Raw genomic sequence first — 57,671 nt, 5'->3', positions numbered from 1 at the left:
AAGTGGTTTTTCTTCTATTGTTGGTGGCTGATTCGTAACTAAAATGATCTTTTTTGCCAAATCATCTTCATTTAATTCAGACAGACCAACCGCTAAATTACCCGTGAGTATACTTGCGGGCCCCCCAGGGCAGTTAGTGCTAACGACCGGAGTGTTGCAGATGAGAGCCTCAACCAACACATTGCCAAAGCCTTCGCTGTCTGAACTCAATATCAGTGTTTTAGCATGTTTGATATAGGGGTACGGGTTAGAACAAAAACCCATAAATCTCACTCTATTCTCAATATTGAGCTCTTTTGTCAGATTCTTCAGTTTTTCAGTATATTCATTACTGCCTTTACCAATTAATACTAAAGGATAAGAAAGCTGGGTTTTAGCATAGGCTTTTAGCAGACGGTCATGACGTTTATTGGGATGTAAACGACCAACGTGAATCAAATAATCGGTTCCGGCCAGTTCACAAGGCTCTGAAGCAAGGGAACGGATCATATCAATATCAAATGGGTTGGCAATATGGGCCGTTTTTTTCGTAGTAATATCAAATTGTTGAATCAGATCGTTGAGCGCTGCCTGAGAAACTCCAACAATATTTTTATGTTGGTAAACCCGGCTGATTTTTTGTTTTTTCAGCCAATGGCTGAAACCCTGCTTGTTTCCCAAATAGGAAGTAGAAAAGACGCCATGAATACAAAACCAGACTTTTGACCAGTTGAGGCTTCGGCACTGGCTGACAATGCGGTCCGTTTTATGCAAGTTAGAAAATACCAGATCGAATTGACCATCACCGTTTTGACGATTGATAATTTCTTGATCCAGCTGTCTGGCACGGCGATTAATTTCGGTTAGTTTTCGCCAGAAAACACGAGAATCGTCAGATAGCACCGTATATTCAATTCCTGCCGGAATAGGGTAATCACAGACATCACGCAGAGAGATTAATGAAACCTGGTGCCCCAAATTTTTTATCCCTTCGGCCAGCGTCAGTACCACTTTTTCGGCGCCGCCGCCGGGAAGTCCATCAATAATAAATAGAATTCTCATTTAGTTACTCATCAGGCGTTGATACAGACTCACTAATTGCTGTGAAAGCAGGCTGGCATTCTGATGCAAGACTCTTTCTCTGGCTGCCAGCCCCATTGAAGAGCCTAATGCATGTTGCGGCAGTTGGTTAATTGACGTTGTTAAGGCATTAATATCCAAGGCATCGCAAACAAAGCCATTGATTCCGGACTCAATGAATTCTGCACCACCGCAGGTATTACTGGTGATAACAGGTAATCCACAAGCCATAGCTTCTAAAATAACGTTAGGAAATGGATCGTATAATGACGGTAACAGTAAGCCATCAGCAATCTGGTAATAGGGTAATACGTTATTTTGTACACCAACAAAATGCACGCGATTTTGGCAGCCTAAGCTGGCTGCCAGATGTTTATAGCGCTTTTCTTCTTTGTCTTTGCCGACAACCATCAGGTGACGTTGAGTAGGGGTAATTGCCCTGATAGCCGCTTCTAATCCCTTACGTTCAAAGCCGGAACCGACATAAATCAGACAGGAGACATTGGCGTCGATATTTAACTGGGTGCGGATTTGGTGTCTTTGTTGTTCATCTACAGGAATAAAGCGCTGGCTATCAATAGCGTTATAGATAACGTTAATTTTATCTTCAGGTACGCCAAAATCTTCCATGATCTCTTGTTTAATCATGTTTGCATTACAGATAACGGCTCGCAATTCTGGTGCAGAATACATCTCTTTCTCTGCATTCATAACATAGCGATGATAACGGTCATTAAACAGGAGTTTTTGACGCCAGGCTGGCAGTATTCTGGCTCGTTGCTGTAGCCAGCGTTGATGGACCCCATCTCCTGCCCGGTAAATATCACAGCCCGGAATACGTTCATGACTTTGAACTAAATCGAAATGTTCTTTCTGCCAAATTTGTCGCGCAGCCTGAGCAAACCCTTTTTCTCTGCTGATCCTTCCCCATTTGGTTGGATTACAGTGAAAAATATGCCAGTCAGGATTTTGTTCGCCTTGCCATTCCCGCGTAATAACATTCAGTGAAAGGTTATGATCTTTTAACGCTTCCAGTGCTCGGGAGATAAAGCGTTCAGCGCCGCCATCCGGACGGTATTTTTGCCGGACGATAGCAAGACGGATTGGGTTCATACCGGTATTCCTTGCGAAAAAGAGGACTTAGGGTCATCAATCGCGTCAGTATAACATCACTTTAGCGATCGATCGTGTTAGTCGATATGAGTAAAATTTAGTGATGGAGCAGACTTCATTTGCACCCGCTGGCCAGAGTGAGTAGCATTAGTTTATCCAGAGCATAGAAGAGAAGACGTTTGTTATATGGTACAGAAACCTGCTTTCCTGATTTCTATTGATACTGAAGGCGATAATCTTTGGGTTAATACCAGGAATATTTCTACTCACAACGCTAACTATTTGGAGCGCTTTCAGCAATTGTGTGAGAAATATGGTTTTAAACCGACTTACCTTACAAACTATGAAATGGCAGTTTCACCCAATTATATTGCTTTTGCCAAAGAGGTTATTGCGAGTAAACAAGGGGAAGTTGGTATGCATCTGCATGCCTGGAATAGTCCTCCTCTTTACGCTTTGACTGATGATGACGATCGTTATAAGCCTTACCTGATTGAGTATCCTGAAAAGGTTATGCGCGAGAAAGTGATCGCTATGACTAAATTATTAGAAGATACCTTCAGTACTAAGATGGTAAGCCATCGTGCGGGGCGTTGGGTTTTTAATGAACAATATGCTCAGTTATTACATGAGTTTGGCTATCAGGTTGATTGCTCTGTTACTCCTTATGTTGACTGGAGTTCGGTAAAGGGGAATCCACACGCTGAGGGCGGAACAAACTACAGTCAATTCCCTGATAGCGCTTACTTTATGGATCTGAGCGATATTTCTAAACCTGGTACCTCGAGTTTGCTGCAGGTTCCGATGAGTACACGTTTAAAATATGGTTCATTGCAAAACTCCTTTAAGCAATTTTATGATGGTTTGCGCGGTAAAAAACGTCCACCGTCAACCCGCTGGCTTCGCCCAAAAGGCAATAATGTCCAAGAAATGAAGCACGTAGCTCAGCAATGTCTGAACGAAGGCAAAAATTATGTGGAATTTATGCTCCATTCTTCAGAGTTTATGCCGGGAGGAAGCCCAACGTTTAAAGATGAAGCTTCAATAGAACAATTATATCGCGATCTTGAAGAGTTATTTGTATGGTTGAGTGAACGTACTCAGGGAATGACAATGGCGGAGTTTTATCAGTCTGAAGTTCAAGCTAAAAACTAGCATTATGATCAGGGCATAAGATATTTAGCCTGATTATTTTGAGGGTTTACATCGTTTGTATCTTAAGCGCGAGAGTATTCTGTCTACCTGAGGAAATCTCATACGCAGATAGGTTCGAAGACTAATATGCTTTCTGTCACAATATGACAGAAACTCTTTGATCTCCTCAATGGTTGTGTCGTTATAGTTGTAATAACCGTATATTTTTTTATACATCTTACGAACTTCCTGAATAAAATTAACGATCATATAGGTGGTTAATTCTTTCAACTGTTCGTCATTTTCCTGATGAGTCTCTTTGATATAGCGGACCATTTTCTTTACGGAAAGAGAGATATCTTGTATATCTTCTGCCCTGATATTGCGGGTAATACTATTAGGATTATCTCTGTATAAATAAAGCGAGTGATCTAAATGCAGTATCTTTTGGGCCTTTAGATACAGATAAGGGGTATACAGCATATCTTCATAACGCTTTCCTACTTCAAAATACTCTGCCGTTGCCAGCTCTCTTTTAATCACTCTGGTCCAGACGTGCCAGGCCGACGTTTTGAAAGTTTGCGCCAGATTATATTCAGAGGTGCTTTGGTATGAGTTAGGATGAGATAAAATCTTAATCTCATCGTTATTATTCTGATAAAAACGATCGTATTTAAAATCAATCAAGTCGTATTGCTCAGAAAGAATCAGTGGCTCAATCACGGACCAATAGTTATTTCTTAGCAGGTCGTCAGAGTCGATAAAAGTAATGTAATTACCTTCAGCAAGATCCAGTCCGGCGTTTCTGGCTGCGGATACCCCGGCATTGCTTCGGTATTGATATATAATGTTCTGATTATTATATGAAGAAAGAAAATCTTTAATAACACCATCGGACTGGTCTTTGGAACCATCATTAATAATAATGATTTGAACTTTATCCGCAGGAGTTTGCTCAGTAATAGATAAAAGACACTGAGTAATGAATTCCTCGCTGTTATAGCAAGGAATTATGACGCTAAGTATAAAGTTATTCTTTTTCATGATTAACGATATTATCTTTAGAGTTATTGATCAATATGCTAATGACAAGGCATAAGATAAATGTTGCAGTAAATTCCTTACTGAAGAATAGAACGTCGCTGATTCCATAAACGATTGTGTTAAATATTATGCCTAATGCCAGGATATTTAATTCTGGGCGTATAGATTTATATATTATAGATATATAAATAAATAGTAAAAGAGCTACTCCCAATATCCCTTTTAGAGAGAAGTTATCAATGACTTCATTATGTAGATGAATATTTACATACTGATTTGCACCAAAAAGCGTTTGATCTAATGTAACTATTTTCATGACTCTTTCAGCTCTGTCTTCTGCAGATTGCCCTAATGGTGAATCAATTCCTGACTTCAGGCCAACAATTGCCATTGCAAATCTTGCTCCAATAGAGGTATCACTGTTACTTTTTTGATATTGAGACCAATCGTTAGTTATATCATGATAACGGCTAGTTAACTTATCTTTAAAGATAAATCCAAATGCTATAATGATAACAATAAAAACCCCAATGGCTTTCATGATCGCTGCTTTAGATATATTTTTATTAATTGCTATGCTAAATAATGAAATTAATGGAAAAAATAGAATAGCGGCTCTGGTTTGAGTCAATATAATAGCAGAAAATCCCATCATAAACAGGAGGAAAGACAAGTAAAACTTTAGTTTGTGTTTTATTTCCAGAGCAGCAGACAAACCTAATGAACTAATTAGACTGATAATATAGGCAGCAATAGTTGCTTTTTCTGTACCCAGATCTGCTCTTATATAGCCCAGTTTAAAATGTTGGTAGTAGACACAGGCATCCATTACAAGAGAAATTATTATCACTGCGCTAATAATAATATTGTTTTTTTGTTTGCTATCTGAAATAAATAAATACAAAAATGAAGATAAGATTAATAGTTTACCGATATTCATAAATACAGAATATATTGGGCTATAATTTTCCGCTGGCTTAAAAATCACTACCCACAATATATTTACCAGCCCAAACAATAAAAGGCTCGATGCTACCAGCAGGTCCTGTTTCTTAAATGAATGCTTAATATAGATCCATTTGACCAGTACGCCAATGATGGATAAATAGCCGCACGCATAGAAAATTTTGCGGCCGACAGGAATATCCAATGGGATCATCAATAACGACAATAAACAGCCAATAGCAATAATGAATGTAGCAATGTTGTTCAATTTACTGATTTTTATGTCAATTTTTTTCATTTTTCGCTATAGACAACAGGGAATTATCTAATTCCTCTCTAAATTTATCGTGTTGAAATTTATCATGAACATACTGAAATGCATTATTTCGGTATTCCTGATAATGGTTTTTTACTATGTCTTCAACGGCATCAGCGCATTCAATGTGTGATAAAACAAGCGCATCAGATAAACAATCATTTATTGGGTCATAGATTTGATGAGGAAAATCGACATTAATTTGCGTTTGATCATAATGTGTTTGCGGTGTAATGCAAGGAATTAACCCGGTACCACAGTAACCATGTTTAATCACTTCAGGTTGTCCATCGATCATCGGGAACACAACCGGAACGCCATAATACAGTGCCTCCATACAGGATAAGCCGAATGGTTCAGTCACTGGCGTACTCATATAGATATGAATATGGTTAAAAAAATCTGAAAGATCCTGCTTAAAACCCAAAAACTCAATGTGGTTATCCAATCCCAGTCGGGATACTAAATTTTTCAGATTTTGTTCTTCAGGACCTTTTCCTGCAATATGAAATTTTACGTTCATACCGCGCTTAACAAGCTCTGCTATCATCAGAATCGATACGCTCACTCCCTTAAGACCAACTAATCGTGAGGCGGTACCAATATGGATACATTCACCCATTGTTTTTGAGTTATGGTCGATATTTTTTGGGGGTAAAATTCGGTCTACGACAACATCTATTGGGCAAGGTAAATTGAATCTTAGTTGTAAAACACGTTTAGAGGCATGAGAGGCAGATATGCAGCCGCTTAACATAGAAAAGAAGCGCAATGTTTTTTCATTATGTTTGTATCGCCATGAACAACCGTGATCATAGTAAACCATCTTACCTTTTGATGGCTTACCAGGCAGGCTGGGAACCAGATCCCAGACAATAACCAGATCGGCATTTGCTTGTTCAATTTTTCTTTTCAGAATGTATTTTCTGATAAATGAAGGGTACTTCAGCTTTGAACCGGAAAAACCCGAAGAGATCCGATTAGCAAAATTGATATTTCTATTTTTTAACTGAGTAAATATCTCTTCGCCAATGTGGTCACCGATGCAGAGAATTTCGTCATCTTTCGCATTGTCGCTGTTGATATACTCAATAAAAAGTCGCTCGACACCACCCATTTTACCTAAGTTGATAACATGTAGTGTTTTCATCCCATAAACCTTTTTAGTTTTTCTTGTACTGAAGATGCCGTCAGCGATAATAAATTTTTATCAGAGGCGCATAGTTCACTCTGATTTTTTCCATATCCCCCAATCAACCCTGGATCTGTTGGTCCATACAGGGTTATGTTGGGGCGGTCCAGTGCAGCAGTAAGATGACTCAGTCCGGTATCTACAGAAACAACGGCTTTCGCTCCAGCCAACACATTTGCGATTTCTTCCAAGGGTAGTTTAGGTAAAACTTCAACATGTTGAAAGCCTTTCGCTAAACGTTTTGCTCTTTCCTGCTCATGAGGAGCCCCCCAGGGGAGCTTAATTTTAAACCCAGAGTCTGCGGTAAGGGCAATCAACTCGCGCCAATGCTGCTCGGGCCAGTGTTTATCGTCGCGGGTTGTGGCATGAAGAAAAACCAGATAACGATTAGCATCTGCAGGAGGAGTTGCCAGAAAACGCCGGGCAATACCATAATCACCTTTGTTGTCTGGTATTGAGTAACCAAGGCTGAGGGCAAACAACTGTCGGGTTCGTTCAACGGCATGCTGATTTTTAGCTATCGGGTGTTTTACATCGTAGAACCAACTGGCCAGAGGTTCTCTGGCACTATGGCGGTCTTGCCCGTGTTTGATACCTTTAGCTTTGCGAGTAATCAGAAAGGCGCTTTTGATTAGCCCTTGTGCATCAATGACTGCGTCGTAATGGCGTCGTTGCAATTGAGCAATGAATTCAGCTCTTTCCTTACGAGTATCTGCACTAAACCAGGATTTTCTCCAGCGGCGTATGGCTACGGGAATAACCTGGTCAACTGCGCTATGCCAGCCTGGAATCTGTGCGAATCCCTCTTCAACCACCCAGTCAAACTGAATATTTGGGATCGCATTTTGTGCATCAGTGAGAGCTGGCAGAGTATGTAAAACATCCCCCATGGAAGAAGTTTTAACTATCAGAACCCTCATTACCGGCTCTCCTTACTGGTTAACAGTAATTGGAGTTCAGCTAAAACCTGTTCTGGTTGAATATCAATTAAACTCTGGTGGTAGCCCTGTTGAGCATCACCTTTGCGTACTTTATGGTAACCGGTAATCAGGCGGATCACTTTGGCATCATGGGTGAGTGGTGGTGTAAAATCCGGGCTGCTTGGGCCATAAAGAGCAACTAGAGGTCTGTTAAGCGCCGCCGCAATGTGCATTAAACCGGAATCGTTACTGACAATAGCATGACAGGCAGCGATCAGAATGACGGCTTGATCCAGCTTTGTGCTGCCGGCAAGGTTATGACAGTGGGGCTGCAGTTCCGCAGGAAGTGCATGAACAATCTCCTCTCCTGCTTCTCTGTCTTTCTCTGAGCCAAACAGCACAATTTGGAATCCTTGCTGAATCAGACTATTAGCCAACGTTGCATAGTGATAGTGAGGCCAACGCTTTGCCGGGCCAAATTCAGCTCCGGGACAAAATCCGATAACAGGTCGGTTATTATTAAGGCTGAATTCGGCAGTGGTGGTATCAATTTCGGTCTGGCTAACGTGAAGCTGAGGCCAGAGAATAGGCTGAGGAATATCCTCGGCACATGAAATACGCTGTTTGCTATAGGCTAAAGCCACGTAACGTTGAACCATCAGGGGAAATGCTGCTTTATTCAAGACGCGAAGGTCGTTTAGCAGGCCGTATCGCATCTCTCCACGCCATCCGGTGCGAATGGGTATCCGGGCAAAAAAAGGAACCAGGGCTGATTTAAATGAGTTTGGCAGAACAATCGCTTGCTGATATTGCTCCTGACGTAATTGCTTACCTAATTGGCGACGTTCTCCAATAGCCAGTGCACCATGACCTAAAGGCATTGGTAACGCTTTACTGACTTCAGGCATTCGGGCTAGTAGCGGACGGCACCAGGCTGGTGCCATTACGTCTATTTCCACTGCCGGGTTTTCTGCCTTTAAAGTGCGATAAAGGCTTTGTGACATCATCATATCACCGACCCAGGATGGCCCGATAATCAGCGTTTTCATGCTCAATTCTGCTCCAGTTGTAAAACGACACGGCTACTACATAGTTAAAATAAAAGCCCGGGGTTATTAACACAGGGCTTTCGTATTGAGTGACTGTGTTATTTCAACTTTATAATTTATCCTGATTCAGCCAGGCCATATATTCTGCCACGCCTTCTGCAACAGTTTTGAAGGGTAGATCATAACCTGTTGCTTTCAATTTAGTAAGGTCCGCTTGAGTATAGGACTGATAGCGTCCTTTTAAATGTTCAGGGAAGGGAATGTATTCAACATGCCCTTTTTTATGGAAAGCCAATACCGCATCAGCAACTTCCTGAAAGGATTCAGAGCGACCCGTTCCACAGTTAAAGATACCCGAGGCGCCATTTTTCCAGAACCAGAGGTTCATATTGGCTACGTCACCGACATAGATAAAGTCGCGTTTAAACTGTTCGCTACCTGAAAATAGCTTTGGATTTTCACCTTTATTAATCTGATTATTCAGATGAAAAGCAACGCTGGCCATGCTGCCCTTATGATTTTCCCGTGGGCCATACACGTTGAAATAACGGAATCCGCAAATCTGCGATTCGGCCTGAGGCAAGATTTGACGAACATATTGATCAAACAGGAATTTAGAATAGCCGTATACATTAAGAGGCTGTTCAAATTGACGGTCTTCAACGAAGTTATCGCTACGCCCACCATAGGTGGCAGCAGATGACGCATAAAGGAATGGAATGTGGCGATCCAGACAGAAGTGAAGCAAATCTTTGGAGTATTGATAGTTATTGTCCATCATATACTTGCCATCCCACTCGGTGGTGGATGAGCAGGCTCCCTGATGGAAAATCGCATCAATATCGCCTAAATCGTCACCGGCGAGAATATGGGCCAGAAAATCTTCTTTATCAATATAATCAGCAATTTCTAAATCAACCAGATTGGCGAATTTAGTACCATCCTTCAGGTTATCGACCACCAGGATGTCTTGATATCCGGTTTTGTTTAATGCTTTGATAATATTGCTGCCGATAAATCCAGCACCGCCGGTTACGATAATCATGGTTTCACCACTTGTTCCAAGATAAATTTATTGGGATGCTGTCTGTGTTAAACAGCACCCCGGGTTATTTTATGCCGACTGCATCAATATGGCTATCTGGCAGGTAGACACTGGATTTTATTCTCAGTTCCATTGTAGATAATTAATGCTTTTTATCATCGTGTTGATACCAGGCTTTCAGATATTTCATAAAGCTGTAGGCAACAGCATAAGTGCCGGTAACAACACCCACTTTGCCATCTTTCCAGCCATTTTTGAAAATATACCATTTCCAGAAAGAACCAAAGGCACTAAATAGCCCTCTGGCTAAAGAAGGCTTAACTCGCTTATATTTTACCAGTCGGGTGGTATATCCATTCAGTTTATTAAACACTTCATGAATAGAGAAAAAGGTATCGTGCTTAACAAAACCGGCAATCACTGCGGTATTTTTGTAACCTTCTGCTGCATCATCAACCGGACGGCTGTTAAAACCAACACATTCACGATTAAATAATCTGACCGGATAGTCGGGTGAGGTGACGGGGTAAATATTGTGGACTTCTTTGCCTAAAACAAACCAGTGACGAGAAATACGAAACGCCATATCGGGCGCTGGCATACTACCGCTCTTAATCTTCTTTATCTCTTCAACGGTTTTCTGGTCGATGATCTCATCGCTGTCCATACAGAGTACCCACTGGTTGCTGACCAATGAGATTGCATAATTCATCTGTTCACCATGTGTGGTATAGGCCCGATAGACAGGGGTTACACCAAACTGCTGACAGATATCCAGAGTTTCATCGCTGCTTCCTGAATCTACAATAATTAACTCATCGGCGATTTCTTTCAGGGGCAAAAGTACATCTTTTAGTAATCGTGCGGAATTAAATGTTAGTACGCACACTGATAAAGGAAACATAACCTGACCGCCATTGGACTCAAAAAATAAATAGTAACGTAGCCGCTATTTTTGTTCAATTAAGGATAATTCATATGCTTAGATACCGTTTTCTCATGGGCGATTTGGGGCCGATGGTAATGAGGAAGCGGAAATTTGTGGAGCAACGCTACAATAGGTCAGATAAGAGTAGATTGACCATATTGCCGGCGAGGTTCCGAAAATATTTTTGATAGTGCTATAAGTGGCTTGCGGATTGATTTTCTCAATCGATTCAGGTGCCGGGCAACGATGAGTCAGATCGACAGGGATCGCCACAGGTTTTTCTGGTGTCTCTACTTCAACCGGCTTAGGTTCGCGAGAGGGATAGGTTCGATGTGGTGCCGATGGTAATAAGTGACTGACAGGCACCAATACTACATCTGGTGGTAATTGTGGGAGCATCTGTTGCAACACGCTAATCGTCGAAGGGTGAGGATGGCCGATAGCAATCGCTGAACCATTTTTTTGCGCCATCTTCACCGCCAGATTAAATTGTTTTCTTACTGCCGCTTCGCTTTGGTCATCATCCAGAAAGACTTTTCTTTTGACCACCTGAACGGAAGTGCCTTCTGCTGCCTGTATTGATTTAGTGCTGCCAATGGTCACACTATCGAGAAAATAAAGTTGGTAGTGGCTGAGGGTTTTCATTACCAGTTGCATGGCGCCTAAATCAGACGTCATGGCACTTCCCATATGGTTATTCATTCCTTTTGCATGAGGAACGTTGCGTATGGCCTGGGCAATAATACGCCGAATCTCTTCCACACTCATGCCCGGACGTAGCGTATCCCGTTCCAGAGGCTGCTTACTTATTGGTGCCATTGGCATATGGATAAGAATTTCATGTCCTGACTGGTAGGCTTTTTGCGCCATCTCCTGAGATAACGGAGCATTGGGCAATACGGCAACAGAAATGGCCGCAGGCATTTTCAGAATTTGCTCTTCGTTATGTTTACGATAGCCAAAATCATCGATAACAATTGCCAGCCGGGCGGGGGCGGCAGAAAGTGCAAAACTCAGACAGAGTAAGCCGAGTACAGGATGGATAAGATGTTTTAATAAAGTCACTACTATTTTCCAAGCCATGGTTGTGGGTTAACTGCTTGTCCCTGACGGCGAATCTCAAAGTACAGCGAAGGTTCTCCCTGACCGCCACTGGTGCCAACCAGTGCTATTGGTTGCCCCGCTTTAACCTGACTACCAACGCTAACCAGCGCACTCTGGTTATAGCCATACAGGCTCATATCGCTTTTGCCATGTTCGACAACAACAACCAAGCCATAGCCCTGTAACCAGTCAGCCAACAATACCCTGCCATCAGCAATGGCCCGGACTTCACTGCCTTCCGGCGCATTGATAACCATACCTTTCCAGCGAAGTTCACCTTGTAGCGCTTCACCAAATCGATGGCTTATTTGTCCTCTGACTGGCCATAGAGCCTGAGCCGCCGGGCGGCCGAGTCCACCGGTGCGAGCCATCAGAGAACGCTCTTCTTCTGTTGCTTTATACACTGAACCCGATTTTTGAGCCTGTTGTTGACGGGCTCTTAGTTTTTCGGCTTCCCGCTGTTCACGAGCCGCTCGGGCCTTGGCTTCACGTTCGGCTTTGGCTATTTGATCTCTTAACCGGGATTCGTTTTTCTTCAGTTCAGCCAGTTTCTGCTGATCGGCCTGAATAGAAACATCCAGCTCACTTAAGGTTTTCTTTCGGGCCTGGCGCGCAGATTCCAGTTTTGTCTGTTCGTCTTTTTGCTGGCCAAGTAGGGTTTTCTGCTCAACCTGTTTTGTTTGTAACTTGGTTTTTTCCTGCTTCAGGTCGGTTTGTGTCTCTTTAAGTTCATCAATGGTTTTTTGGCGAGCCTGATTCAGATAGCCATAATACGCGAGGATCCTCTCGCTACGTTGACTCTCTTCGCTTTCCAGAATGAGCTGAAGCTCAGAGCTTTTTCCCAGCCGAAAAGCAGCATCCAACTGTTTAGCCAGATAGTCCTGCTGAGTATTTTGTTGTTTTTGCAGTCGTTTTATATTGCTGTTAAGGGTGCCGATTTCACTACCTAAAGTCGTTAGCGCTCCCTGAGTTTTTCGCAATATCAGACTGGACTGAGCAATGGATTTCTCCTGCTCTTTAAGCTGTACATTAAGGTCTTCACGCTGTTTTTGCTGTAGCTTGACGTTTTTTTCTTTTTCAGCAATGTCTTGCAAAACGGAATTGAGTTGTTGCTTATTATTTTCGTCAGCATAGCCAGAATAAGGATAGAGAAGTGCGCCAGCACAGAGCAGGCTGGCGCAAATAACACTCAAACTGAAACGGTGGGTCGATACACCTGATGCAGAGTCCTGTTTTGGTATCCGCACAATCGACCCCCTGATAGCTTGTGAATGGTGAAAAATAGTCGCTTCCTTCATGGAAGGCGATTATTTCACGATGAACAGTGGCTTACCAGTCATCTCTTTTGGAATTTCCATTCCCATCAGGCTAAGCATGGTTGGTGCCAGATCGGACAGTTTGCCACCCTCGACCACTTGTGCTGACTTTCCTACATAAATCAATGGCACCGGTAGGCTGGTATGTGCGGTATGAGCCTGACCTGTTGCCGGATCGCGCATTTGTTCAGCATTACCGTGATCGGCAGTAACCAGTAACTGTCCGCCTACTTTTTCAACGGCGGCAACCACTTGGCCAACGCAAGCATCCAGCGTTTCTACCGCTTTGATGGCTGCTTCATATACGCCGGTGTGACCAACCATATCACCGTTAGGGTAGTTACAGATGATGGCGTCATATTTACCACTTTCGATCGCTGCAACTAGCTTTTCGGTCAGCTCTTCTGAACTCATTTCTGGTTGTAAATCATAGGTGGCAACCTTCGGCGAATTCACCAGAATACGGTCTTCACCGGTAAATGGATCTTCTACACCACCATTATAGAAAAAGGTTACGTGAGCATATTTCTCAGTTTCAGAGATGCGTAGCTGAGTTTTATCATGCTTCATCAACCACTCACCAAAGGTATTGGTCAGTGAATCAGGTGGATAAGCACATGCCGCTTTAATATCCGCAGCGTATTCCGTCAGCATCACAAACTCGCTGAACTTAACTACTTTGTTACGCTTAAATCCGTCAAAATCAGGATTGATAAAAGTACGAGTAATTTGACGAGCACGGTCAGCGCGGAAATTCATAAAAATTAACGCATCACCATCCTGCATGGCAGCAGTGGGTTCACCCGCTTTTTGAATAACCGTAGGTTTAACAAACTCGTCATTTTCATCGCGGCTGTATGCGGCCTGTAATCCTGAAACCGCATCTTCTGCAGTGAATTCGCCTTTAGCATCAGTCATCAGGTCATAAGCGAGCTGTACTCGATCCCAGCGGTTATCGCGGTCCATTGCATAGTAACGGCCAACGATGGAAGCGATACGACCACAGCCCAGTTTCTCAAACTCTTGGGTGAATCGTTTCAGTGTTGATTGCGCACTACGGGGTGGGGTGTCGCGACCATCCAGGAATGCGTGAAGATAGACAGCTTTTGCGCCACGCTTTGCCGCTAACTCAATCATTGCCAGAATATGGTCTTCATGGCTGTGAACGCCACCTGGGGACATCAATCCCATAATGTGAACGGCTTTATTGGCTGCAACGGCTTTATCAACAGCAGACGTTAATACCGGGTTGGTAAAGAAATCGCCTTCTTTGATCTCTTTGTCCAGACGGGTGAGATCCTGATACACGATGCGTCCGGCACCCAGATTCACGTGACCAACTTCAGAGTTACCCATTTGACCATCGGGTAAACCTACATCCAGACCAGAAGCTGCAATCAGCGTATGCGGATAGTTCTTCCACAACTTATCCATCACTGGTTTTTTAGCGTTAATGATAGCGTTATCCTGTTGCTCTTCCCGATAGCCATAACCATCAAGAATCACCAGAACCATGGGTTTTTTTGTGCTCGACATTCAAATAACCTCGTAAATAACATTGAAATTTTGCGGTATTCATTTCATATCCAATGTGCTTTTTATACCACATTGAGAACTTAGAGGTAACGATAGGTACAACCCGCATCGTCATTTGGGAAAGAATTTTACTACAGTCGAAGGCAAATAAGCGGAAAAATCAAACTTTGATACCTGTTTTTACTCTTTTTCAATATGTTTCGCCGTGGACTCTTGATAAAATTTTTAGAGATATGCCGTATTTTCTGCATTGCTAACCGTATTTTGGCTGTATTTGATGCAGTGCAAAGGTATACTCCATAACCTTGATTATTTAATCCCAAACAGCGGGAGTTGTTATCCTCCATGGAACAAGTTATGCAATTTGTTAGTAACCATCCGGTATTAAGTATTGCCTGGGTTGGGTTACTGGTCGCTGTCATTTTTATGACGCTAAAAACAGCAACATCTAAAGTTAAAGATATCAGCAATTCGGATTTGACCCGACTGATCAACTCAGAAGGTGCGGTTGTTGTTGATACCCGTACTATCGATGATTTCCGTAAAGGGCATATTGTTGGTGCTATCAACTTAACGCCAACAGACATTAAAAATGGCACCCTTGCCGTTTTGGACAAACATAAAGAGCGCCCGGTGGTGGTACTTTGTGCTAATGGCACCAGTTCAAAAGAACCGGCAGAAACCTTAGTTAAAGAGGGTTTCACACAGGTATTCACTCTGAAAAATGGATTGTCTGGCTGGAGCGGTGAAAACCTGCCATTGGTTCGCGGTAAGTAATAGTCGGTAAAACGGGATGAGCCCCACTTTACTGTTTATCTCAAAACTCCCGATTATTGCTTTATTTCAGCATGAGAAGGACATTTAACTTAAAGGTAATTTTTTATGTCAGAGCAAAGCAACCCAGAAATGGCGTTTCAAATTCAACGCATTTATACCAAAGACGTCTCTTTTGAAGCACCTGCAGCACCACTGATTTTTCAACAGGAGTGGGATCCTCAGGTTAAACTGGATTTAGATACGGCTTCCAGCCAACTGGGTGATGGTGTATTTGAAGTTGTTTTACGCGTTACTGCTACAGCTATGCTGGGTGAAGATACGGCATTCTTATGTGAAGTTCAGCAAGCAGGTATCTTTAGCATCACTGGTCTGGATGATTCTCAGATGGCTCACTGTCTGGGTGCATACTGCCCGAACATTCTGTTCCCTTATGCTCGCGAATGTGTTTCTGCACTGGTTTCTCGCGGTAGTTTCCCTCAATTGAATTTGGCGCCAGTAAACTTTGATGCGCTGTTCATGAACTATCTGCAGCAGCAAGCCGAAGCTGAGCAAGGCGCTGCGCCGCATCAGGACGCGTAATGAATCAGGTCGATATGACTGTTATCGGTGCCGGCTCGTACGGCACCGCTTTAGCCATTACGCTGGCGCGTAATGGCCACTCGGTAGTGTTGTGGGGCCACGACCCTCAACATATTGCACAACTGCAGCAGGACAGAAAAAATCAGGCGTTTCTCCCTGATGTCCCATTCCCTGATACATTACAGTTGCAGGCGGATCTTCAGCAGGCGATTAGTGCTAGCCGGGATATTCTGGTCGTTGTACCCAGTCATGTTTTTGGTGATGTTCTTCGCCAGATAAAGCCGTTTTTACAGCCAAATGCTCGTATTGTTTGGGCAACCAAAGGACTGGAAGCCGAAACCGGGCGTTTACTGGCTGAAGTGGCCAGAGAAGCGTTAGGGGATGATATTCCACTGGCGGTTATCTCCGGGCCGACATTTGCCAAAGAGCTCGCTGCTGGCTTACCTACTGCAATCGCAGTGGCTTCATCGGATCCTCAATTCACTGATGATTTGCAAAAGTTATTACACTGTGGGAAGAGCTTCAGAGTTTACAGTAATCCGGATTTTATTGGCGTTCAGTTAGGCGGTGCGGTTAAAAACGTTATTGCTATCGGAGCCGGTATGTCTGACGGCATTGGCTTTGGCGCCAATGCCAGAACGGCATTAATAACCCGGGGCCTGGCAGAAATGAGCCGTTTAGGTGCCGCTTTGGGCGCAGATCCTGCCACCTTTATGGGTATGGCTGGATTAGGGGATCTGGTATTGACCTGTACGGATAACCAATCCCGTAACCGTCGTTTTGGCATTATGCTGGGCGAAGGAAAAAATGTTGAAGAAGCCCAAAACCTGATTGGTCAGGTGGTTGAAGGCTATCGTAATACCAAAGAAGTGTGGGTACTGGCTCAGCGCCATGGCGTAGAGATGCCAATTACTGAACAGATTTATCAGGTACTTTATGCCGGTAAAGATGCCCGGGAAGCGGCTATTACTCTACTCAGCCGAACCAGCAAAGATGAGAAAATAAAAGTCTAATTACCATCAGTATCCATTGTTTTTATTGGAACCAGAGGTGTAAGCAGGAGCTGGAAAATGTCATCAGAGTCAATGCAGGTCTGGAATGAGATAAAAGTTGAAGCGCGAAAACTGGTTGATTGTGAACCTATCCTTGCCAGTTTCTTTCATTCGACACTGTTGAACCATGAGTTTCTGGGGAATGCCCTGAGCTATATTCTGGCTAATAAATTGGCCAGTGCCACCATGCCGGCTATTTCCGTGCGGGAAATTATTGAAGCGGCAATTCAGTCTGACAATTCTATTGTTGAATCTGCTGCTCGTGATATTTTGGCGGTGCGTCAGCGTGACCCTGCCGTTGATAAATACTCAACTCCGCTACTTTATCTTAAAGGTTTCCATGCGTTGCAGGCCTATCGCGTGGGTCATTGGTTATGGCAGCAAAATCGTAAAGCGCTGGCGATTTATCTGCAAAATCAGGTCTCTGTGGTGTTTGGCGTTGATATTCATCCGGCGGCCCGTATTGGCCACGGTATTATGTTGGACCACGCAACCGGCATTGTGATTGGCGAAACCGCCGTTGTGGATAATGATGTGTCTATTCTTCAATCCGTTACGCTGGGTGGTACCGGGAAAGAAGGGGGCGATCGTCATCCTAAGATCCGTGAGGGGGTGATGATTGGTGCAGGCGCTAAAATTCTTGGCAATATTGAAGTGGGAAGAGGTGCCAAAATTGGTGCGGGCTCTGTAGTGCTACAAGCAGTACCGCCTTATACCACTGTAGCGGGTGTACCGGCCCGAATTGTTGGGCGCTCAGGCTGCGATAAGCCTTCAATGGAAATGGATCAAAGCTTTAATGGCTTGAAGGGGGATATCGATCTCCCGGTTGATGATTAGCCATTTCCATCAGAACTGTTCAAACGTTTATTTTAGCTGACCGGACTTTTCCGGTCAGTTTCTACTCCCGATGCAGCGCTCCCTGATAACCTAATTGTCTCCAGGCTTCATACACCACCACCGATACGGCATTTGACAGGTTCATACTGCGGCTGTCTGGTTGCATAGGAATGCGAATTTTTTGCTCTTTTGGCAGACTATCCAGTATTTCTGTGGGTAAGCCGCGGGTTTCCGGACCAAAGAGTAAGTAGTCACCAGGCTGATAGGAAACCGCGCTGTGGGCCGGCGTTCCTTTAGTGGTCAAAGCAAATAATCGGGCAGGATTTTCGTTAGCTACAAATGCCTGATAATTTTTATGGCGTTTGATAGCGGTAAACTCATGATAATCCAGACCAGCGCGGCGCAGACGTTTATCATCCCAGGTAAAACCCAGGGGTTCTATCAGATGTAACTGGAATCCGGTATTTGCACACAGGCGGATAATATTGCCAGTGTTTGGTGGTATTTCTGGTTCAAATAAAACGATATTTAGCATGCGCCCCCCAATTCAGAGAGGCGCAGAATAGCAGATATTGAATCTCGCTAGAACTAGCGAACGTAAAGAGGTAGCCAAATTATCAGGCGTAGCCCGCCTAATGGACTCTTTTCTGCTTTAGCCCAGCCGCCATGTTGGCTAATTGCCGATTCTACAATGGCTAAACCGAGGCCAGAGCCGCCGGAATTACGATCTCGTGCTTCATCAGTACGATAAAACGGTCGGAAAATTTGTTCACGATCCTCTTCTGCTACACCCGGACCGTCGTCATCGACATGAATTTCAACGCCCTGCTCGTTACAGTTGAAAGTCACAACGATATGGTTGTTGGAGTATCGAAAAGCGTTACGAATCACGTTCTCTAATGCACTGTCCAGTGCTGCCCGATTACCAAAAATTGGCCATGGGCCAGGGGGAACGGCAATTTCCAGCTTTTTATCGGTATGTTCAGCTTCAAATTTAGCGTTATCGAGAACATCAGCCCAAAGTTCATTTGCCAACAGGCGCTCTCTGGCGATTTCGCTTTTATATTGATTACGTGACAGATCCAGCAGATGGTTGATCATATGGTCCAGCCGCTGTGCTTCGGTTTCTATTCGAACCAACTCTTTAGACTCACCATGGCGGCGTCTCATTAATGCCGTCGCCAGCTGCAGACGTGTTAGCGGTGTTCTTAATTCATGAGAAATATCGGAGATTAATCTCTGCTGGGCTTTTACCATACGGTCCAGCCCATTCACCATTTGGTTAAAGCTGGCACCCGCTGCGCGGAACTCCAGTGGACCAAACTCAAGTTCGGGCGATTCCTTCAGGTTGCCTCTGGCCACTTCATCAGCGGCCCGTTTTAGCTTGCGAGCGGGCTTAGCCAGACTCCAGGCCAGCCAGAGCAACAGCGGTATACTGATAACCATGGTAACGGCGAGCAACAACAGCGGACGGTCAAATAGCAGGTTGATAAAGTCTGACTGTGGGCTGGTTGCCGGGCGCATTAAATACAACTGATAGTGCTCTTCTCTATCGCGAACAGAAAAAGGGCCAACCATCTCCAGCAGGCCGTATTTCTTCTTCATCGGATAGTCAGCATTGTCAGCCTGACCAATAAAGTTTCGCACCATCTGCATTTCATTGCGTTTCAGGATGCCGACAATTCGGCCTTCGCTGGTGACCAGCAACATACGCTGACCAGGGGGGGACCACTTTTCAATAGCCTGCAATAGCCTGCGCCACCACATCAAATCGCTGTTAGGCGTACTGGCCAGTTCAGCTTCAACGTGTTGCTCCAGCATGGTTCCCTGACGCCGCTCACTGTCCAGCAGAGCGGCTAGCTGACGGGAGTCAAGTTTAGGAACCATCAGGACCACCATGACCACTAAGGTCAGAGTGAGCCAGAATATGGCGAAAATGCGGGTTGTCAGGCTATTGAAAGTAATCATGTCGCAGTGACCATCAGATAACCGCGACCACGCAGAGTTTTAAACCAGGGTAAGCCGTCGTGACGTTCTGGCAATTTACGTCTGAGGTTGGAGATATGCATATCGATAGCGCGATCGAATGGCGTTAAGCGTTTACCCAGTACTTCCTGACTTAAATATTCGCGGGAAACCACTTGGCCCAAACGTTGAGCTAATAAGTAAAGCAGAGTGAACTCAGTACCGGTCAGATCGAGGGTTTGCCCATCGAAGCTGGCTTCCTGACGTCCAGGATTTAAACGCAGTTTATCCACCTGTAGCGTATTGGAACTGACTTCAGGTTCTTGCTGTTGTTCGCTCCAGTTGGAACGTCGTAAAATAGCGCGGATACGCGCTATCAGCTCGCGATCGTTAAATGGCTTAGGCAGATAGTCATCTGCACCCAGCTCCAGCCCTAATACTCTATCCAGCTCGCTACCGCGGGCAGTGAGCATTATCACCGGTGTTTGATAATTCTGGCGTAGCTCTTTTAGCGTATCGATACCATTTTTCTTTGGCATCATGATATCCAGCAGAAGCAGGTCAATCGTGTCATCCATCATGTTTATTGCTTGTTCGCCATCATAAGCAACAACAACGTCAAACCCTTCCAGCTCCAGTAACTCTTCCAGCAATGACGTGATTTCACGATCGTCATCAACAAGCAATATTTTACTCATAGTGTTTCCTCCGGAAGCAAAATTACTCGAATAGGTGGCGCTAATCCATGACTTTACACACATTTACAAGCACTGACGCTAGTTTTCATCCGCTCGGGTAGACTTCTCTACATCGGTTCAATACGGTGAAGTTTGCGGAGAAGGTGATGCATAAAGCTAATGTATTAATTATGGCATCAATGTTAGCACTGAGTACATCAACAGTGTTGGCCGCAGACACAAAAAACGCTGAAGCTCCAACTGAACCAGTAAATTGTACAGAGACGGAAGCTTGTTTTAGTTCGGTTTCTCCCGCGAATAGCGGCGAAGTGATGAAGACTGAGGTTATGCGCCAGCACGGTTTGTTTGAAGGGTTGAAGTTAACCGCTAAACAACGCCAGCAGATGCGAGACCTGATAAGACAAAATTACCATGATGTTATGCCACAGATGTACCGGGATAACATGGAAGCAATGCATAAGTTAATCATTGCCGACAAATTTGATGAAGATGTAGCGCGTGCACAGGCTGAGGTTATTGCTAAAGCACAGGTTGAAAGACAGGTTGCTTTAGCCCGGGTTAACCACCAGTTTTATAGTTTGTTAACGCCAGAGCAGCAAAAGATATTCAATCATAACCATTCTGAAAGGATGGAGATGATGCAGCATCACTTAGACCAGATGCGCAAATATGATGAATCGGATCCCCAGTAGTAAGAGTATGTAGTTGTAAGTAGTCGTATGTAGTAAATCCTATGATGTATGTTTTTCCTTGCCTTAGACACCATCCATGTCTTCCCCGCCATAGACGGCGGGGTTTTTTTTGCCCAAAAATCGCTATACTAACTGCTTTGACTGATAGTATTCAGGAGCAACAGAACGTGAGCGATCAGTATGGACGACTAGTTAAAACAGCAGCAATCTGCGCGGCAAGTGTGGCATCAGTGTTACTGTTAGTAAAAATTGCAGCCTGGTGGCTTACCGGATCTGTCAGTTTGCTGGCGGCGTTGGTTGATTCCATGGTAGATATTGCCGCTTCTGTCACTAACCTGCTGGTCGTGCGTTATGCTTTACAGCCTGCTGACCATCAGCACACATTTGGCCATGGTAAAGCGGAGTCTTTAGCTGCATTAGCCCAAAGTATGTTTATTAGCGGCTCGGCTATTTTCCTGTTTTTGACCGGTTTCCAACATCTGCTCAATCCTCAACCGATAAAATCTGCCGGTATTGGTATTGTGGTTACCGTTATTTCATTAATGAGTACCATTGGTTTAGTGACTTTTCAGCGTTGGGTGGTAAGAAAAACGCAAAGTCAGGCGATTCGTGCTGATATGCTACATTATCAGTCAGATATCTTTATGAATGGGGCTATTCTGGCGGCATTAGGTTTGAGCCTTTATGGCTTCTTGCATGCGGATGCGATCTTTGCTTTAGGTATCGGCTGCTACATTTTATATAGTGCATTAACGATGGCCTATGATGCGGTGCAAACACTGTTGGACAGAGCATTACCGGACGAAGAACGGCAGGAGATTATGGATATTGCACTGTCGAAGCCGGGTATCATGGGGGCTCACGATCTCCGTACCCGCCAATCAGGCCCCACTCGTTTTATTCAACTGCATGTGGAAATGGCAGACGAGCTACCACTGATTGATGCGCATAAAATTGCCGATGATGTAGAGCAGGATATATTAAAACGTTTTCCCAACTCAGAGGTTATTATCCATCAGGACCCTTGTTCCGTGATGGTATCCTGAAGGTGATCTCCGCTTGAGAATGAGTCAGATTACCCATTAGCAGAAACTTATTTCGGGACGATAAAAAAATAATTCTTTTATCTATATTAATTATTACCGTTTTTAACTTAAACTGAATCAATTCAGCAAATCATGTTTGCTATACTGATACATCAAAGTCAGCAGACATTAGTCTGAAATGTAGTCAACAGGATTAAAGCCCGGGGATTACCCTACATAATTCGCCCGGTGCATTTAATTGATAACCACGAGCCTGACGGCTCACTATGTTTCACCGTCATGCAAGGCATGGCATTTCGTGGAACGATATCTAAAATAACATCTGTCAGTTTAGAGGTGGTCATGATCAAAAGAATCGGCGTTTTAACGAGTGGTGGTGATGCACCGGGAATGAATGCGGCAATCCGTGGTGTTGTACGTGCTGCTCTTTCTCAGGGATTGGAAGTTGTTGGTATTTACGATGGCTATCAGGGGCTGTGTGAAGATCGCATGGAACAGTTAGATCGCTATAGTGTATCTGACGTTATTAACCGTGGTGGTACCTTCCTGGGTTCTGTTCGTTATCCGGAATTTAGAGATCCTGCCATTCGTGAAGTTGCGATAGAGAACCTGAGACGCAGAAATATCGACGCGCTGGTGGTTATTGGTGGTGATGGTTCCTATATGGGAGCGAAATTGCTGACAGAGCGTGGTTTCCCATGTATTGGTTTACCAGGAACTATCGATAACGACGTAGCCGGTACCGACTACACCATCGGTTTCTTTACTGCGCTGGGTACTGTGGTTGAAGCTATTGACCGCCTGCGTGATACCTCTTCATCTCACCAACGTATCTCGATTGTTGAAGTCATGGGCCGTCACTGCGGTGATTTGACTCTGGCTGCGGCCATTGCTGGTGGTTGTGAATTTATCGTTTTACCTGAAATTGAATTCGATCGCGATGAGCTGGTAAAAGAGATCATGGCCGGTATTGGCAAAGGTAAGAAACATGCAATCGTGGCTATCACCGAACACATTTGTGATATCGATGAACTGGCCAGATATATTCAGGAAAAAACCCATCGTGATACGCGTGCCACCGTGCTGGGCCACATTCAACGTGGTGGGTCGCCGGTGCCTTACGATCGTATTTTAGCTTCCCGTATGGGCGCTTATGCCATTGACTTACTGCTGGAAGGTCATGGTGGTCGCTGCGTGGGCATTCAGAATGAGAAGATGGTTCATCACGATATTATTGATGCTATTGAAAATATGAAGCGTCCGTTTAAGAGCGACTGGTTGAAGACGGCAAAAGAGCTGTTCTAATTCCGTCTGAGCATATTTATCGTGACAAAAAAACCCGGAATATCCGGGTTTTTTTATGAATAAAAAAGAGGTTATGCTTTTTTAGCTGCCGCCGCCGCTTTAACGATTACCGCAAAAGCATCGGCTTTTAATGATGCACCGCCAACCAGAGCTCCATCAATGTCCGGCTGAGAGAATAATTCCGCAGCGTTGCTGGCATTAACAGAACCGCCGTACTGGATAATCACTTGAGCAGCCACTTTGGCATCATGCTTGGCAATATGATCACGGATGAATTTGTGAACGGCTTGTGCCTGAGCAGGTGTTGCTGATTTACCGGTGCCAATTGCCCAAACAGGTTCATAAGCAATCACGCTGTTTCCAAACGCTGGCGCACCCATAGTTTTCAATACGGCATCCAGTTGTTTCGCACAAACGGCTTCGGTTTGACCGGCTTCGTTTTCTGCTTCAGTTTCACCGATGCACAGCACAGGAATTAAGCCAGCTTCTTTTACAACGGCAAATTTCTCAGCTATCACTTCGTCGCTTTCTTTGTGATAAGTACGACGCTCTGAGTGACCGATAATGACGTATTTCATGCCAATGTCTTTTAGCATATTGGCTGACGTTTCGCCGGTGAATGCACCTGAAAGGTTGATATCAACGTTTTGAGCACCCAGCATAATATGACTACCAGAAGCCTGGTGTTTTGCCTGATCCAGATAAATAAATGGTGGAGCAATCGCAATATCACAACCATCTACACTGCTGACTTCTTTACGCAGGCCATCGATCAGTTCGTTGACCATATGTCTGCTGCCGTTGAGTTTCCAGTTTCCCATAACTAATGGATGACGCATGTTTTTTCTCCAATCAGATTATACGGTAATAACTTTCATTACAGTGAGTTAGTGACTTAAAGCATTTGATAGTGCGTTAGTGCCAATATCAATTTGTTCCATAGTATAGAACGACTTAATGCTTAGGGTTTAGCTTTTATTCGTTGTTAGCGGCGTATCTTATTTTCTATGAATTACTTGTCAGATAGCGACAGCTTAATCGGTTCAATAGCGAATGTTATACCTTTTTCACGATGATCGGCTATAACAAAACGCAATGTCCCTTCAGTTTGTTGATAGAAGGACGCTCCTTTGCCCTTTTCCAGCAGTTCAATGGATTTCTTTTGGCACTTTTCTGCTGATAATGTGGGTTCAAACAAATTGATAAATGCGCTCATATAGCTGATTAGCACTGCTTTGTTTGCCTTTTCTGCTTTAGCAATCTCTTCTGGCTTCTCTGTTTTTTCTTCTGATGGAATGGGGGGCAGATAAGTCAGTTGTAAACTTTTAATGGTGCGTTGGCTTTTATCAATAGCCACGGAAGAGTACAGCGTGCTGTTAATCCGACTGGCAGCGCGAAGCAGGGGAGATTTGACCTCCAGCGTTTTGATGGTCTTATATTCCCCTAATGGCAGAGTAGGATTGGCGGTTGAGAATTTTTCTCTGAACTGAGCAATCGTCAGACTAAATGAAGGGGCATCTTCTCTAAGATAGGGAGCTACAGCGGGTTCAGTGGCGGTTGATTCCGTTGATGGAGGAGGCAGATTCTCCTGAGCTGCAAATGACACAGAACTTAACATCAGCACTAAAAAGAGTGTGCCGGAAATTCCAGATTTCATTAATGTTGAGTATTCTGATCGCATGTCATTCATATATATCACTAATCTATAAGAGATAATGTCTGATTAAAACCTGTTGTGCCTGGCTTGTCAAAAGCATGTCTCTAAATTTATTGCGTTGCCTGTGATTTATCAGACAACGCGATCTAACCAACATTCGCTCTTTTACTGAATTTACCAATATTGTTCACTGGTAATATGGCCTGGTTTTCTGCGTAAGTGTTTGGCCATATTGCGTTGTTGTTTGAGCAATTGTTGGGTGTCTTTTGTCATTTCCGGGTTACCGCAAAGCATGACGTGGCTTTGCTCCGGGCTAATGGTTAACCCGACAGCGGATTCCAACTCGCCACTTTCAATTAATGCCGGAATACGACCAAACAGAGAGCCGGCACTTTTTTCCCGACTAACCACCGTTTGAATACGCAGTTTTCCCTGATAGCGTTTTTCCAGTTCACGCATCAAAGGCAGATAGCTGAGGTCCTGACTGTAGCGAGCTGCGTGAACCAAAACGATGTGATTAAAACGTTCCAGATCTTCACCTGCCTGAAGAATCGAGAGAAATGGCCCAATCGCGGTACCGGTGGATAGCATCCAAAGGGTATCAACGGCAGGAACTTCTTCCAGTACAAAGAATCCTGCGGCGTCCAGCGTAACCATAACGGAATCGCCAGCCTTTAATTGGTGAAGATGAGGGCTGAGCTTACCTTCCGGTACGGTGACCAGATAAAATTCAAGTTCAGGATTTCCGGGGGCATTAACATAAGAGTAGGCTCTCTGAACTCGCTCTCCTCCAATGTCCAGGGCGAGTTTGGCAAACTGACCTGCAGTAAACGGTCGTACAGGGGCATGTATACGCAGGCTGAATAAGTTGTCTGTCCAATTATCTACCCGTGTTACCGTGCCTGAAACCCAATCAGCCATGAGTTTTCCCCTCAGTATGTTGTTGCATGTTGTATAACCAGAAAAGTGTCTGGAACCAAAAGTCTGGAGAGTTAATTAGAATATCACTTCCTGTTAACAATTATGAGTAAATTAACCGAAGAAAAACACGCTTATCTGTTTGATGTGGGTGAATTATCTGCGGTTTGCTGCATTTATCTCCGGTCGGCTGCAGGATGATGGAAAGCAGTTGACCTTACATTGTGGCAGCAGTAACATGCGCGTCAATTCGACGGCGAGTAGCGCAGCTTGGTAGCGCAACTGGTTTGGGACCAGTGGGTCGGAGGTTCGAATCCTCTCTCGCCGACCAGATTAAAAACCCCTGATGGTGAAAGCTATCAGGGGTTTTGCTTTTTATCTCGGTTGAACGGGTTACTTATTGTGGATAAGGCACCCAGTCGGCATTATTCAACCTGATATAGGTCTTATCCTGATATTTCATCACTACCGTACCTGAGGTTTCTGATATTGCCGGCGTTTGCGGTAGATTGTCCGTTAGTTTTTGCCAGTCAATGCTGTCTTGAGTGAACAACTTACCGTCCAGCGAGCGGCTAGCCAGTTCAGAAATAGCCAGATAGCTACTCGGGGAAGTAATGTGCAGCGGCTCAGATTGCGCAGGCGCTTTTGCACCAACAATTCGAATACCAACAGGAATATGGGTAATGCTTGGGCTGGGAATATCACGCAGGCCAGAAACCTGCATTTTGTCACCCACCAGTGCGGCGCCGTGCTCTGGTACTACCATCACCATCACTTTGCGACCAGACTTGTCCAGTTCATCCAAAAAATTGTCCAGATCGTCAAACAAATCCTGCAGGCGTTTTTTGTATTCCACCGGTTTGTTAGTGGCAAGACTTCGGTTACCGTCGTGCAGCTCAATAGTATTATAGAATGTGACAGTACGAGGTGAATCGTCTTTTTGTCGGGATTCCAGCCACTCGGTCAACATACTCAAGTCGCGGTAGAGTGGTTCACCATCAAAGGAGGTTAATTCTGCTTTGGCATTCCCAAAAGGCAATGGCGTGGCTTGAATACCCGCATACTCACGCAGTTGTTTCAAATAATCGCCAAAAGCACCGGAATGGTCCATTACCAACTCATTTTTAAATCCTAACTGCGCCAGTTCGTTGAACAGATAACAGCGCTGATCCGCTGCTTTATACAGAGCGGTATGAGAGGACTGACCACAGCTGGCCCGGGAGATGCGAATGGCAGCGGGCCCACTGTATGAAGTGGCCGAGTTAAAATTATCAAACACGATATTCATCTTTTTCCAGACTGGATGGTCTGCCAGACCAACTGCCTGCATATCTGACCAGGAGAGAGAACAGATATTGATGATTAACAAATCAAAAGGCTGGGCATCAGCAGGTAATGATGTCGGAAATTCGGTATGCAAACCCTGTTGAGTCTGAATAAATTTATCGTAATAAGCGGTAAGGTTCTGGGAGGTTGGCGGTCCCAGCGCTTCCGATTGCGAACTGTCTGTGGTACCCGGCTGAGTCGGTGTATTAGTCGATGGCGTATTGGTGGTTGCTGTCGCCGGCATCAAGTTGAATGATGGCCCACCAATAGTGATAACGTTTAGCCATACTAAAGCGGCAACCACAAAAGGTGTAATACGCACCCATTGAGAAATAAACAGATAGCCAACTAACAGCGCAAAACCCGCACCCACCCAGCTCCAGTTAATAAAGCGCTGTACGAATTCCACCATATAATCAAAGCTGAGGGCCGTTGCCTGACTGCGTAAACTAATAATGCTTTGAATACCCGGAAGCCAGGTATCATAGTAAAACAGCGCGATACCTACCGGAATAGCGATCCAGTTGCGGATTTTTCTGAGCCAGCCAGCCGGTAGTGGAAACAGTAAAAAGGCGACGAAAACCAGATTTTCCAGAGGATGGAAATTAAGATACCCACCCCATAGCAGTGCAAACTTTATCAGAAAGTAGTAATTCCAGCCGCTTAACCCCTGCCAGTTTTTCCACAGGCTGTTATCCGGAGAGAGGGACTGAGAGGATATTTTCTCGTTATTCATAATATCTGTTTAAGTTATCCACAATAATCATGTTGGCAGAGTTTTTTCACCTGTTTTCACAGACAGAGATTAATCCAATAATATCCGCAAGCTGATATAAATTAAGGTTTCAGGCGAATGGATTAGCAGCGTGAAATAACATCCTGTCTCTTTATCACTATGAATAAAACAGAAATTCCATTTTTTTGTACTCACGACTCTGTTATTATTTCAACCGAATTCTGTGGGAAAACCTGTTTATTTATTTTTTAATTTAACACAGAAAAATTCATGTTGCGTATTCATAGAAAAACTATCAGGTAATACCACGTTTTTTTAGCTTCTTGCGCCAGCAAAATGATTTTTATCAGCTAAAATTAACTACATAGCCTGCATTACTGAGTTATCAAAATGAACAATGATGTCACAGGAATCCAATGGAACCTGAGGCAAGGACGCAAAACAGAAATAGAAAACCGGCTACCCGGACAAGCGGTGGCAAAAGAGTATCAGAATGATATTGCCGCGGTAATGACGGCTTATCATCTTACTTCGCTGGAATATCAGGATCTTTCTCATCAGGGCGCGCTGCGGGAAGCGTTTCTACGTTGGCCATTACTGTCAGAAATATTATCTGAGTCAACCTCAGATAAGGTTGGTTCGTGACGATTCTGGCAATGCAGGGTATTCGCGGTGGTTGCGGTACTACAGCGGTGTGTGCTTCGCTGGCCTGGGCTCTTGCTCAAACAGGGCAGTCAGTGTTGGTGGTTGATTTCAGTATCAGCAACTTACTGCGTCTTCATTTTAACCATGCATGGGATAGTAAAGAAGGCTGGGCGTCAACGCTAAAATTACAGCCATCTTCTCCACCGATTATTTCCTACGCGTCGGGAATTGATTATCTGCCTTTTGGTTTTGCTGAAAAAGAAACATATTCCCTAATCAATGAAGGGTTATTTAACCAAAAACAACATCAACCCAATAAATTACCTGACTTCTTATCTTTTCTTTCATCGAATGATTATCAATGGATAATTATTGATTGTTCTTCCACGCTTTCGTCTTTAAATGAATTATCCAATTCGTTGGCTGATATTAATCTGGTTCTGTTAAATCCGGATGTAGAGAGCCACGTTTTACTGAAACAAAAGACATTTCCACTGAATAGTTATTTTCTGATTAATGGCTTTTTACCAACAAGTTTAATACAGCAAGATGTCAGCCATATTTGGCAGCAAAGCTTATCAAATCTGGTTCCTGCTATTTTGCACCGTGATGAGGCGATGGCGGAGTCGCTGGCGGTTAAGAAAACTTCAGGTGAGTACCAGCCTGGTAGCCTGATAGCTCAGGACGTTCATCAACTGGCATTGTGGTGCCAGAACCTTGATAAACAAGGGTCCTGACTATGCATCCATTCAAGTCTCTGTTCAGTTTATTCATTCCTACGGCACCGCTGAGTCGGTTGGTTGCCCGTTATAATGGATATCGTCAACAGAAGACTTCCGCCATCACGGCATTTCTGTATTGTGTTGGTTATGCTGTTTTATGGACGGTATTCTGTCTGGAATCACCGGCCTGGCAGCGAGTCAGAGAACAACATAATCGATTATTTCCCCAGATTTCTGATGTTCGCCCTCGTTTGGCTGATATTTTGCGTTATTCCGTACAAAGTCTGTGGCTGATTGTCATTCGTCAAGAGAGCGCCCCTTCGTTTTTATTTTTACGTCGGGGATGGCAAAAATTCAGACAGTGGTTGAGCGCAAGACATCAACAGATAAACAGCTGGCTGCATAGCTTACCTGAGTATGTCAGAGCGAATCAGTTAGAACATCGTTCAGAGCAGCGTTTAAAAAATCTTAGCCCGACATTAAGACGCACGGTATTTATCATTTGTAGCCTGCTAGCGGGCATACTGGCGATTATTTGTATCTCCCAGCCGTTCGATCTGTTTGCCCAGTTTATCTTTGTTCTGCTGCTCTGGGGCATTGCCATGGTGATGCGCCGTATTCCGGGCCGCTTTGCCTCTTTGATGATGATTGTACTGTCACTGACAATTTCATCTCGCTATATCTGGTGGCGATATACCTCGACCCTTAACTGGGATGACCCGGTGAGTCTGGTTTGTGGGTTGCTATTACTGGCGGCAGAAACCTATGCCTGGATCGTGCTGGTATTGGGCTTTTTTCAGGCGGTATGGCCACTTCATCGCAAACCGGTCCCCTTGCCGGAAGATGTCACTTCCTGGCCCAGCGTCGATATTATGGTACCTACCTATAACGAAGGGCTGAACGTGGTTAAACCCACAATTTATGCCGCATTGGGAATTGACTGGCCGGAAGATAAGCGAACTATCTACATTCTGGATGATGGTAATCGACCTGAGTTTCGGGCATTTGCTGAAGAGGTTGGGGTAAAATATATTGCCCGCCCAACCCATGAACACGCTAAAGCCGGTAATATCAACCATGCCCTGAAGCAGGCTACCAGCGAATTTGTGGCTATTTTTGACTGTGACCATGTGCCAACGCGCTCTTTTTTGCAACTGACCATGGGTTGGTTTTTTAAAGACAAAAAGTTGGGAATGATACAAACCCCCCATCATTTTTTCTCGCCGGACCCTTTTGAACGTAATCTGGGTTCTTTCCGTAAAATGCCAAACGAAGGTAACCTGTTTTACGGCTTGCTTCAGGATGGCAATGACACCTGGGATGCGACATTCTTCTGTGGTTCCTGTGCGATTATGCGCAGAACTGCATTAGATGAAGTGGGCGGTATTGCGGTTGAAACCGTGACGGAAGATGCGCACACCTCGTTGCGCTTGCACCGTGCCGGCCTATATTCGTATTCCACTGGCGGCAGGATTAGCAACCGAAACGCTGTCAGCCCATATTAGCCAGCGTATTCGCTGGGCACGGGGCATGGTACAAATTTTCAGATTGGATAATCCACTGCTGGGCAAAGGGCTAAAACTGGCTCAGCGCCTGTGTTATGCCAATGCGATGTTGCATTTCCTGTCAGGCGTTCCGCGACTGATATTTTTAACCGCACCGTTGGCATTCCTCTATTTCCACGCCTATATCATTTATGCGCCGGCATTGGCGATAGCGCTGTATGTATTGCCCCATATGATTCACGCCAGCCTGACTAACTCCCGTATTCAGGGACGGTTTCGTCACTCGTTCTGGAGTGAAATTTATGAGACGGTACTGGCCTGGTATATCGCCCGCCCGACTACCGTTGCGTTACTGAATCCCCATAAGGGCAAATTTAACGTCACCGCTAAAGGTGGGCTGGTGGAAGAGAGCCATCTCGACTGGATTATCTCTCGCCCCTATTTCTTGCTGGTCTTACTCAACGCAGCGGGTCTGTTGGCTGCCGGATGGCGTATGTATTACGGACCAGGCAATGAGATCCCTACGGTTCTGGTCAGTGCAATATGGGTTATCTATAACCTGATTATTTTAGGTGGCGCTATAGCGGTTTCTATTGAAGCCAAACAAATCAGGAACTCACCCCGCATTCAAATTGCTATGCCGGCCGCGATTGCCCGTGAAGATGGGTATCTATTCCCTTGTACGTTGAGAGATTACTCCGATGCAGGGGTTGGTATAGAGATGAATGCGCCAGAGCTGGTAGCTAAGGGCGATAAACTGACTTTGATGTTAACCCGGGGAGATCGCGAATATGCCTTCCCCCGTCAGGTGATGCGCTCATTCAACGAGACCGTTGGCGTTCAGCTTCATCTGACCACCACACAGCAACATATTGATTTTATGCAATGTACTTTTGCCCGGGCAGACACCTGGGCGTTATGGCAAGAAAGCGTACCGGAAGATAAACCGATGAGCAGCATGCGTGATGTGCTGATGTTGGGCTTACACGGTTATCAACGGATGCTGGAATACTCACCTCCATTTTTATATTCCATTTTGGGGCGTATGGCGTCGGTTATTGTTTGGTTAATTTCGTTTTTACCTCGGCGGGTTAATCAGCCCAAAACAGAAGTGGCAACAGTATGAATAAAATGAAATCTGAAGTGATATTTACTGGTGTAGCGAAACGTCGCTGGCTGGGGATTGTTCTGCTCAGTCTGGCAGGTGCTACCTATGCGCAGACTACGGATACTCCGCAGGTTGTTGATGCTGATGTGCAAAATAGCGCAGCACCCGTAGCGCCACAGGTGGAGCCGATGCCAATCGTTCCGGGAGCACCGGTGCGTAATGACTCACTCTCTTTTAAAACACTGGCACCGGAAGGCAGTCTGGTTTTAAGAGGGGTACAGAGCGTTGCGCAGATGACGTTCACTGTGCGTAGTGATGAAGTAGTATCTCAGGCGGCACTGAATCTGGACTATACCGTTTCGCCTGCACTATTACCGTTACTCTCCCATATTAAAGTCTATCTGAATGATGAACTGATGGGGGTTGTGCCGGTAAATCAGGACTCTCCGGGGAAGAAAGGGGCGATTAATTTGCCGCTGGATGCCCGCTATATCAGCGATTTTAACCGCATTCGTCTGGAGCTGGTGGGACATTATAAGGATGTCTGTGAAGACCCAACCCATAGCAGTATCTGGATTGATGTAAGTAAAAGCAGTTCGGTAGCGTTGACCTATCAGGGACTGGAAGTGAATAACGATCTTTCCCGTTTTCCTGAGCCGTTCTATGACAGTCGGGATTTCCGTCCGTTAAATTTACCGATGATTTTCAATTCAGCGCCGGATAGTGACCAGCAAAAAGCGGCGGCAATTTTAGCGTCCTGGTTTGGTGTGAATGCACAATGGCGGGGCCAGAACTTCCCGGTATTGTATAACCAACTGCCAGAGAGCAACGGCGTGGTTTTTGCCACTAACGACTGGCGCCCGGATTTCCTGAAGGACTACCCGAAAGTTGATGCACCAACGGTTGAGATAATATCCCACCCGACAAATCCGTATATCAAGCTATTACTGGTGTTGGGGCGTGACAACAAAGATTTACTGACTGCAGTACAGGGCATCGCTCAGGGAGAACCGTTATTCCGTGGCCAGAGCGTGACTATTGATAGCGTAAAACAGCTATTACCTCGCCAGCCTTACGATGCACCTAACTGGGTAAGAACCGATCGTCCGGTACGATTAGCTGAACTGACGACTTACCCGGAACAACTCAGCGTTTCTGGTGGGCGTTTGCCGCCGATCGATCTGGACATGAAATTACCGCCCGATCTGTTTTTATTGCGCAGTCAGGGTATCGCGCTAAATCTTAAATATCGCTATACACCCCCTCCTTATGTGGATGATTCTCGCTTAAATGTCAGTCTGAATAATCGTTTTTTACAGGCGTTTCCATTGAAGCCTTATGAGTCGAATAAGCTGCAGGTACTGCATATTCCGTTGATTCAGGGATTGAGCAGTACTGATGAAGAAGTGATGATTCCAGCTTTCCAACTGGATGGAAATAACAAACTGCGTTTCGATTTTGATTTCGTTTCAAATATTGGTGCCAGCACCACTGACGTATGTCGTACCATGACGCCGGTAAAACATGAAGCAGTGGTTGATGGTGACTCAACTATCGATTTTTCTGGTTATCGCCACTATCTGGCGATGCCTGCATTGAAAACCTTTGCTCAGTCAGGTTTCCCATTCAGTCGCATGGCGGACTTATCGGAAACGTTAGTGGTGATGCCTGAAAACCCAACGGCAGAACAATTAACGCTGCTGTTTAACGTGATGGGGCAGATGGGGGCCAATATTGGCTATCCGGCGTTGGGGATTGAACTGACGGCTAAACCGGATGCGAAACAGCACGCAGATAAAGATCTGTTGGTGTTAAGCGGTATTCCGAAAGATTTGGATGCCAGAAATCAACCACAAATACTGATTGAGCAGGCAAAGAGCCAGCTTAACCGTCCGGAAAAAAATAATCTGGAACTGCATACAGTTGATTTCGATAAGCCGAGTACCGAACCAACACCGCAGGCTAATGCGGCGGTTTCATCAGATGGACCCATTGGTGCCATAACCGGCTTTCAGTCTCCTTATAACGAGCAGCGCAGTGTGGTTGCTCTGATGGCCAGCGGTGACAGCGGTTATCAACTACTGGATGAAGCCTGGCGCGATAGCGGCAAACGCGCGGCGATTGCCGGGTCGGTTTCCATTGTGCGTAACTCCGGCGTAAATAGTATTCGGGTTGGCGATACCTATTATGTTGGCTATCTGCCATGGTGGGACAAACTCTGGTTTAAGCTATCTGAACACCCGGTGTGGCTGGCCGTATTTGCCGTTTTCAGCGTGATTCTGGTGGCATTAATGCTCTGGCGTGGCCTGCGAGCAATAAGCCGTCGTCGCTTAAACCCGGATGAAGATAAATAATATGAAACGCTTGGTGATGATGTTCTGTTGCTGTCTTATCGCCGGTCAGGCGTGGGCAGATAGCTGCTACTGGCCACAGTGGCAGCGTTTTTCTCAGCAATATATCAGCCGTGAAGGGCGGGTTATCGACCCCACTGACGGTAACAACATCACCACCTCAGAAGGACAGAGCTACGGACTGTTTTTTGCACTCGTGGCGAATGATCGTAATCGATTCGATCAGATTTTGAACTGGACAGAGAATAATCTGGCCGCTGGCGATCTGACGGCTCGCTTACCCGGTTGGCTATGGGGTAAAAAACTGGATAACAGTTGGGGGATTCTGGATACTAATTCCGCATCTGATTCTGATCTGTGGATAGCCTACACGCTGCTGGAAGCCGGACGGCTTTGGCGCTCCCGTGGTTATCAGGTAATGGGTACTTTGCTATTACAACGTATTGTCAGGGAAGAGGTCGCGAAGATACCGGGATTGGGTTTCATGCTGATGCCTGGAAAAGCTGGTTTTATCGAATCTGATCGCTGGCGGTTGAACCCCAGTTATCAACCGCCACAACTGTTATCTCGTCTCGCTCAAACCGACAAGATTTGGGGTGAAGTTGCAGAGAGCAACCGTAAGCTATTACTTGAAGCGGCACCTGCGGGAGTTGCTGCTGATTGGGTGGTCTGGCAGAAAGAGAAAGGTTGGCAAACAGACGGTAAAACCGGAGCAACCGGCGACTACAATGCGATTCGGGTCTATTTATGGCTTGGCATGCTGGCAGAAGATGCGCCGGGAAAAGCAGAACTGATAGCCCACTATCAACCAATGGCTAAACTGACGCAGGATACGGGCTTACCACCAGAAACGGTAGATACTCAAACCGGTAAAGCTACCGGTACCGGGCCAGTTGGTTTTTCTGCTGCACTATTACCATTTTTAGCGGGTTCCCCGGCTCAGGCAGTTCAACGCGAACGGGTCGTGAATAATCTTCCGGGTGCAGATGCTTATTACAGTAGCGTGTTAACTCTTTTCGGTCTCGGTTGGGATCAACAATATTATCGCTTTAATCAACAGGGAGAGTTGCAGGTTTCTTGGGAGAAAGATACATGCAAAATTACCCACTGATTTCAAACTACACTATGAAACTTTATCATCGGCTTTTTCCCGTGGTGGGTACAGTGCATCGCATTGCACCGATACTCTCCTTTACGCTACTTCCTTTTACTCTCTCACCCCTTGGCGTATTAGCCGCAGACAGCGTATCGCCTGAAGCCTGGTTGCAGGAACAAATTCGTATTGGTGAATCAGCTCATCGGGATGATTTGGTGAAAGAATCCCTTTATCGATTGGAGAAGATCAGCCCGAATGCGCCTGAAACGTTAGCCGCTCAAATTAGATACGCGTTGCGTCAGGGAGATATGACCACCGCGACTCGCCAACTGGAACAGTTAAGAAAGCTACAGCCTGATTCGGATACTTATTTGAGTGCTAAACTCGAAATTGAGCTGGCGCAGCCAGAAGGAAAAAACAAACTACAACAGGCTCGGCTACTGGCAACGGGTGGACAACTGGCTCAGGCTAAAGCGGCTTATGATGAACTGTTTTCAGGCAAGGCACCTACACTGGAGCTGGCGATTGAATACTGGAATGTTGTGAAAAAAATTCCCGGTCAGCGAGATTATGCATTACAGCAGATGCAAGTGCTGCAAAAACGCTTTCCAGCTTCAAATGCGTTAAGTATGTCCATTGCGCAGCTCTTATTTGATGAAGGAAAAGAGCAACAGGCTTATCAGGTACTGGAAAAGTTGGCGGCCAGTCCCGGTGGTGTCAGTAGTGCAGCCGAACTGTGGTATAGCAAACTAAAAGATATACCGGCTTCGGATCGGAGTGTTGCTCAGTTGCAACACTTCATCACCCTCTTTGAAGGTCAGCCGGAGGTAGCTGATGCCAGAGAAGAGCTGGTGCGCCAGCAGACATTGCTACAAGACCCACGTTATCGCGCCAGAGTCCGGGGACTGGAACAGGTGGACAGTGGCGGCGGTCGTAATGCGATTCCTTCACTAAAACAGGCGCTGAGTGCTTCACCGAATGATGCTGAATTGCTGATTGCGTTAGGGCAGGCCTATGCCCGAGCTGGAAACAGTCAGCAGGCTTTAGCGCAGTTTGATAAAGCCAAAGCGAGCAATACGGCAGGTGTTTATGCTTCCAAGCTGGATAGTTTGATTAAAACCAATCGTTACTGGTTAATCATCGATCGGGCGGACAGTGCCCTGAAAAATAAACAGTTGGATCAGGCTGAAACCTTATACCGTCAGGCCAGTGCTATTGATGGTACGGATGCGCAAGGACTGATTGGTTTAGGTGATGTAGAGATGGCCCGCAATAATGTGGCGGCGGCAGAATCTTACTATAAACAGGCACTGCGTCGTGAGCCGGATAGCCGTAGTGCCGTTAGCTCGCTGGTTTCGCTATATGAAAAGCAGTCACCAGAAAAAGCGTTGAGCTATATTCAGAGCCTGCCGGGCTATATGAAAAACCGCATGCGTAGCTCACTTAATGAATTAACCGCAAGTAGCCTGAAACAGCAAGCGGAAGATCTTGCTGCTGCCGGTAAACCGGCTGAAGCAGAAACGAAATACCTTCAGGCTCAGAAAATGACCCCTGATGATGTTTGGCTAACTTATCGTCTGGCCGGTGTGATGCGCGCACAGGGCAAAAATGCTCAGGCCGATTCGCTATTTAGTCGGGCGATGCTGCCTCATCAACAAGATGCTGACTGGATATATGCGCATTCACTCTATTTGTCCGGCAGTGGTCGTGAAGCTCAGGCACTGGCCCAGCTACAAACGTTGGGTCAGGCAAAGTGGAATGACAACATTCGTGAACTGGATACTCGTCTGAAAACGTCGCAAATCCTGCAACAGGCCCAGCAAATTCGCGAAACAGAAGGGGAACCGGCAGCCATTGCCTGGTTAACACAGCAACCAGCCAGTACCCGTATCGATCTTACCCTGGCTGACTGGGCGATAGAGCGGGAAGATGGTCAACAGGCGCAGGAGCAGTATCAGAAGATTCTGGCCCGGGAGCCGGATAATCAGGATGCTCAACTGAGTGTGATTGAAGCGCAGATTACTGAAGGGGATTTAAATGCCGCCAAAGCTTCCCTGGGTGCACTCTCTATTCAACCTCAAGCCAGCGATATCGGTACCGGGCGTCGTTTAGCCAATGCCTGGTCATTAGTGGGAGATGATGAGCGTGCAGGAGCAATACTGGCCCAATTAAAACCAACCGCACTGCAACCCTCTGCTGAACCATCTATGGATAACGCCCGCCTGTTACGTGATGCCGCGGCGTTTGAGGAAAAAACCGGACATCCTGACGAAGCATTAAATGATTACCGCCATGCGATGACTGCCTATGGGATCACACCTTCAGCGGAGATGGATGATGAGACGTTTACCAAATCTATGCGTAACAACCAGCAGGATGATTGGCTAAAACGAGGAATCAAATCAGACGCGGAATCACTGTATAAACAGCAGTCCACGACAGTGACGCTGGATCATGACTATTGGGGCTCCAGCGGTACGAAAGGGATCTCTGATTTAACCGCTCATACCACCATGCTGCACATTGCTTTTCCTCTACAGCGGGGAACGGCTTTTCTGCGCGGTGATTCGGTCATGATGAATGCGGGGAGTTTTAGTACCGACAGCAGTGGCGTCTATAAAGAGACGTTTGGTACCTGCCGGGAAGTTGGCTGTAGCGACGATCGTAGCCAAAAGAGTAATGGTGTCAGCGTAGCAACCGGCTGGCAGGATGATAACTGGCAGGTGGATATCGGTACCACGCCGATGGGATTTGAGGTTGTTGACTGGGTAGGTGGTGTTGGCTACAGCAATGACTGGCACAATCTGGGATGGACGGTGACTGCTTCCCGCCGGCCAATTTCCAGTTCGTTGTTATCCTTTGGTGGTGCGGTTGATCCTTATACCGGAACCAAATGGGGTGGCGTGCGTAAAAATGGTGTTCAACTGGATTTAAGTTATGACCGCGGCGGGCCGCACGGTGTATGGGGTAATGTTGCTTACCACCAACTGACTGGCAAGAATGTCGCGGATAATCAGCGTATGCAGGCGATGGCCGGTTACTACTATAAAGTGATTAACGAAAACGACCGTCAGGTAAGAGTAGGTTTAAACACCATGTGGTGGCACTACCAGAAAGATTTAAGTGACTACACCTTGGGACAGGGGGGTATTACAGCCCTCAACAGTATCTATCGTTTTCTTTACCGCTGTTATATCGCGAGCGCACAGAAAACTGGTCATGGGAATTGGGTGGTTCAGTATCCATGTCTCATTCATCAACGGATGGCAGTAAGCGTTATCCGTTGCAGGGGCTGATCCCCGATAGTTTACCGGATAAATATGCCACGACTGACAGTAGCAGCAGCAGTGGAACCGGGTATACGGTGCGGGCATTGGTGGAGCGCCGGATTACCTCTCACTGGAGTGTAGGAGCCGGAGTCGATATTCAACAGGCAAAAGACTATACCCCTAGCCATGCGTTGATTTATGTACGCTATGCGCTGGAGCCTTGGTTGGGTGATATGGATTTACCGCCTCAACCACTCACACCTTATGCTGATTTTAAATGAGAGTGAGCCAGATTTCTGAGCGTGGCAGAATACTTTTGCCATAATGTGAGGAGTGAACGTTATAATATTTTACCCATCGCCGGGCATGTAAATATATTATTCAGTCATCAGGCCATTTGGAGATAAACCTTTGCAGGTAAAGCGTTCGCTAACAATCAAACAGATGTCGCTAGTAACGGTAGTTGCTCTGGCGACGATTTGTATTTTTATCATTATACAAATGTTTGATTTTATTCAGCAGCGCAAAGAGGTTTACCACATTCAGCTGGATAATATTGGCTATTCCGTTTCTCAGCCGCTGGAGCGGGCGCTGTGGGATAGAAATATGAAAGAGATCCAACGTGCATTAGATAATCTGATGGAACTGGATTTTTTAACCCAAGCCAATTTAATTGTAAATACTGAGCTGGTCTCCGTTCATAGCCAGCGTGGACCGAATGGCAAAGTTCCTCATCTGGCGGAACGGTTGTTGGAGCTTCCTATTGTTTCACTGATTCCACTTTATTCACCGGAATACAATGCTATCGATCCCCAACCTATGGGCTATCTGGTACTGGAAGCTGACTCCTATAAGCTTTATCAATATACCCTGAAGCGTTTTTCTGCTCTGCTGGTAGCTTACTTACTGCTGGCCTTTATGCTCTCTATTGCTATCAGTTGGTGTCTGAATCGTTTATTAGTCTATCCACTGCGCGCTATTGCCGATGACCTGCGTACGCTGCCGTTAGAGAATATCCAGTATCATCAGCTCTCATTACCCCGATACCATCAGGATGATGAGTTAGGGGTACTGGTTCGCAGTTATAATCGTAATCAACAGGCGTTAGTACAGGCTCATCACCAGTTAACCCGCATGAGCACCCGGGATCCTATTACCGATCTCCCCAATTACACCCTGTTTCAGGAGCTGTTAAAACAACAGCTGGTAAACAGTGGTTATGAAAAGCAGCCGTTTAGCCTGTTATTTATTAATTTAGATTCTTTTAAAGATATCTATCAGGCACTGGGGCAAGAGCAGGGAAACCTTGGCCTTATTGATGCAGTTAAACGCATGAGGGAAGTACTGGGCGAGCATACGCTGCTGGCAAGGCTTCACGGCGAAGAGTTTATTGTACTTAGTAAGTCGCAGGAAAGTCCGTTGCATGCCATGCAACTGGGACAGCGGCTGGTTGAGCATCTTACCTCGCCGCTCAGTATTAACGAGTATCAGTATTTGCCGACGGTTAGCATTGGTATTGCACAGTATCCCAGCGATAGTGAAGAACCTGATGGGCTAATTGCCAATGCTCAGGCGGCGATGCTGCTGGCGCAACGGCGATGGAAAAATCAGGTTCTGTTCTTTGAACCGGATATGACCAATAACATTCAGCAGCGGCTGATTATGGAGAGCGAAGTAGCTCGCGGACTGAAAGAGAATCAGTTCCGTCTCTATCTTCAACCTCAGGTAGATATGGCTACCGGGCAGCCTTATGGCGCAGAAGCGCTGATTCGTTGGCACTATGCTGAAGGTGATATCCGCTTTCCGGGGGATTTCATTCCATTAGCAGAAGAGACAGGATTAATTCTTGAGTTAGGGTCATGGGTGCTGAAAGAAGCCTGTACGACGCTGGCCCACTGGAAACAACAGGCAATTCCATTAACTCTTTCCGTTAATCTATCGGCATTACAGTTACAACAACCTGATTTAATTAAACAGTTGAGCGGGTTATGTCAGCGCTATGATTTCAGCCCAAACAAGTTAATTCTGGAACTGACAGAAACTGCAAATATTTATGATCTGAAGGCTGTGCTACCAACGTTGATAAAAATGCGCGATTTAGGCATTTCTATTGCATTGGATGATTTTGGTACCGGTTACTGCAATCTTAATTATCTTAGTCATTTGCCTGTAGATGAGTTGAAAATCGATAAGAGCTTCGTGGATGGACTACCGGATGATGATGAGCTGGTGCAAATCGTCAATTCGATTGCTCAGATTCTCTCTCTGAAAGTGGTGATCGAAGGAGTGGAAACTCAACAACAGGCCGACTGGCTTCTGGCTCACGGTATGCATTTTGCTCAGGGCTATCTTTTCTCTCGGGCGCTTCCTTATGAAATGTTTAAGGAAAAGTACCTGTCTTCTTATTATTAACAAAATCGATATTCCTCTGAAGGTAGTACATTAACGAGATTGTTAATATTGTTAATAAATACTGAACCACTAATTAGCAGAGATAGAAAAGTACCGATTAACTAATTTTTGACCATAAAGTACGTAAAACCAACGGTTGTGATGCGATCCAGTTCATATTTCTGATTTTTCCCCATTGTTTAATCAATAAATTAATATCCATAGTGTTAATTGGATGTTATTTTCCAGCGCTCTACACCGTGTTGCTAATAAAAATAAGGAAAGCATCATGAAATTGAATATTTTCAAATCACTTTATATTCAGGTGTTAATTGCAATAACGGTTGGGGTACTGTTGGGGCATTTTTATCCTGAGATTGGTGCATCAATGAAGCCGTTAGGTGATGGTTTCATCAAACTGATTAAAATGATTATCGCACCAATTATCTTCTGTACCGTTGTTACAGGTATAGCCGGGATGGAGAGCATGAAGGCCGTAGGTCGTACGGGCGGCATCGCGTTACTCTATTTTGAAATCGTGAGTACATTAGCTCTGTTGATTGGTCTGATCGTGGTAAACGTGATCAAACCAGGCGCAGGTATGAACGTTGATGCATCTCAACTGGATGCTACCGCTGTTGCCGCTTATGCTGACGCAGCTAAATCACAAGGTATCGTTCCATTCTTACTGGATGTCATTCCGGGCAGCGCAATAGGTGCGTTCGCCAGCGGTAACATTCTTCAGGTATTACTGTTTGCCGTGCTGTTTGGTTTTGCTCTGCATCGCCTGGGTGAAAAAGGTCAGTTAGTATTTAATGTTATTGACAGCTTCTCCCGCGTGATTTTTGGCATCATCAACATGATCATGCGTCTGGCGCCTATCGGGGCATTTGGTGCAATGGCCTTTACTATCGGTAAATACGGTGTGGGTTCTCTGGTACAGTTAGGACAGTTAATTCTGTGCTTCTATATCACCTGTGTACTGTTTATCGTGTTCGTGGTTGGTTCAATCGCTAAAGGCTTTGGGTTTAGCATTTTCAAATTTATCCGTTATATCAAAGAAGAGCTGCTGATCGTTCTGGGTACTTCTTCTTCTGAGTCGGTATTACCAAGAATGCTGGATAAAATGGAGCGTTTGGGCTGCCAGAAATCAGTAGTAGGATTGGTAATCCCTACAGGGTATTCGTTCAACCTCGATGGAACATCCATCTATCTGACCATGGCGGCGATATTTATCGCTCAGGCCACCAATACAGAAATGAGCGTGCTCAACCAGATTACGCTGTTAGTGGTATTACTGTTGTCATCCAAAGGGGCAGCAGGGGTAACAGGCAGTGGTTTTATCGTACTGGCAGCAACCATCTCAGCGGTAGGTCACTTACCACTGGCTGGATTGGCGTTAATTCTGGGTATTGACCGTTTCATGTCAGAAGCTCGTGCGTTAACTAACCTGATTGGTAATGGTGTAGCAACCGTGGTTGTTGCTAAGTGGTGCCGTCAGATAGACGAAGACAAACTGCATGAAGAGTTAAACAATCAGGGCTCTAAAAAAGCGACTCCCGCTGTCTGATTAATACCTCGTTTCAATTAAAGATCCTCACCTACGGGTGGGGATTTTTTTTATCTTTATCAAAGAAAAATGCGGGCCGCTAATCTGTTTTTAACCATCAAAATTGACATGGAATAGGATAAGACCGGATAAAAATTTGGTCAGTGTGGAAATAAAGCATTTCTCAGATATAATTTCATATGCAATAAAATTGTTTATTTTCTAACCAAGCGTTGCTTCATTTCCTTCCGACGGCTTGCTGCTGGCGGTATTCTCTGCATAATGTCTCTATTTGCAAGTTAGCCATCAGTTTTATTATTTAAATGATAGTAGCATTGAGTGACATCTCGACAGCCTGCTTCTTTCAATAACAAAAACGACAAGGATGCAAATATCAGCTGTCAGACAACCACATGATGTTGTCGGGGTTGATATAAGCAGTAAATGAGGTTTCAGTATGCATAGTAAGTTTTTACGATCCGCTTTAGGTGGATTGGTGTTGATAATGGCGGGAGCTGCCCAGGCAGAGCCATTAAAAGCCGATCCAGCATGGCAGGAAGGAAAGTTGGAAAATGGGTTTAAATGGCAAATGCTTGCCACTCCACATCGACCCACCGATAAGATTGAAGTTCGTTTAGAAATCAATGCGGGTTCTCTGCAGGAAAGTATTCCACAGGTCGGTTTTTCCTATCTGTTACCGCGTCTGGCAACGTCTCAAACCGAGCATTTTAGCAACCATCAAATGCAGGCTTTGTTGCCTCAAATTCTTCCGGATGCTGAGCCAAAGTATTTGGTGGAAGTCTCCTATGATTACACTCGCTACAATTTGAGTCTGCCAAATAACCGACCAGAAATATTAAAAGAAGCATTTAGCTGGTTATCTGATGCAGTAAACCGCCCAACGGCAACCGATGAGCAAATTCAGGCCATTCGCAGTGAGTTTGCGTCACCGTTGGTGATGTTACCATCCGGACTGAATGATGCCTGGTGGCGCTATCGTATTAAAAACTCGCCGTTAATGGGTCATGAACCAGGGCAAACTATTGTTGCTGACGCCAGTGCAGAGCAGTTGGGTGAGTTTTACAGCAAATGGTATACCCCGGATGCTATGACGCTGTACGTGGTGGGTAATGTTGATCGTCGGGTATTGAACGATCAGATCAATAAGGCTTTTGGTGGTTTAAGTGGTAAGCGAGAGACGCCGGCAACCATTGCTGTACTGAGCGCGTTACCGCCAACTCCGGTTAGTTTTTCATCTCAGGGTGTGACCAAAGATCGTATTAAACTGGTATGGGATGATCCATGGCATCCGGTGGTGACGACGGCTTCACTGGAGCGCCAGTGGTTAAGTATGATTGCCAATGACATGATTAAGAATCGTTTGAATCAGAAGCTTGGGCGTACCGTACTTAAAGGTGAGCCATTGAATATTGAGTGTCAGGTACAGTTTCAGCGCTATAAGTGCAATATGACGCTGGATGTACAGCTCCCGGCGCTGAAAAGCAGTATTAAACAGCTGGGCACCGAATTAGTGAAGCTGGATAAAGAAGGTATCACCGAAGCGGAGCTGAAAGCTTTAGTTGCTGCGCAAAAAGAGCAGTTGGACAAGGCGATTGCGACCTATGCCAAAACCGATACTACTGAGATTATGAATCAGCGTCTGCTGATCCAAAAAAGCGGTTCTATTGCGGTTGATCCGGAATCCTATCAGCAGCTGAATCAGAAGTTCCTTAGCAGCCTGACCACGACGGATGTGAATGCCCGTATTCATCAAATACTCTCTATCAAACCAACGATGGTGCTGACTCAGCCTGCCGGTGAACCTGAGGAGAATGTTAAGGTATTAGCGGATTTACTTGACTCTGTCATGTCGCCAAAGGCGGAAGAAGCGAAGTGATTTGAGCTATAAGCCAAACAAAAGCCCCGGCCTGAAATTCAGTACCGGGGCTTTTTTATGGGATCTTTTCTCAGACCGCAGGCATCGCTTCCAGAGGAATAATGGCCCCACGATATTGAATGACCGTACTGGCGGTCAGGTGACCACGTTTAATGGCGTCAGCGACATTTCCACCTTGTAAACGAACCGCCAGGTAACCCGCACTGAATGAGTCACCGGCAGCCGTAGTATCAACCACCTTCTCTTTAGCCAGCTTAACTGCCGGTACATCTTCGCGATTGCTGCCGGTAGCAGCGATACAGGAGTCTGCGCCGCGTTTAATGATGATTTCGCTAACGCCAAGAGCCTGAGTACGGGTGATAACGTTTTCGTACGGCTCTTCGCCCCACAGCGCGTCTTCATCGTCCAGAGTGAGGAAGGCAATATCAGTGCAGCAAAGTACGTCATGATAGACTTGCTGTGTCTCTTCACGGCTTTGCCACAGGCGCGGGCGATAGTTGTTATCAAAAATAACTTTACCCCCATTACTACGACAGGCTTTCAGCAGGCTGATGAGTTTCTGGCGACTTTCCGGATTAAGGATCGCCACACTGATTCCGCTCAGGTAGATATAGTCGAAATGCGCCAGCTTTTGGCAAATTTCCTCGGACTTGTCGCGAGCCAGCCAGTAACGCGCTGCGGCATCGTTACGCCAGTAATAGAATTTACGCTCGCCAGCGTCATCAGTTTCGATGTAGTAGAGGCCTGGCATTTTGTCATCTAACTGCTGAATTAAGTCGGTTTTAACCTTCTCTTTTTGCCAGGTGGTCAGCATTTGGTCGCTAAATACATCGGTTCCCAGAGCGGTAACATAGTGTACTGCCAGTTTATCCTCTGGTACCTGACGGGCAATATAGACGGAAGTATTCAGGGTATCTCCGCCAAATCCACGGCTGACATTATTTTCTTTTTCAGAGAGTTCGATCATACATTCGCCAATAACGGCAATTCTTTTAGTGGTCATGGTGTGGCATCCCAGTCTTAATTTTATTGGTCATTGGGATTAGTTTTATAACTTAGCGGGGGATAGTCAAGAAAAAATAAAACATTGTTTCAATAATTGTGTGGTGACGCTTTTTTAGTAAAAAACGGAGTGTTTATTCTGGTGATGTTGTACAGAGATAAACGCTCCGTTACCGGCTATGCCGACTGGGGGGGGACTTGTTCGTTATCCGCGTCAGCTTTTTTCTGATTTTCCTGCGCGGTGGCAATCCAGGCGGCGCAGAATAAAGTGAGCCGGGCGAAGAAGTAGAAAAACGCCAGCAAACCAATAATTGAACCAAAAGCCGCACCAGAAGGGGATTTCGCCAACTGAGGTAATGTGATGGTCATGATAAATTTGATGACTTCAAAACCGATAGCCGCCAGCAGAGTGCCCTTTAGCAATGCTTTAAGGTTAGGGCGCTGTTTTGGCAACATCCAGAATATCCACAAGAACATGAAATAGTTAGCGGTAATGGAGACTGTCAGAGCGATTAGCGTTAACGCGGGTCTGAGCCAGGCGATATCTCCCAGCCCTAAGGCGTTAACAATGATCTGTTGGGCTGAACCGGCAACCGACGTGAGGGAAATGGTAACAATAAGCGCAATGACTAATCCGGTCAGGGAGATAAAGTCTTTAAGATAGCGGAAGTAAAATTTGTCTTCTTCCGCAGGATTACGCTCCCATACATCCCGGCTCTGTGCCCGAATGGCTTCACGTAAGTTGCCCATCCAACTGATACCAGAATAGAGCGCCACCAGCAGACCGGTTAAACCAACGGTCGTGCGCTGGCGAATGGCCGTATTGACCGTATTCTCTAACGTGGTTGCTAAATTAGGGTCAGAAACGCTGGTCACTATCTTATTAATAAGCTCGGCCAGCAGTTCTGGGTTGGAAGCCAACACAAAACCGGCGGTGGCAAAAGAGACCATCAGAATAGGGATCAGCGACAGAAAAGAGAAATAAGTAATCGCGGCACCAAACTGGCTCCCCAGACGATCGTTAAAGCGTTCAGTAGCGCGTAGCAAATGTGCAATGGCGGGAATCGCTTTAATTTTGTCTGCCAACCGGGTGGCTTTTTTTACCGCGTTATTCATCAGGAAGTTCTTTATATTAGTGCGAGTGGTTGAGGCCATCGCCGCGTTTACTGTTATCTGATTGATAATAGCAAAGTTTATTTGTCCCGACAAAAACCGGGGTAAATAACGGAGTATTCAGACGAAAGCAACAAGTCAGCGTGATGGGCTTTTGTCGTCGATCGGGCAATAAAAAACCCGAATATGAAAGCAATATTCGGGTTTCGATGAATTTATCGCAGCGCGATTAGCGCATAGTGACAAATTCTTCTGCTGCCGTTGGGTGGATCGCAACGGTGTTATCAAAGTCTTTCTTAGTTGCGCCCATTTTAACCGCAACCGCGAAGCCCTGAAGGATCTCATCCATACCGAAACCGATACCGTGAATACCCACGATCCTCTCTTCTTTACCGGCACATACCAGCTTCATACGACATGGCTGACGGTGAGCGGTTACTGCGGTATACATAGCGGTAAAGGAAGATTTATACACTTTCACCTGATCGTCGCCATACTGCTCGCGAGCCTGACCTTCTGTCAGACCGATAGTGCCGATAGGCGGGTGGCTGAATACCACAGTAGGAATATTGGAGTAATCTAAATGCTCATCCGGCTTGTTGTTAAACAGACGTTCAGATAAACGACGGCCTGCGGCAACCGCAACCGGGGTCAGCTCAACCGCACCCGTGTTATCACCTACGGCATAGATGCCGGCAACGTTAGTATTCTGGAATTTATCAACCGGAATATAACCTTTTTCATTGGTTTTAACGCCAGCGGCTGCCAGATTAATGTTATCTGTTGCCGGTTCACGACCAATGGCCCAAATCAGGCAGTCTGTCACGTGCTCTGTGCCATCTTCCAACTGCAGAGTTAATGTGCCATCGGTATTTTTAACAATGGCTTTAGGGATGGCCTGAGTGTGCAGAGAAGGACCTTCCGCTGCCATCACTTCCAGCAGAGTCTCTACGATCATTGGATCGAAGGTACGCAGTGGGGCATGTTTACGCACGAACAGATGGGCATCAACCCCTAATCCATTCAGTACCCCGGCGATTTCCACCGCAATATAACCCGCACCAATAACGGCTACGCGCTTAGGCATTTCATCCAGCGCAAAGAAGCCATCAGAATTAATACCGTATTCTGCACCCGGAATAGACGGCACGGAAGGGCGACCGCCGGTCGCAATCAGAATATGGTCTGCAGTGATTTTTTCACCGTTGACTTCAACAGTATGGGCATCGACAAAACGGGCAAAGCCATGAATCACGTCAACTTTGTTATTGCCTAATACGCGATCGTAAGACTGGTGGATACGATCAATATAAGCCGTACGGCTTTCGATCAGCTTTTTCCAGTCGAAATGGTTTACGGTGGTATCAAAACCATAATCCGGTCCATACAGATGAATGGCTTCGGCGATTTGTGCTGCATGCCACATGACCTTTTTAGGCACACAACCCACGTTTACGCAGGTACCACCGAGGTATTTAGCTTCAATAATGGCACATTTTTTTCCGTAAGAGGCTGCACGGTTAATAGAAGCGATTCCGCCGCTACCACCGCCGATAGCAAGATAGTCGTAATGTTTAGTCATGATATTGTCTACTTCTCTCTATAGCTAAGAGGGGATTGAGAAAGGTTCTCACAACCCGCTGGAGAATAAAAGCCCCCCGAACGTCGGCTCTACGTTTACATATCCGTATTCACTGACTGACAGGGGTCACTATTGGTGCTTAACCATTGATCGGGAATAGGAACCGATAAGGTATCTGATAAATCTTGTAACGTTTCACTCAGCCACTGGTCTGCTTTACCGATTAATTTCAGTTCCGCCTGACGGTTCTGCTCTGAATTCGTCACCGGTAATGTGCTGAACTCCTTAGATTCCAACACTATCCCATTCTGATGTTTCTCATACAGCCAGTGACCGTTAGTCTGACGTTTGTATTGGGTGCCATCGATGATTTTTATTATCAACGCTCCAGTGCGAAAACGAACAGGAATTGCCTGACCTGCCAAATTATCAAACTTCCAGCCAATGAAATCATTGACCCTATTCGGATCAGGATAAGTCCAAAAACTGACACCAGAGTCGAGTTGAACATGCAGTGCGGTAGGTGCACCATCTTCATTTACATACTCTACCTGTACCGTTTCAGGCGTACTCTCCCGAAAACGTGTCACACTGATGTTTTCCCGACCGGATTTTACCGTTAAGGTGCAGCGTTTGGTATCCGGCCACAGGGTGAGCAGGGCACCATCACCATCAGGAATGTCGGGCTTGGGTTCAAGTTTGCCGTCGATACTGTTTTTGGCCGGAGGATAGATGTAACCGCGAAGTTCCGAGGGTTTTTCACCATAAAAAACCCATTTAGCAACAGGTACAGGAAATAAAAATTGCCAAATCAACCAACCGGCTAAAATCACGATAGCGATCACAGAAAGGCTGATACCGACTAACGTATTTCTTTTCATAACCATTCTCAACTCTTACTACAACCGCCCAATGAGTGTTTACTCCGGTGTAATCCAGCTAACTTTAGTATGGCCAATACCTTCTGGTACCAGTACGCGATGCAGCCATGGCAAAACGGTACTCATTTGTTGTTCCAGCTTCCAGGGGGGATTGATCACAATCATACCTGATGCGGTCATACCGCGACGATCGCTGTCTGGTTGAACTGCCAGCTCGATTTGTAAGATGCGTCGAATACCCGTCTCTTCCAGTTCTTTAACCATACGTTTGATTTGCTGACGCAGCACCACCGGATACCATAGTGCATACACGCCGGTGGCAAAACGTTTATAGCCTTCCTGAATACCCTGAACCACCGCCTGATAGTCGGTTTTGAGCTCATAAGGTGGATCGATCAGAATAAACCCACGGCGATATTGGGGAGGAAGCTGAGATTTTAGCTGCTGGTAACCGTCAGCACGTAAAACTTTACTGCGATCGTCTTTAAGAAACTCATGGCGTAACAGTGGGTAATCCGTTGGGTGCAGCTCTGTCATATGCAGTTGGTCTTGCTCTCTGAGCAAATGACGGGCAATCAAGGGTGAGCCTGGATAATATTTCAGGTAACCGCCTTTGTTATAGGCATTAACCGCGGACATATAAGCCTCAAGCTCAACGGGCACATCATCCCGTTGCCAGATCCGAGCGATACCTTCCAGATATTCACCGGTCTTTTCCGCATGCTCACTACCTAAAAAATAGCGCCCGGCACCGGCATGGGTATCAAGATACAGAAAAGGTTTCTCTTTCTCTTTGAGCGCTTCAATAATCAGGCTTTGAACGGTGTGCTTCACGACGTCGGCATGATTACCGGCATGGAAACTGTGGCGATAGCTTAACATGGTGTCTTATACATTCCTGTGATTGACCCGAGCCACCACCAGATGTGGAGGCCAACAAGGTATTTATCGTCTGCGCAACACGTGGGCTAAAATTCTGGCCGAATGAAGGAATATGTTGCGTTATGGCGACCAGTATAAACTGTCTGACTGATAAAAAGTGAAAATCATTGTCGGGCATGGTGGTTGTTTGCGCTTTCCGGCTCGGCAGAGGTGCTGGTTAAATGAGCTAAGAAGCGCAGCAGTGCATCTGATGGTGCGTTATCTTTACGCCAGAATACGCCAACGCTGCCTTTTTGTTCGATACGCGGCAGGGGTAACATAGCTAACTGACCTTTTTCCACATAGCGTTGCGCCAGTCGCCAGGACAGAATAGAGACAATATCGCTGGCCTGTACCATATTTACGGTTACGCTCATGGACGAGGATTCCAGATAATTCTCCGGCAGCATTACCCCCTGATCCACCAGTGCATTATCAATACTCACGCGAATGGGGGTGCCCGTAGGCCAGACAATCCAGCGATACTCCAACAGATCTTGCCAACTGATTTTATCTCTGGTTGCCAACGGATGGTTACAGCGACCCACAAAACAGACTGGCTCGGTATAGAGCACCCGATAATTCAGCGGCAACTGCAATGCTTTTCCACCCACGCGCCCAACCACGACATCCACTTTGCCGGAGATCAGGCTTTGCAGCAGGGGAGTCATGACATTTTCTACCACCTGAACATGAACGTTGGGATAATCCTTAATCAGCGAAAGCAGGGCCAGAGATACGCAGTCAGTGGCGACCGGAGAGCAGCCAATCAGCAGGCTTCCCTGTGCTCCTAATTTAAATTGCTCAATATCTTCCCGGGAACGCTCCAGATCGTTAAGCAAACGTCGCGCATGTTCCAGCATCAGGCGCCCTCCTTCTGAAGGACGTAGCCCTTTACTGTGCCGTTCAAACAGTACCAGCCCGATATCCTCCTCCAGCGAACTCAGCCATTTAGACAGGGCCGGTTGAGTGATATTCATAATCTCTGCCACTTTACTCAAGTTGCCCTGTTCACCAATGCAAACCAGCAATCTAAGGTGTTGCACTTTCAGTTTCTGCGTCCAGTCACTCATAGATATAACCTCCAGGTTATAGCAAGGCTTGAAATACCATTATCTTTTCACATCTCGCAGTCTCATAGTATTAACAAAATAGCAACATACATCACAAAAACGATAAAAGTACCCTACAACCATGAGGCAATAAGATGACACTAACACGTAGCATGACGGTTCAGGAGGTGATTGATGCTGCGCCCGTTTCGGCCTACCAGTGGCGGGTTTTGGCTTGCTGTTTTCTGGTAGTGACCCTTGACGGGTTTGATACCGCATCAATTGGATTTATCGCACCGGCTATCCGCCAGCAATGGCAACTGGATGCCGCCCATCTGGCACCGCTGTTTGGTGCAGGCCTGTTTGGCCTGACCTTAGGCGCTTTGATATTTGGACCAATGGCCGATCGATTCGGCCGCAAGAACATTATGCAGTTCAGTGTGGCATTTTTCGGCCTGATGAGCGTGCTGTCCGCGTTCGCTACCGATATGAACACTCTGACGATACTGCGTTTCCTGACGGGATTAGGACTCGGAGGTGCTATGCCGAATGCGATCACCCTGACATCGGAGTTTGTACCTGCCCGGCGGCGAGCTGGTCTGGTGACCCTGATGTTCTGTGGTTTTACGCTGGGGTCTGCACTGGGTGGTGTGGTTAGCGCCCAATGGGTTCCTCATATCGGCTGGGAAGGCATTCTGATTCTGGGCGGCGTGATGCCATTAGTACTGTGTGTGGTGCTGTGGAAGGCGTTACCGGAATCACCCCGTTACCGGGTATTGAAGCAGTATCAGCCTGAAAAAGTGGCAGAAGTACTGAAAAAAATCACCGGTAAAAACTATGACGATGTTCATTTTCATCTGGATGAAAAACCGGCAGAAAAAGGTGCAGTCGCCGCGTTGTTCAGTCGTGAAATTCTGCCAACCACCCTGTTGCTGTGGTGTGTGTTCTTTATGAGTCTGTTGATTATCTACTCACTGTCGAGTTGGCTACCAACCATGCTCAACAGCGGCGGAGTTGATTTACAGCATGCTGCATGGGTCACCACTGCTTTCCAGGTGGGGGGAACTGCCGGCGCCATTCTGATTGGCATGATGATGGACCGCTTTAATCCTTACTGGACGCTGGCGGGCAGTTACGCCTTGGGTGCCGTGTTTATTGTATTAATCAGCGTATCTGAAGGTTCACTGTGGGCGATGTCGCTGGCGGTGCTGGGAACCGGTATTGGCATCAGCGGTTCTCAGGTTGGTCTGAATGCCCTGTCTGCGGCGCTCTATCCAACCCAGTGTCGGGCAACCGGCGTGAGCTGGTCCAATGCTATCGGCCGCTGCGGTGCCATTTTTGGCTCCCTTAGCGGTGGTCTGATGCTGTCGTGGAATATCTCCTTCAGCACCATGTTTGTCGTTATCTCTTCACCGGCGGTGGTTGCCACTCTGGCACTGGTCGCCTTGCGTTTTCAACATCGCCATACGCGAATTGTTGCCCCGCGCATCACCGTATTGAGCGAATAGAACAGATTTGTGATTACTCACTGAATGATAAATATAAAGGAGTCGATTATGTACGAGATTCATGCAACCGCACCAAGCCGCAGGGAGAGTTTTTATCAGGAGATTGCTGGCCTGAACCTCTCTCCACTCTGGGAATCACTGCATCAGTTAGTACCGCCAACGCCGCATACGCCAGCCGTTGCTGCCCTGTGGCGCTATCAGGATATTCGTCCTTTTCTGATGAGAAGCGGAGAGTTGATTGGTGCCCGTGAAGCCGTTCGTCGTGTGCTGGTGTTAGAAAACCCCGCGCTGACGGGCAAAGCGTCTATTACCTCATCGCTGTATGCCGGACTGCAGTTAATTATGCCGGGTGAGGTTGCACCAAGCCACCGTCATACTCAGTCTGCTTTACGTTTTATTGTTGAAGGTGAAGGGGCGTTTACCGCCGTTGATGGTGAACGCACCATGATGCATGCCGGTGACTTTATCCTTACCCCACAGTGGCGCTGGCATGACCACGGTAATCCGGGTTCTGAGCCAGTCGTCTGGCTGGATGGTCTGGACCTACCGTTAGTCAACTATCTGGGCTGTGCATTTGCTGAAAACTATCCGGAAGAGCAACAGCCAGTAACGCGCCCGATGGGCGATTACTTACCGCGCTACGCCGCCAATATGCTGCCGGTGCGTTATCAATCTGGTAATTCCTCGCCCATCTTTAACTACCGTTATGACCGCAGTCGTGAGGCGCTGGAACAGTTAAGCCGTAATGGCGATCCGGACGAGTACGAAGGATTCAAACTGCGTTATGTCAATCCAGCCAACGGCGGTCACCCAATGCCAACCATGGCAACCTTTATGCAGTTACTGCCAAAAGGATTTAAAGGGCAAAGCAGCCGCTCCACAGACAGCACAATTTATCATGTAGTAGAAGGTGAAGGCCGCGTCACCATTGGTAGTGAGAGCTTCACCTTTACACCAAAAGATATTTTTGTGGTGCCAACTTGGCAAGCGGTGAGCTTTGAAACTCAGTCAGACACGGTGTTGTTCAGTTTCTCTGACCGTCCGGTGCAAGAAGCGTTAGGCCTGTTTCGCGAGTCCCGGGGCTAAAAGATACCCGCGCAGGTGGGATAAACCCACCGCGCTAATACCTATTTTGATCTCTGATTAAGGAATTTGATTATGAGCAAGTTTGTTTTCTCTCCGGCACCTCAGGTAGCGGTTCCCGTTGTGGGCTCTGATGAGCTTTTCCCGGTGCGTCGTGTTTACTGCGTGGGGCGTAACTATGCTGCCCACGCTCGGGAAATGGGATTCGATCCGGATCGTGAGCCGCCATTCTTTTTTTGTAAACCAACGGATGCGGTAATTCCGGTTAATGCGGGTGAAACGCTGAAACTGGCTTATCCGGCACAGACCGAAAACTACCATTATGAAATTGAGCTGGTGGCCGCTATCGGTAAGGGCGGTAAAGATATTCCGGTAGAGAAAGCGCTGGAACATGTTTATGGCTATGCCACCGGACTGGATATGACCCGTCGCGATCGCCAGATGGAAATGCGCAAAATGGGTCGTCCTTGGGAAATTGGTAAAGCGTTTGACTATTCAGCGCCTATTTCACCGATTCATCCGGTCGCTAACTGTGCTGATGTAAGCAAAGCAGCAATCTGGCTGCAGGTAAACGGCGAAGACCATCAGCGTAGCGGTATTGATTTCCTGATTTGGTCAGTAGCAGAAACCATTAGTTATCTGTCAGCCTTCTTTGAACTACAGCCGGGCGATTTAATTTATACCGGTACGCCAGAAGGCGTCGGCCCGGTGGTTAAAGGGGATACGATAACCTGTGGTGTTGAAGGATTAACTGACCTGACTGTGACAATCATTTAAGCGCACAAGAGAGACTACTCAATGAAACTATTCAGTTTTTTTAATAGTTCCGCCTCTTACCGGGTACGTATTGCCCTGGCGCTGAAAGGTATTGATTACCAAACCGAAGGGGTCAATATCCGTGCCGGAGAGCAGTACCATGCGAAATATTTACAGCATAACCCGGTTGGCGTGGTGCCTACGCTAATTGACGATAGCGGTGATGCCATTGGGCAGTCGCTGGCGATTATTGATTATCTGGATCGGCGTTTTCCGGCACCACTGCTATTACCGCAGGAAGCGCGCTTGCGTGCTCAGGTGTTGGAAATCGCATTGGCTATTGCCTGTGATATTCATCCGGTTAACAACATGCGTATTTTGCGCTATCTGACCGATGAGTTACAGGTGAGTGAAAGTCAGAAAAAGAGTTGGTATGCCCACTGGATCAAGGTGGGACTAAGCGCGGTAGAACGCTTACTGGAGCAGAGTAACTCCGGAAACTATTGCGTTGGTGAGCAGGTGACATTAGCAGATTGCTGCCTTATTCCTCAGTGGGCTAACGCACTGAGAATGGGGTGCGATCTGTCTGATTACCCGCGCTGCCAGCGCATCTATCAACATTGTAATACCTTACCGGCATTTATTGCCGCAGCACCGGAAAATCAGCCAGACGTTATTCCGGCCTGATGTATCACATGTATTTGCCATAAACAGATATTTATAAGAAGGAGCGAATCATGAGCAAAACTCAAAGTGCCATTATTGTTGGTGGTGGGATCGGCGGCGCAGCGGCTGCATTATCACTGGCGAAAGTAGGTATTAAAGTCTTATTACTGGAACAAGCCGTTGAAATCGGCGAAATTGGCGCCGGTATTCAACTGGGGCCAAACGCCTTCTCTGCATTGGATAGCCTGGGTGTGGGTCAGGTTGCCCGTGAGCGAGCGGTGTTTACCGACCATATTTCATTGATGGATGCCGTAGATGCCAACGAAGTAGTGCATATCGATACCGGTAAAGAGTTCCGCGATCATTTTGGCGGCCCTTATGCGGTTATCCATCGGGTGGATATTCATGACACCGTCTGGCAGGCGGCGTTGAAGAATCCTCTGGTGAGCTATCGTACCGCCACTAAAGTAGTAAAAATCAATATTAATCAGAATGATGTGGAAGTTATCGACGAACAGGGTAACAGTTATAAAGCGGACGTACTGATTGGCTGTGACGGTGGTAAATCCATTGTTCGAGCCTCTACGCTGGATGACAAACCAAGGGTAACCGGACATGTGGTGTATCGTGCTGTTATCGATCGCGACGATATGCCGGAAGATCTACGTATTAATGCGCCAGTACTGTGGGGTGGGCCTCATTGCCATCTGGTGCACTATCCGCTGCGTGGTGGTTCTCAATACAATCTGGTGGTGACCTTCCATAGTCGTCAACAAGAGGAATGGGGCGTTACCGACGGTAGTAAAGAAGAAGTGATGTCCTATTTTGAAGGGATTCATCCACGCCCTCGTCAGATGCTGGATAAACCTACTTCATGGCGCCGCTGGGCCACGGCAGATCGAGAGCCGGTTGAGTCATGGGGTACTGGTCGGGTAACGTTATTGGGCGATGCGGCGCATCCGGTGGCGCAGTATATGGCTCAGGGAGCCTGTATGGCGCTGGAAGATGCGGTAACGCTGGGTGAGGCGATTAAAGCCTGTGATGGTGATGCGGTGGAAGCATTCAAACTGTATCAGGAAGTACGTATCCCACGTACCGCTCGGATTGTCTGGTCTACTCGTGAGATGGGACGACTCTACCATGCTAAAGGGGTTGAGCGTCAGGTACGTAATCTACTGTGGAAGGGTAAAACCCAGCAGGATTACTACAAAGCGCTGGACTGGCTGTATGGCTGGAAAGAGGATAACTGTTTGTTGCCTCGATAATCATTTGTGATGGCTTCAGGGTATCTCTGTTTTTGGATACCCTGAATATACTGATAAAACTAATAAATCAGCATTTGTGAATGTTCCGACCGTAAACGCACGGTACTTAAATTTACACTGGAGTGCGGTCGGTAAACCATTTGTACTTAACTGTGGAGCGCGTCGGGCCTGGTCTGCCTACGGGCACTTCGTTGGCTTACGCCAAGTCGACCCCCACGGCAGCCCCTCCCTCCGATTAGCTATGTTAAGACATAAAACAATCTGGCTGAGCCATCAATAAAAGGGATCGACAAAACAAGCTCCCCTGATTTTCTTAATTCTACTGGCCGATGAAAGAGAATATCTATTATTAGGATTAGTATCGCCAGCCATTGAATTCGACCATAATAGTCCTCATGTTAGTTTTATCGCCAAATTTAAGGACTGTTTTTATGACTAACCCATTGTTAACTTTCCAGGGGCTTCCCCCATTTTCTGCTATTACTCCTGATGATGTTGTTCCTGCCATTAAAGCAGCCCTTGATGATTGCCGCGCTGCGGTAGAAAAAGTGGTTGCTCAACCGGGCCCGTTCACTTGGGATAATTTGTGCCAGCCGCTGGCGGAAGTTGACGATCGGTTAGGGCAAGTCTGGTCACCGGTTAGTCATCTGAATTCGGTTAAAAACAGTCCGGAATTGCGCCAGGTCTATGAGCAGTGTTTACCACTGCTGTCTGAGTACGGCACCTGGGTTGGTCAGCATGAAGGTCTGTATCAGGCATACCGTAATCTGAAGCAGGGTGAGGGATTTAATCGTCTGACCAAAGCACAGAAAAAATCGGTAGATAACGCTCTGCGTGATTTCGAGTTATCCGGTATTGGTCTGGATGCAGAGAAACAGAAGCGTTATGGTGAGATTGTTTCCCGTCTGTCTGAGCTTGGTTCTACCTACAGCAACAACGTGCTGGACGCCACCATGGGTTGGAGCAAACTGATTACCGATCCGGCGGAGCTGGCGGGTTTACCTGAAAGCGCTATGGATG

Annotated in this window: 46 protein-coding genes, 1 tRNA gene and 2 pseudogenes (2 of these 49 running past the window's edge); 24 read left to right on the top strand and 25 right to left on the bottom strand. The window is 46.1% G+C overall.

Going from position 1 to position 57,671, the window contains the following annotated elements; translation table 11 throughout:
• Both EKN56_RS19455 and EKN56_RS19450 read right to left on the bottom strand, forming a co-directional pair.
• On the bottom strand, nucleotides 1–1,041 hold the 5' portion of the coding sequence (locus EKN56_RS19455; protein WP_130593303.1) for a glycosyltransferase. 57 nt of this gene lie to the left of the window's left edge; the window shows 1,041 of its 1,098 coding nt (coding positions 1–1,041); it begins with the start codon at nucleotides 1,039–1,041; the stop codon falls past the left edge of the window.
• The gene (locus EKN56_RS19450; RefSeq protein WP_130593302.1) at nucleotides 1,042–2,172 is read right to left on the bottom strand and encodes a glycosyltransferase family 4 protein; all 1,131 of its coding nucleotides are present in this window, start codon (nucleotides 2,170–2,172) and stop codon (nucleotides 1,042–1,044) included. It abuts the gene before it with no gap.
• A gap of 186 nt (nucleotides 2,173–2,358) precedes the next feature.
• Here EKN56_RS19450 and EKN56_RS19445 point away from each other — a divergent pair, with 186 nt between their 5' ends.
• The gene (locus EKN56_RS19445; RefSeq protein WP_130593301.1) at nucleotides 2,359–3,327 is read left to right on the top strand and encodes a polysaccharide deacetylase family protein; all 969 of its coding nucleotides are present in this window, start codon (nucleotides 2,359–2,361) and stop codon (nucleotides 3,325–3,327) included.
• A gap of 33 nt (nucleotides 3,328–3,360) precedes the next feature.
• Here the strand turns inward: EKN56_RS19445 and EKN56_RS19440 are convergent, their stop codons facing one another.
• The 10 genes from EKN56_RS19440 to gpmM all read right to left on the bottom strand — a co-directional run bounded on the left by EKN56_RS19440 (nucleotide 3,361) and on the right by gpmM (nucleotide 14,701).
• Nucleotides 3,361–4,350, bottom strand: a complete 990-nt coding sequence (locus tag EKN56_RS19440; protein ID WP_130593300.1) for a glycosyltransferase — start codon at nucleotides 4,348–4,350, stop codon at nucleotides 3,361–3,363.
• The gene (locus EKN56_RS19435; protein ID WP_130593299.1) at nucleotides 4,337–5,593 is read right to left on the bottom strand and encodes an O-antigen ligase family protein; all 1,257 of its coding nucleotides are present in this window, start codon (nucleotides 5,591–5,593) and stop codon (nucleotides 4,337–4,339) included. Before EKN56_RS19435 ends, EKN56_RS19440 begins: the two co-directional genes overlap by 14 nt.
• Complete coding sequence (locus EKN56_RS19430; protein ID WP_130593298.1) at nucleotides 5,580–6,761, bottom strand: glycosyltransferase; 1,182 nt, start codon at nucleotides 6,759–6,761, stop codon at nucleotides 5,580–5,582. Before EKN56_RS19430 ends, EKN56_RS19435 begins: the two co-directional genes overlap by 14 nt.
• Entirely contained in the window at nucleotides 6,758–7,723 is a 966-nt protein-coding gene (gene rfaC / locus EKN56_RS19425) for a lipopolysaccharide heptosyltransferase RfaC (RefSeq protein ID WP_130593297.1), read from the bottom strand. The genes EKN56_RS19430 and rfaC overlap by 4 nt, the downstream gene beginning before the upstream one ends.
• Nucleotides 7,723–8,772, bottom strand: a complete 1,050-nt coding sequence (rfaF, locus tag EKN56_RS19420; RefSeq protein WP_130593296.1) for an ADP-heptose--LPS heptosyltransferase RfaF — start codon at nucleotides 8,770–8,772, stop codon at nucleotides 7,723–7,725. Before rfaF ends, rfaC begins: the two co-directional genes overlap by 1 nt.
• A 109-nt stretch (nucleotides 8,773–8,881) precedes the next feature.
• Complete coding sequence (gene rfaD, locus EKN56_RS19415) at nucleotides 8,882–9,817, bottom strand: ADP-glyceromanno-heptose 6-epimerase (protein WP_130593295.1); 936 nt, start codon at nucleotides 9,815–9,817, stop codon at nucleotides 8,882–8,884.
• 142 nt (nucleotides 9,818–9,959) lie between these two features.
• Nucleotides 9,960–10,721 carry a glycosyltransferase family 2 protein gene (locus tag EKN56_RS19410; protein ID WP_130593294.1) on the bottom strand — a complete coding sequence of 254 codons (762 nt, stop codon included), beginning with the start codon at nucleotides 10,719–10,721 and terminating at the stop codon, nucleotides 9,960–9,962.
• 93 nt (nucleotides 10,722–10,814) lie between these two features.
• Nucleotides 10,815–11,789, bottom strand: coding sequence for a divergent polysaccharide deacetylase family protein (locus EKN56_RS19405; RefSeq protein WP_246020109.1), 975 nt, complete (start codon nucleotides 11,787–11,789; stop codon nucleotides 10,815–10,817).
• Between the two features lie 23 nt (nucleotides 11,790–11,812).
• Nucleotides 11,813–13,147 (bottom strand): murein hydrolase activator EnvC, encoded by a 1,335-nt coding sequence (gene envC / locus EKN56_RS19400; protein WP_130593292.1) that lies wholly within the window; start codon nucleotides 13,145–13,147, stop codon nucleotides 11,813–11,815.
• A gap of 9 nt (nucleotides 13,148–13,156) precedes the next feature.
• Nucleotides 13,157–14,701, bottom strand: coding sequence for a 2,3-bisphosphoglycerate-independent phosphoglycerate mutase (gpmM, locus tag EKN56_RS19395; RefSeq protein ID WP_130593291.1), 1,545 nt, complete (start codon nucleotides 14,699–14,701; stop codon nucleotides 13,157–13,159).
• Between the two features lie 345 nt (nucleotides 14,702–15,046).
• Here gpmM and EKN56_RS19390 point away from each other — a divergent pair, with 345 nt between their 5' ends.
• The 4 genes from EKN56_RS19390 to cysE all read left to right on the top strand — a co-directional run bounded on the left by EKN56_RS19390 (nucleotide 15,047) and on the right by cysE (nucleotide 17,946).
• Nucleotides 15,047–15,478 (top strand): rhodanese-like domain-containing protein, encoded by a 432-nt coding sequence (locus tag EKN56_RS19390; RefSeq protein WP_130593290.1) that lies wholly within the window; start codon nucleotides 15,047–15,049, stop codon nucleotides 15,476–15,478.
• Nucleotides 15,479–15,583: 105 nt separating this feature from the next.
• The gene (gene secB, locus EKN56_RS19385) at nucleotides 15,584–16,057 is read left to right on the top strand and encodes a protein-export chaperone SecB (protein WP_130593289.1); all 474 of its coding nucleotides are present in this window, start codon (nucleotides 15,584–15,586) and stop codon (nucleotides 16,055–16,057) included.
• Entirely contained in the window at nucleotides 16,057–17,070 is a 1,014-nt protein-coding gene (gpsA, locus tag EKN56_RS19380) for an NAD(P)H-dependent glycerol-3-phosphate dehydrogenase (RefSeq protein WP_130593288.1), read from the top strand. Before secB ends, gpsA begins: the two co-directional genes overlap by 1 nt.
• Nucleotides 17,071–17,127: 57 nt before the next feature.
• On the top strand, nucleotides 17,128–17,946 hold the full coding sequence (gene cysE / locus EKN56_RS19375) for a serine O-acetyltransferase (protein ID WP_130593287.1): 819 nt from the start codon (nucleotides 17,128–17,130) through the stop codon (nucleotides 17,944–17,946).
• 61 nt (nucleotides 17,947–18,007) lie between these two features.
• Here cysE and trmL read toward each other — a convergent pair whose 3' ends face one another.
• Genes trmL through cpxR form a run of 3 tightly spaced genes read right to left on the bottom strand, consistent with a single transcriptional unit; the run spans nucleotide 18,008 to nucleotide 20,609 of the window.
• Nucleotides 18,008–18,481, bottom strand: coding sequence for a tRNA (uridine(34)/cytosine(34)/5-carboxymethylaminomethyluridine(34)-2'-O)-methyltransferase TrmL (gene trmL / locus EKN56_RS19370; RefSeq protein WP_130593286.1), 474 nt, complete (start codon nucleotides 18,479–18,481; stop codon nucleotides 18,008–18,010).
• 53 nt (nucleotides 18,482–18,534) lie between these two features.
• A complete protein-coding gene (gene cpxA, locus EKN56_RS19365; protein WP_130593285.1) occupies nucleotides 18,535–19,914 on the bottom strand; it encodes an envelope stress sensor histidine kinase CpxA in 1,380 nt (459 codons plus the stop codon).
• Nucleotides 19,911–20,609, bottom strand: a complete 699-nt coding sequence (gene cpxR, locus EKN56_RS19360) for an envelope stress response regulator transcription factor CpxR (RefSeq protein WP_130593284.1) — start codon at nucleotides 20,607–20,609, stop codon at nucleotides 19,911–19,913. The genes cpxA and cpxR overlap by 4 nt, the downstream gene beginning before the upstream one ends.
• Before the next feature lie 146 nt (nucleotides 20,610–20,755).
• Here cpxR and cpxP point away from each other — a divergent pair, with 146 nt between their 5' ends.
• The 3 genes from cpxP to pfkA all read left to right on the top strand — a co-directional run bounded on the left by cpxP (nucleotide 20,756) and on the right by pfkA (nucleotide 23,652).
• Complete coding sequence (gene cpxP, locus EKN56_RS19355; RefSeq protein WP_130593283.1) at nucleotides 20,756–21,301, top strand: cell-envelope stress modulator CpxP; 546 nt, start codon at nucleotides 20,756–20,758, stop codon at nucleotides 21,299–21,301.
• 167 nt (nucleotides 21,302–21,468) lie between these two features.
• Nucleotides 21,469–22,347, top strand: a complete 879-nt coding sequence (gene fieF, locus EKN56_RS19350) for a CDF family cation-efflux transporter FieF (RefSeq protein WP_130593282.1) — start codon at nucleotides 21,469–21,471, stop codon at nucleotides 22,345–22,347.
• A 342-nt stretch (nucleotides 22,348–22,689) separates the two neighbouring features.
• The gene (gene pfkA / locus EKN56_RS19345; protein WP_130593281.1) at nucleotides 22,690–23,652 is read left to right on the top strand and encodes a 6-phosphofructokinase; all 963 of its coding nucleotides are present in this window, start codon (nucleotides 22,690–22,692) and stop codon (nucleotides 23,650–23,652) included.
• A 71-nt stretch (nucleotides 23,653–23,723) separates the two neighbouring features.
• Here pfkA and tpiA read toward each other — a convergent pair whose 3' ends face one another.
• From tpiA to fpr, 3 genes are all read right to left on the bottom strand, one after another.
• Complete coding sequence (gene tpiA, locus EKN56_RS19340) at nucleotides 23,724–24,491, bottom strand: triose-phosphate isomerase (protein ID WP_130593280.1); 768 nt, start codon at nucleotides 24,489–24,491, stop codon at nucleotides 23,724–23,726.
• Between the two features lie 173 nt (nucleotides 24,492–24,664).
• Nucleotides 24,665–25,309 carry a DUF1454 family protein gene (locus tag EKN56_RS19335; protein WP_130593279.1) on the bottom strand — a complete coding sequence of 215 codons (645 nt, stop codon included), beginning with the start codon at nucleotides 25,307–25,309 and terminating at the stop codon, nucleotides 24,665–24,667.
• A gap of 174 nt (nucleotides 25,310–25,483) precedes the next feature.
• Nucleotides 25,484–26,230 (bottom strand): ferredoxin--NADP(+) reductase, encoded by a 747-nt coding sequence (fpr, locus tag EKN56_RS19330; protein ID WP_130593278.1) that lies wholly within the window; start codon nucleotides 26,228–26,230, stop codon nucleotides 25,484–25,486.
• A gap of 251 nt (nucleotides 26,231–26,481) precedes the next feature.
• Between fpr and EKN56_RS19325 the strand changes: the two genes are divergently transcribed.
• A tRNA-Pro gene (locus EKN56_RS19325) sits at nucleotides 26,482–26,558 on the top strand.
• A gap of 66 nt (nucleotides 26,559–26,624) precedes the next feature.
• Here EKN56_RS19325 and bcsG read toward each other — a convergent pair.
• Complete coding sequence (bcsG, locus tag EKN56_RS19320; RefSeq protein WP_130593277.1) at nucleotides 26,625–28,289, bottom strand: cellulose biosynthesis protein BcsG; 1,665 nt, start codon at nucleotides 28,287–28,289, stop codon at nucleotides 26,625–26,627.
• A gap of 390 nt (nucleotides 28,290–28,679) precedes the next feature.
• Here bcsG and bcsR point away from each other — a divergent pair, with 390 nt between their 5' ends.
• The 9 genes and pseudogenes from bcsR (at nucleotide 28,680) to EKN56_RS19275 (ending at nucleotide 44,822) form a co-directional block, all read left to right on the top strand.
• Entirely contained in the window at nucleotides 28,680–28,934 is a 255-nt protein-coding gene (gene bcsR / locus EKN56_RS19315; protein ID WP_130593276.1) for a cellulose biosynthesis protein BcsR, read from the top strand.
• Nucleotides 28,931–29,671 (top strand): cellulose biosynthesis protein BcsQ, encoded by a 741-nt coding sequence (bcsQ, locus tag EKN56_RS19310; protein WP_130593275.1) that lies wholly within the window; start codon nucleotides 28,931–28,933, stop codon nucleotides 29,669–29,671. The genes bcsR and bcsQ overlap by 4 nt, the downstream gene beginning before the upstream one ends.
• A 2-nt stretch (nucleotides 29,672–29,673) precedes the next feature.
• Nucleotides 29,674–32,287 (top strand): annotated as a pseudogene (gene bcsA, locus EKN56_RS19305) (UDP-forming cellulose synthase catalytic subunit).
• Nucleotides 32,284–34,623, top strand: a complete 2,340-nt coding sequence (gene bcsB, locus EKN56_RS19300; protein WP_246019894.1) for a cellulose biosynthesis cyclic di-GMP-binding regulatory protein BcsB — start codon at nucleotides 32,284–32,286, stop codon at nucleotides 34,621–34,623. Before bcsA ends, bcsB begins: the two are co-directional and overlap by 4 nt.
• A gap of 1 nt (nucleotide 34,624) precedes the next feature.
• Nucleotides 34,625–35,731, top strand: coding sequence for a cellulose synthase complex periplasmic endoglucanase BcsZ (gene bcsZ, locus EKN56_RS19295; RefSeq protein ID WP_246019892.1), 1,107 nt, complete (start codon nucleotides 34,625–34,627; stop codon nucleotides 35,729–35,731).
• Nucleotides 35,731–39,266 (top strand): annotated as a pseudogene (gene bcsC, locus EKN56_RS19290) (cellulose synthase complex outer membrane protein BcsC). Before bcsZ ends, bcsC begins: the two are co-directional and overlap by 1 nt.
• Before the next feature lie 130 nt (nucleotides 39,267–39,396).
• Nucleotides 39,397–41,397 (top strand): biofilm formation regulator HmsP, encoded by a 2,001-nt coding sequence (hmsP, locus tag EKN56_RS19285; RefSeq protein ID WP_168189688.1) that lies wholly within the window; start codon nucleotides 39,397–39,399, stop codon nucleotides 41,395–41,397.
• A 268-nt stretch (nucleotides 41,398–41,665) separates the two neighbouring features.
• On the top strand, nucleotides 41,666–42,946 hold the full coding sequence (locus EKN56_RS19280; protein ID WP_130593272.1) for a dicarboxylate/amino acid:cation symporter: 1,281 nt from the start codon (nucleotides 41,666–41,668) through the stop codon (nucleotides 42,944–42,946).
• A gap of 436 nt (nucleotides 42,947–43,382) precedes the next feature.
• Nucleotides 43,383–44,822: a M16 family metallopeptidase gene (locus EKN56_RS19275; protein WP_130593271.1), complete on the top strand. Its 1,440-nt coding sequence runs from the start codon at nucleotides 43,383–43,385 to the stop codon at nucleotides 44,820–44,822.
• 70 nt (nucleotides 44,823–44,892) lie between these two features.
• On the opposite strand, the gene kdgK is transcribed toward EKN56_RS19275, so the two are convergent.
• The 6 genes from kdgK to EKN56_RS19245 all read right to left on the bottom strand — a co-directional run bounded on the left by kdgK (nucleotide 44,893) and on the right by EKN56_RS19245 (nucleotide 51,394).
• Complete coding sequence (gene kdgK, locus EKN56_RS19270; RefSeq protein ID WP_130593270.1) at nucleotides 44,893–45,825, bottom strand: 2-dehydro-3-deoxygluconokinase; 933 nt, start codon at nucleotides 45,823–45,825, stop codon at nucleotides 44,893–44,895.
• Between the two features lie 176 nt (nucleotides 45,826–46,001).
• Complete coding sequence (gene yhjD, locus EKN56_RS19265) at nucleotides 46,002–46,940, bottom strand: inner membrane protein YhjD (RefSeq protein WP_246019890.1); 939 nt, start codon at nucleotides 46,938–46,940, stop codon at nucleotides 46,002–46,004.
• A gap of 226 nt (nucleotides 46,941–47,166) precedes the next feature.
• Entirely contained in the window at nucleotides 47,167–48,519 is a 1,353-nt protein-coding gene (gene gorA, locus EKN56_RS19260; protein WP_130593268.1) for a glutathione-disulfide reductase, read from the bottom strand.
• Nucleotides 48,520–48,614: 95 nt separating this feature from the next.
• Complete coding sequence (locus EKN56_RS19255) at nucleotides 48,615–49,400, bottom strand: hypothetical protein (protein ID WP_130593267.1); 786 nt, start codon at nucleotides 49,398–49,400, stop codon at nucleotides 48,615–48,617.
• A 39-nt stretch (nucleotides 49,401–49,439) separates the two neighbouring features.
• Nucleotides 49,440–50,282, bottom strand: a complete 843-nt coding sequence (locus EKN56_RS19250; RefSeq protein WP_130593266.1) for a 23S rRNA (adenine(2030)-N(6))-methyltransferase RlmJ — start codon at nucleotides 50,280–50,282, stop codon at nucleotides 49,440–49,442.
• A 164-nt stretch (nucleotides 50,283–50,446) separates the two neighbouring features.
• Nucleotides 50,447–51,394, bottom strand: a complete 948-nt coding sequence (locus EKN56_RS19245) for a LysR family transcriptional regulator (RefSeq protein WP_130593265.1) — start codon at nucleotides 51,392–51,394, stop codon at nucleotides 50,447–50,449.
• 134 nt (nucleotides 51,395–51,528) lie between these two features.
• Between EKN56_RS19245 and EKN56_RS19240 the strand changes: the two genes are divergently transcribed.
• The 6 genes from EKN56_RS19240 to prlC form a co-directional block, all read left to right on the top strand.
• Nucleotides 51,529–52,881 (top strand): MFS transporter, encoded by a 1,353-nt coding sequence (locus tag EKN56_RS19240; RefSeq protein WP_130593264.1) that lies wholly within the window; start codon nucleotides 51,529–51,531, stop codon nucleotides 52,879–52,881.
• A 48-nt stretch (nucleotides 52,882–52,929) separates the two neighbouring features.
• Nucleotides 52,930–53,967, top strand: a complete 1,038-nt coding sequence (gene gtdA / locus EKN56_RS19235; RefSeq protein ID WP_130593263.1) for a gentisate 1,2-dioxygenase — start codon at nucleotides 52,930–52,932, stop codon at nucleotides 53,965–53,967.
• Between the two features lie 72 nt (nucleotides 53,968–54,039).
• On the top strand, nucleotides 54,040–54,741 hold the full coding sequence (locus EKN56_RS19230; protein WP_130593262.1) for a fumarylacetoacetate hydrolase family protein: 702 nt from the start codon (nucleotides 54,040–54,042) through the stop codon (nucleotides 54,739–54,741).
• 21 nt (nucleotides 54,742–54,762) lie between these two features.
• Complete coding sequence (maiA, locus tag EKN56_RS19225; RefSeq protein ID WP_130593261.1) at nucleotides 54,763–55,407, top strand: maleylacetoacetate isomerase; 645 nt, start codon at nucleotides 54,763–54,765, stop codon at nucleotides 55,405–55,407.
• 50 nt (nucleotides 55,408–55,457) lie between these two features.
• The gene (locus tag EKN56_RS19220; RefSeq protein WP_130593260.1) at nucleotides 55,458–56,651 is read left to right on the top strand and encodes a 3-hydroxybenzoate 6-monooxygenase; all 1,194 of its coding nucleotides are present in this window, start codon (nucleotides 55,458–55,460) and stop codon (nucleotides 56,649–56,651) included.
• A gap of 431 nt (nucleotides 56,652–57,082) precedes the next feature.
• On the top strand, nucleotides 57,083–57,671 hold the 5' end (the start) of the coding sequence (prlC, locus tag EKN56_RS19215) for an oligopeptidase A (protein WP_130593259.1). Its footprint extends 1,454 nt past the window's final position; 589 of the gene's 2,043 nt are visible here — the first part of the coding sequence; its start codon is at nucleotides 57,083–57,085; the stop codon falls past the right edge of the window.

Origin of the sequence: Limnobaculum zhutongyuii, from assembly GCF_004295645.1 — a bacterium.
In the GTDB taxonomy this organism is placed as follows: Bacteria; Pseudomonadota; Gammaproteobacteria; order Enterobacterales; family Enterobacteriaceae; genus Limnobaculum; species Limnobaculum zhutongyuii.
This window is presented reverse-complemented; position numbering and strand designations above follow the sequence as displayed.

Excerpts from the sequence above, each read along its gene's own strand:
- EKN56_RS19450 (WP_130593302.1), bottom strand. The coding sequence starts at position 2,172 with ATGAACCCAATCCGTCTTGCTATCGTCCGGCAAAAATACCGTCCGGAT.
- EKN56_RS19445 (WP_130593301.1), top strand. The coding sequence starts at position 2,359 with ATGGTACAGAAACCTGCTTTCCTGATTTCTATTGATACTGAAGGCGAT.
- EKN56_RS19440 (WP_130593300.1), bottom strand. The coding sequence starts at position 4,350 with ATGAAAAAGAATAACTTTATACTTAGCGTCATAATTCCTTGCTATAAC.
- EKN56_RS19435 (WP_130593299.1), bottom strand. The coding sequence starts at position 5,593 with ATGAAAAAAATTGACATAAAAATCAGTAAATTGAACAACATTGCTACA.
- EKN56_RS19430 (WP_130593298.1), bottom strand. The coding sequence starts at position 6,761 with ATGAAAACACTACATGTTATCAACTTAGGTAAAATGGGTGGTGTCGAG.
- rfaC (WP_130593297.1), bottom strand. The coding sequence starts at position 7,723 with ATGAGGGTTCTGATAGTTAAAACTTCTTCCATGGGGGATGTTTTACAT.
- rfaF (WP_130593296.1), bottom strand. The coding sequence starts at position 8,772 with ATGAAAACGCTGATTATCGGGCCATCCTGGGTCGGTGATATGATGATG.
- rfaD (WP_130593295.1), bottom strand. The coding sequence starts at position 9,817 with ATGATTATCGTAACCGGCGGTGCTGGATTTATCGGCAGCAATATTATC.
- EKN56_RS19410 (WP_130593294.1), bottom strand. The coding sequence starts at position 10,721 with ATGTTTCCTTTATCAGTGTGCGTACTAACATTTAATTCCGCACGATTA.
- envC (WP_130593292.1), bottom strand. The coding sequence starts at position 13,147 with ATGAAGGAAGCGACTATTTTTCACCATTCACAAGCTATCAGGGGGTCG.
- gpmM (WP_130593291.1), bottom strand. The coding sequence starts at position 14,701 with ATGTCGAGCACAAAAAAACCCATGGTTCTGGTGATTCTTGATGGTTAT.
- EKN56_RS19390 (WP_130593290.1), top strand. The coding sequence starts at position 15,047 with ATGGAACAAGTTATGCAATTTGTTAGTAACCATCCGGTATTAAGTATT.
- secB (WP_130593289.1), top strand. The coding sequence starts at position 15,584 with ATGTCAGAGCAAAGCAACCCAGAAATGGCGTTTCAAATTCAACGCATT.
- gpsA (WP_130593288.1), top strand. The coding sequence starts at position 16,057 with ATGAATCAGGTCGATATGACTGTTATCGGTGCCGGCTCGTACGGCACC.
- cysE (WP_130593287.1), top strand. The coding sequence starts at position 17,128 with ATGTCATCAGAGTCAATGCAGGTCTGGAATGAGATAAAAGTTGAAGCG.
- trmL (WP_130593286.1), bottom strand. The coding sequence starts at position 18,481 with ATGCTAAATATCGTTTTATTTGAACCAGAAATACCACCAAACACTGGC.
- cpxA (WP_130593285.1), bottom strand. The coding sequence starts at position 19,914 with ATGATTACTTTCAATAGCCTGACAACCCGCATTTTCGCCATATTCTGG.
- cpxR (WP_130593284.1), bottom strand. The coding sequence starts at position 20,609 with ATGAGTAAAATATTGCTTGTTGATGACGATCGTGAAATCACGTCATTG.
- cpxP (WP_130593283.1), top strand. The coding sequence starts at position 20,756 with ATGCATAAAGCTAATGTATTAATTATGGCATCAATGTTAGCACTGAGT.
- pfkA (WP_130593281.1), top strand. The coding sequence starts at position 22,690 with ATGATCAAAAGAATCGGCGTTTTAACGAGTGGTGGTGATGCACCGGGA.
- tpiA (WP_130593280.1), bottom strand. The coding sequence starts at position 24,491 with ATGCGTCATCCATTAGTTATGGGAAACTGGAAACTCAACGGCAGCAGA.
- EKN56_RS19335 (WP_130593279.1), bottom strand. The coding sequence starts at position 25,309 with ATGAAATCTGGAATTTCCGGCACACTCTTTTTAGTGCTGATGTTAAGT.
- fpr (WP_130593278.1), bottom strand. The coding sequence starts at position 26,230 with ATGGCTGATTGGGTTTCAGGCACGGTAACACGGGTAGATAATTGGACA.
- bcsG (WP_130593277.1), bottom strand. The coding sequence starts at position 28,289 with ATGAATAACGAGAAAATATCCTCTCAGTCCCTCTCTCCGGATAACAGC.
- bcsR (WP_130593276.1), top strand. The coding sequence starts at position 28,680 with ATGAACAATGATGTCACAGGAATCCAATGGAACCTGAGGCAAGGACGC.
- bcsB (WP_246019894.1), top strand. The coding sequence starts at position 32,284 with ATGAATAAAATGAAATCTGAAGTGATATTTACTGGTGTAGCGAAACGT.
- bcsZ (WP_246019892.1), top strand. The coding sequence starts at position 34,625 with ATGAAACGCTTGGTGATGATGTTCTGTTGCTGTCTTATCGCCGGTCAG.
- EKN56_RS19280 (WP_130593272.1), top strand. The coding sequence starts at position 41,666 with ATGAAATTGAATATTTTCAAATCACTTTATATTCAGGTGTTAATTGCA.
- EKN56_RS19275 (WP_130593271.1), top strand. The coding sequence starts at position 43,383 with ATGCATAGTAAGTTTTTACGATCCGCTTTAGGTGGATTGGTGTTGATA.
- kdgK (WP_130593270.1), bottom strand. The coding sequence starts at position 45,825 with ATGACCACTAAAAGAATTGCCGTTATTGGCGAATGTATGATCGAACTC.
- yhjD (WP_246019890.1), bottom strand. The coding sequence starts at position 46,940 with ATGAATAACGCGGTAAAAAAAGCCACCCGGTTGGCAGACAAAATTAAA.
- gorA (WP_130593268.1), bottom strand. The coding sequence starts at position 48,519 with ATGACTAAACATTACGACTATCTTGCTATCGGCGGTGGTAGCGGCGGA.
- EKN56_RS19255 (WP_130593267.1), bottom strand. The coding sequence starts at position 49,400 with ATGAAAAGAAATACGTTAGTCGGTATCAGCCTTTCTGTGATCGCTATC.
- EKN56_RS19250 (WP_130593266.1), bottom strand. The coding sequence starts at position 50,282 with ATGTTAAGCTATCGCCACAGTTTCCATGCCGGTAATCATGCCGACGTC.
- EKN56_RS19245 (WP_130593265.1), bottom strand. The coding sequence starts at position 51,394 with ATGAGTGACTGGACGCAGAAACTGAAAGTGCAACACCTTAGATTGCTG.
- EKN56_RS19240 (WP_130593264.1), top strand. The coding sequence starts at position 51,529 with ATGACACTAACACGTAGCATGACGGTTCAGGAGGTGATTGATGCTGCG.
- gtdA (WP_130593263.1), top strand. The coding sequence starts at position 52,930 with ATGTACGAGATTCATGCAACCGCACCAAGCCGCAGGGAGAGTTTTTAT.
- EKN56_RS19230 (WP_130593262.1), top strand. The coding sequence starts at position 54,040 with ATGAGCAAGTTTGTTTTCTCTCCGGCACCTCAGGTAGCGGTTCCCGTT.
- maiA (WP_130593261.1), top strand. The coding sequence starts at position 54,763 with ATGAAACTATTCAGTTTTTTTAATAGTTCCGCCTCTTACCGGGTACGT.
- EKN56_RS19220 (WP_130593260.1), top strand. The coding sequence starts at position 55,458 with ATGAGCAAAACTCAAAGTGCCATTATTGTTGGTGGTGGGATCGGCGGC.